This is a genomic window from Hymenobacter arcticus (assembly GCF_054779975.1).
The window spans coordinates 451,030-508,700 of sequence record NZ_BAAGXF010000001.1; the positions used below are offsets into that span (position 1 = coordinate 451,030).

Genomic DNA, 57,671 nt, shown 5'->3' on the forward strand with positions numbered 1-57,671 from the left:
GGAGGTACTCAACCTGCTGGGCGCGCGCCTGCTGAGCCAGCCCCTGCGCCTGAGCCCCGCCGCCCCCTCCACCCTCGACCTGCGGGCGCTACCGGCCGGCCTCTACCTGCTGCGCCTCACCGACGCGCAGGGCCAAACGGCGCTGCGCCGCGTGGTGCGCCAGTAAGTAGTCAGCTGATAGCCATTAGCTTTTAGCTGATAGCTAGCTATTTACATACAGCGGGCTGCCTGCTTCGGTGGCCCGCCTTTTTGCTGCTTTCTTCTTCGTTTTTTATATGATTCAACCGTTACTTTTTCGGCTGGGGATGCTGCCCCGGCTGGTGTTTTTACTGGTAGTATTGGCGCTGGGAATGACCCGGCCGGCGCGGGCCTCGCACTTGCTGGGCGGCGAGATGTCGTACCAGTACCTGGATGCCAACGGGCCCACCACGGCCCCCTTCCGCTACCAGATAACGGTGACCAGCTACTACAACCCCAACGGGCAGGTAGGCCTCAACGACAACTCGGTAACGAGCGTGAACCTGAGCATTTTCAACCGCACCACCGGCGCCCGCCTCACCACCGTAAGCGTGCCGCGCCAAACGCCGGTGGGCGCGGTGGTGCAGCCGCGCCTGCCTTCGGGCTGCACGGTGCAGGGGCCCACGCAGCCATTTCGGCTGTTTAAGTACGTGTACATTGCTTCGCTGCCGGCCACCATCGACGGCTACTACGCGGTGTGCACCCAGAGCGCCCGCAACGTGGGCCTCGAAAACGTAAGCAACCCGGCCACCACCGGCGGCGGCAACCTGCCCATGACTCTGTACGTGAGCATGGCCTCGCCGCTCATCTACAACCGCTCGCCGGTGTTCTCCGACACGGCCGTGGCCATCATCTGCACTACCGATACCACGGTGCTGCTCAACAACGCCTTCGATGCCGATGGCGACCGCCTAATTTACTCGTTCGGCACGCCCTACGGGGCTTTGTCCAACGCCAACTCCTTCCCACCCCTGCCCAACCTGGTGCCTTACAACCCGGGCTACAGCATGGCCAACCCGCTGGGCACGGGGGCCGGCAACTTCGCCCTTATCAACGCCAACACGGGCACGGCCCGCTACGGGGCCACCAGGAAAGGCCTGTATATCATTGCGGTAGATGTGAGCGAGTACCGCACTATCAACGGCCGGGAAGTGCTTATCGGCACCACCCGGCGCGACTTACAACTGGTGGCCTCCGACTGCCCGCCCACGGTGGCTCCGGTGCTGCCGCCCGTGGCCACCACGCCGCGCAGCTACACCATTGAGGAAGGGCAGGTACTGAGCGTGCCAATCAGGGCTACGCAGGCCGATGGCCACCCCCTCACGATGACCCTGAACAGCGTGCTGCTCGATGGCCCGGCCGGCTTCAACGCCACCTTTAATGGCAGCGCCGGCACCGTGGTGCCCGGCAACCCCACCGGCACGGCCACGGCCACCGGCTCGGGCACGGTCACGGGCACGTTCGTATACAACTCGGCCTGCGGCGAAGCCCGTGCCAACCCCTACGACGTGGCCTTTACGGTGCGCGACAACGGCTGCGCCGGCAAAACCGTGGCCGACGTGCTGCGCATTACCGTGACGCGGCCCGCGGGGCCCACCAGCATCAGTGGGCCGGCGGTGGTGTGCGACGTATCTACACTGCTGGCCTACACGGTTAACGGTGGCACGTCTCCCGCCTTTCGCTTTCGGGTGGTGGGGGGTACTATCCTAAACCAGGTTGGCCGCACCATTCAGGTGAGATGGGCCACGGCCGGCACCGGTACCATAGTGGCCAAGGGCGTGTCGCAGTACGGCTGCCTCACCGACTCGGTAACCCAGACGGTGGCCGTAGCCCCAGCGGGCGCGCTCACCATTGGCGGCGGCCTCACCGTGTGCCCCGGGGCCAGCACCACGCTCACCGTGGCCGGCAGCACGGCGCCCTACACCCTCACGGGGGGCGGCACTACGCAAACCGGGGCGGGCCCTTTTACGGTAACTCCTACGCAAACAACTACTTACACTATCACCAGCAGCGCCACGGCGCTGGGCTGCACGGCCAGCCAGCAGGTAATCGTGGTGGTAGCCCCCGCCCCCGCAGCCAACGTGGGCCCGCCCACCCGCGTCACCTGCCCAGGGGTGCCCATCACCCTTGGCGGTGCCCCCGAAACGGGCTACACCTACAGCTGGAGTCCCGCTACGGGCCTCAGCAGCAGCACGGTAGCCAACCCCACGCTCACGCTTCCTAACACCACGGGCGCACCACTCACGGTTACCTACACGCTTACCGTGACGACCCCGCTCGGCTGCACCGGTTCGAGCACGGTGGCCGTGACGGTGAACCCGGCCGCCACGGCGGTGGCGGGCCCGGCGCAGGCCGTGTGCGACAACTCGACCATCACCCTGGGCGCGGCGGCGCTGCCCGGCTACTCCTACCGCTGGCTGCCCGCTACTGGCCTCAGCAGCAGCACAGTGGCGCAGCCAGTGCTCACTGGAATAAACCCAACCAGCGCGCCTATTGTGCAGAAATACGTGGTGCTGGCCACCACGGCGCAGGGCTGCTCGGCCCGCGACTCGGTGCTGATTACCATTAACCCACGCCCGGCTACCGACTCCGTGGCGGGGCCGCAGTCGGTGTGCCCCACCGTGGCGGGCATCGGGTATTCGATTAAAAACCCGCGCAGCACGGCGTACCAATGGACGGTAACGGGCGGCACCATTGCCAGCGGCCAGGGCTCGACGAGCATCACCGTGAACTGGGGTGCGGCCGGCACCGGCGCGGTGCGCGCTACCACTAGCAATGCCCAGGGCTGCGTGTCGGCTGCTTTCACGCTGCCCGTACTCATCAACCAGGTGCTGCAAACGGTGAAGCCTACCGGGCCCGTGAGCGTGTGCCAGGCCGATGGCCCTTATACCTACTCCACGCCCGCCATTGCGGGGTCGTCGTTTGCCTGGCAGCTGTTTGGCACGGCCACCGGCACACTCGTGAGCACGGGCAACACCACCAGCATCCGCTTTGCGCAGCCGGGCCTGGCTAAGCTGGTGGTGACGCAAACCAGCAACCCGGCCGGCGGCATTTGCCGCGGGGTAAGCGACACGCTTTATATTACCGTAAAGCCTTCGCCATCAGCTACTATTACCATTCAAGGGCCAGCGCGGTTTTGCGTGAATAGCGGCCCGCAGACTTACACCCTACCCGGCGCGGCGGGCTCGGCCTACGTATTTCAGCTCAACGGCGCGGCCATCGCCAACGTGGGCGGCGTGGTGACTATCCCGGCCAGCACGGCCGTGGGCACCTACACCCTCACCGCCCGCGAAACCAACGCCGGCGGCTGCGTGGGAACCTTGATTACCAAGACGTTCATCGTGGACCCGCGGCCCGGCGCGCTCGTCATCAACGGGCCGCGCTTTGTGTGCTTAGCTACGGGTAATCTCACCTACACCGTGCCCAATGCTACGGCTACCTCCACCTACCAGTGGGTGGTGGTGGGCGGCACCATCGCGGCGGGCCAGGGCACGGCCACCATCACGGTGAGCTTCCCGACTGGCACCAGCACCAACAAGACGGTGACCGTGACCGAAACCTCGCAGTTTGGCTGCGGCGGGGCGGCGGTGGCCATCACCGTGGTACCCGACAATGCCCAGACCCCGCAGCTCCTGCTGGCTTCGGTGGTGGCTACCGATAATACCAAAGTGACCCTCACCCTGGCTGTGCCCAACGCCGCCAATACCCCCAACCCGGTGCGCGTGCTGCGCCGCGACGCGGGCAGCACCGGGGCATTTGCGCAAGTGGGCACGGTAGCGGCCACGGCCACCACCTACGTCGATGCCACCGCCAACGCCGCCCAAACGGCCTACGAGTATAGCCTGGTCCTCACCACTGGCTGCGGCGACGCCTTCACGGCCAACGCCACGGCCACCACGGTACTGCTAAAAGCGGTAGCCGTGCCCGGCCCCGGCGGCCGCAACCAGGGCTCGGTCAGCCTGAGCTGGTCGGCGTACCAGGGCTTTGCGGTGGCGGGCTACCGCGTGTACCGGCAGGATGATAACGCGGGCTACAACCTCGTTACCACCCTAGCTGGCAATTCGTTGCAGTACAGCACTACTAACACCGGCCAGGGCTTCAACCAGTGCTTCCGGGTGGTGGCGTTTGAGAGCGCAGTAACGCCCAATACCCCGTCGCGCGAATCGAACTCGAACACGGCCTGCGTGGATTTTGCCAACAAAACGGCGTTCTACAACATCATCACGCCCAACAACGATGGCCAGAACGACCTGCTTATCATCGACAACGTGCAACTTTACCCCGGCAATACCATGACCATCTTCAACCGCTGGGGGCGCGAGGTGTTTGCCACCACCAACTACAACAACGCCAGCAACGCCTGGGGCTCCGACCCCGGCATTGCGGCCGGCGTGTACTATTACCTCTTCAAGCTCGCCGATGGCACCAGCACCAAGGGCTGGGTGGAGGTGGTGAAGTAAATTAGCTAAATTATTGGTTTACTGATTATTATGTAAATCAACAAATCAACCCAAACCCGGCAGCCTGACTGCTAATCTACTCTACGGCTCACCTAGCATCTTGCTGGGTGAGCCGTTTTTTTATCCCACTCATCACCAGACTCTTAACCGGAAAATTTGCCGAATCTGAGGACTTTCTGCTGAACCTGCGGGGGGGGCAGCCGTAATTTTACGGGAGTTAATCTGAGGTATGAGTTCACCGCGCTCGCAAAACCCATTTCTGTTGGTTTTGCTCATTGTTAGCCTGCTGGCCGGGCTTTCCTTTCTAAAACCGGGGCTGACGATTGGGGGCGTGGCGCTGCGCCCCGTGCGCCTGCTGGCCGACGTGCTGCGCAAAGACCCCGCCGCCGGCCAGGCCCTGCCGCCGCCCAACGGCCGGGCTGCCCCCGCCGACCTCGCCGCCACCCGGGCCCTCCTGGCCGACTCGGCCGCTGCGCCCGCCACTACCGCCACCCGCGCCGACTCGGCCGCCACGCCCAAGCCGCGCGCCGCCACCGTGGCCAACCTGGGCGGCCTCGACAGCTTTTTGGCCGCCCTGCGCCAAACCAAGGCCACGGGCAGCCAAACCCGCATTGCCTACTTTGGCGATTCCATGATTGAGGGCGACCTCATTACCGGCGACCTGCGCAACAGCCTGCAAACCGATTTTGGCGGCTCGGGCGTGGGCTACGTGCCCGTCAACTCGATTACGGCCGAGTTTCGGGCCACTATTCACCAATCGTTTTCGCCCAACTGGCGCGAGTACAACCTGGTGTCGCGCCAGGTGCCGGCTACCTGCCCGCTGGGCATTTCGGGCCACGCCTTTTTGCCGCACGTGCTACCCGAAGATGCCAGCTCAACCGATACCAGCTGGGTGCAGTTTCGGGCCGGCCAGCAGTTTGCGCCGCTGCGGCGCTTTGCCGAGGCCCGGCTGTTCTACGGCCCTGGCCAGGCGGCTGATGAGGTGCTCGTGACCACCAACGGCCACCAGGTGCCCCACACCCTAGCCGGCACGGATGCCGTTAACGAGCTGGTGCTCAAACCCGGCGTGCCGGCCCGCACCATGCGGCTGGCCTTCGCCACCCACGAGCCGCGCCCGGTGTACGGCGTCAGCTTTGAGAGCCCACAGGGCGTGGTGCTCGATAACTTTTCGTTTCGGGGCAACAGCGGTATGTCGCTCACGCGTATTCCGGTGCAGCAGCTGAAAGCCTTCGGCAACCTGCTCGATTACCGCCTCGTCATCCTGCACTACGGCGTGAACGTGGCCAGCGCCAGCGTGAAAGACTACGGCTTTTATGAGCGGGCCATGACCCGCGTGGTGGACCGCATGCAGCGCGCTTTCCCCAACGCCAGCATCCTCATCATCGGCATGAGCGACAAAAGCTCGCGCATCGACGGCGAATTCGTCACCGACCCCAGCGTGCCGCGCCTGCTGGCCGCCCAGCAGCGCCTGGCCCAGCGCAACCACGCCGCCTTCTGGAATTTGTTTGAGGCCATGGGCGGCGAAAACTCGATGGTGAGTTGGGTGGAAGACGCGCCCGCGCTGGCCAACAAGGACTACACGCACGTCAACTCCCGGGGCGCGCACAAAATCGCGGGCTTCCTCTACGCCTACCTCAAAGACCAGTACGCGCACCCCGCGGCCGGCCCCCGCACGCAGCCGGCGGCCGCGCCCCACCCCGACAGCAGTGCCCAGCCGGCCGCCAGCCCCGCCCCTCCTCCCGACGACGAGCCCAGCAGCCGCTAGCGGCCGGCTGGCTTCCCGGCGCAGGCAGTACCTTCTTTCTTTTTTGCATGGCGCGGCCCCTTCTTTTTTTGCTTTTATCAAGCTGGTGCCTGGCCACGGCCGGCCCAGCCCGGGCCCAGGCGCCCACCAGTCGGCAGCTCGACAGCCTGCAAGCCACCTACCCTTTTCTGCGCACCTCGGCCAACCATATTGAGAACGCAACTATCGGGCTGCAAGGCTTTTACCAAAAGCTGTTGCAGCTGCCCCTGCACCCGGCCCAGCTGCCCGGCGGCCGGGTAACCGTGGTGCACCTCGGCGATTCGCACCTGCAAGCCGACGACTATTCGGGCCGGGTGCGGCAGGAGCTGCAACGCACCTACGGCAACGCCGGGCGCGGCCTCGTTTTTCCCTACGGCGTGGCCCACACCAACGGCTCACTCACCTACTTCACCACCGCCACCGGCGGCACCTGGCGCACCAAGCGCGTCATCAACCTGCCCGATAGCAGCCTGCCGGTGGGCGTGGCCGGCCTCACGCTGGGCACCGCCGACTCGGGGGCCAGCTTCACGCTGCGCCTGCCGCAGCCCCGGCTGCCGCTGCTGCACCGGCCCAACGACTGCTTTTCGCAGCTCACGCTGCTGCGCCAGCCGGGGCCGGCCGCCTTCGACTGGCAGGTACTGGGCCGCCAGGGCCAAGTGCTGGGCACGGTGCCCGGCCTGGGCCGCGGTGTGGCCACCACGGTGCGCCTCGACTCGCTGCGCGACTTTGTGGCCCTGCGCACCACCCGCCGCCGGCCCAACCAAAGCAGCGCCCAGCTCTTTGGCCTGGTGCTGGAAAACGACCAGCCCGGCATCCTCTACCACGGCATTGGGGTAAATGGGGCGGCCGTACGCCAGTACAACCGCAACCCGCTGTTTTTCGAGCAGTTACCAGTGCTTCATCCTGATTTGTTTATCGTGTCGCTGGGCACCAACGACGCGTTTAGTCCGGGTTTCAACCCGGTGCGCTTCGCCAGCCAGCTCGATACCCTAGTGAGCAATCTGCGCCAGTGCTGCCCCACGGCCGAAATCCTGCTCGTGGCCCCGGCCGACTCGTACCGCAACCGCCGCGACCGCAACCCCGACCTGGCCCGCCTCACGGCCGTGCTGCGCACCTACGCCCAGCAGCACGACCTCGCCTACTGGGATTTTGCCGCCGTGCAGGGCGGCTACGGCAGCATGGGCCAGTGGCGCGCCAGCGGCCTGGCCCTCAACGACTTCGTGCATTTTTCGACCAAGGGCTACGACCTACAAGGCCTGCTATTATACCTCGCGCTTCAGGATGGATTTGCTGCATTTCTTCATCGATAAGCTGAACGCTGTCGACCTCGACCGGCTGCTCGGCCAGTTCGTGTACCACCCCAAGAGCCCGCTGATTTTCAACACCGGTTTTTTTTTGCTGCTGTTTCTGGGGTTTCTGGCCATTTACCAGCTGCTGCGCAACCACCACCGGGCGCGGCTGCTGTACGTGACGGCATTTTCGCTGTTTTTCTACTATAAATCAAGCGGTTGGTACTTCCTGCTGCTGGTTTTTTCTACGATAGTCGAGTACAACTTTGCCCGCTGGATTGCCGACTCGCCCACCCAGGGCCGGCGCCGGCTGCTGCTCACGCTCAGCCTGCTCGTCAACCTGGGGATGCTGTTCTACTTTAAGTATACCAACTTCTTTCTCAGCGGTTTTCACGCCCTCACCGGGCAGCCGGTGCCCATCCTGCACGTGCTGCTGCCAGTGGGCATCTCGTTCTACACCTTCCAGACGCTGAGCTACACCATCGACGTGTACCGCGGTCAGATTAAGCCGCTGCGCAGCATCTGGGACTTCGCGTTTTTCGTGTCCTTTTTCCCGCAGCTCGTGGCTGGCCCCATCGTGCGGGCTTCCGATTTCATCCCGCAAATCCCCAAAAAGCCGTTCATCTCGCGCGACGATATGGGCCGGGCGGTGCTGCTCATCGCGGCCGGCTTGTTCAAGAAAGCCATCATCTCCGACTACATCAGCCTCAACTACGTCGACCGCATTTTCGACAACCCCGGCCTGTACAGCGGCATCGAAAACCTGTTGGGCGTGTACGGCTACGCCCTGCAGATTTACTGCGACTTCTCGGGCTACTCCGACATTGCCATCGGCATTGCGCTGCTGCTGGGCTACCGCCTGCCGGTCAACTTTTTATCGCCCTACCAGAGTACCAGCATCACCGAATTTTGGCGGCGCTGGCACATTTCGCTGTCCAGCTGGCTGCGCGACTACCTCTACATTCCGCTGGGTGGTAACCGCAAAGGCGTGGTGCGGCAGTATATCAACCTGTTTCTCACCATGTTGCTGGGCGGGCTGTGGCACGGCGCCTCGCTCACCTTTGTGCTGTGGGGCGCGTTGCACGGTGCCGCCCTGGCCGTGGATAAGCTTTTTCAAAAGGTGTTCAAGCCCGGTGATAACTGGCTGGTGAAGCTGCTGGGCTGGGTCATCACCTTCCATTTTGTGTGCTTTTGCTGGATATTTTTCCGGGCCGGCACCTTCGAGGTGGCCAGCCAGGTCATTCACCAAATCACGCACAACCTGCGGCCCGATTTGCTGCCCGCCGTGGTGGGCTCGTTCCGGCCGGTGTTTGCGCTGGTGGCCCTGGGCTACCTGCTGCACGCCCTGCCCGATGGCTTCACCTTCCGGCTGGAAAATACGCTGGCCCGCCGCTCGGTGGTGACGCAGGCCGTGCTGATTACGGTGGTTATCTGGCTGGTTATCCAGGTAAAATCGGCCGAGATTCAGCCGTTCATCTACTTCCAGTTTTAGTGGGCAGCGCCCGCGAAATAATTGGGTCATCCGGCCCTGGCAGGAGCTTACCGGGCGCACCAAAGCCAGTAGTGCGCCCGACAAACTGCTAGCCTAGCAACCCAGCTAGCCCAGAAAACCCAGTACGGCCGCCAGCACTTCGGCGGGTTTTTCCTCGAACATATAGTGCCCGCTATCCAGCAAGCCAACTACCTGCACGTTCTCGGCTTGGTAGGGCAAGCTCATTTGTAAGTAGCTGTAAGACACGTGGCTACCGATGCCCAGCACGGGCATGGCGAGGCGGCCGTAGGTGTTGGCATCGGCAATGTCTTGGTCCAGCGCCTGGTACCAGGCGTTGGCCGCCCGGATGTTCTCGGGCTGGTTGTACACGGCCGCGTAGGTGGCCCGGTCGAAGGCCGACATCTTGCTTTCGTCCAGCATTACGTAGGCAAAGAGGTAGTCGAGCAGCACGTGAAACCGCCCGGCCAGCAGCTGCTCGGGCAAGCCTTTTACCTGGTTGAAAGCCATCCACCAAACGTAGGGTTGCTGCCCGTTCATTTTACCGGTAAACGTGCCGGCCGCCGGTAGCATAGGCATTTGCATCATGCCCTGGCTGGGGTGCGCCCCGTCGGCTACAATGAGCTTGTCGGTGGCTTCGGGGTGGTTGAAGGCAAAGCTGCTGGCCACCATGCCGCCGATATCGTGGCCCAGCAACGACGCTTTTGCGATGTTCAGGTGGCGCAGCAGCTCGAATACGTCCTGGGCCATCGTCTTTTTATCGTAGCCGTCGGCGGGCTTGTCGGAGCTGCCCATGCCGCGAATGTCCACGATGAGCACGCGGTAGTGCCGGGCCAGCTCGGCAGCGATGGGATGGTACGAAAACCAGGTTTGGGGCCAGCCCGGCAGGCAGACAAGCACCGGGCCGCGCCCGCCCTCCACGTAGTGCAGCCGCACCCCGTTCACGGTGGCGTAGTGGTTGGTGAAGCCGGGCAGGCGCTTAATGAGCTCTTCGTCGGCGTATTCACCTAGTGAAGAAGGCTTTATGGAATTAGAATCTAGGGTTTGCATGGGCTTAGGCAGTTAAAAAAGTGGGGGCATCGGTCCAGGTGAGGTCCGGGTAGCGGGCAGTATCAAGCGGCCGGTTTTGCACGCTGAACATGCTCAGCAGGTACTGCATTTGCTGCCAGTCGGCGTAGAGCTGCTGCTCGCCGGCGGGGTTGGCGGCCCGCGCCTGCTGTATCTGCGTCGCCAGGTCTTGGCGGGAGCCCAGGCGCACCAGCGCCAGCCGGCCCCGGCCGGCCGCCGCGGCTACGCCCACCAGCTCGCGGGGGCTGGGCTGAAAGCTGGCAATGCGCAGGAAACGGGGCGTGGCCGGGTCCAGCGCCGCGGCGGCGGTGTAGGCGGCCGTGTCGTCCATGGTCGTGAAGTCAATCTGCCAGTCGGCATCTTCCCAGTAGCCCACCTGCTGCCGCTTGAAATCGAGCAGCGGAATGTTGTAGGTCAGCACTTCGGCAAAGGCCCCGTTGAGGATGGACGTGGCCGCGAGGGGAGCCTGGTCGAGGCGGGCCCGAAACTCGCGCCGCAAGTCAAAGTTGCGGTTCAGGCCGGGGGCCTGCTGGGTGTAATCGCTGGCAAAATCGGAGGGGATAAAGCGCGGCACGCCCGCCGCCACGGCCGCGGCCAGCAGCTGCGCCTGGGCTTCCACTATTACCTCGTGCAGGCCGGCCAACACCGATACTACGCAGTGCACGCCTTGGCAGGCACGGGTGAGGGCCGCGTGGTCGGCAAACGCAACGGGCTGCACGTCTGCGCCGAGCTGGGTGAGGTGGGATACTTTGGCGGGGTCGGTTTCGGGGCGCACCAGTGCCCGCACGGCTGCCCCGCGTTGGCGCAGGGCGGCCACGAGGCGGCCGCCCAGGTTGCCGGTTGCGCCGGCTACTAAAATAAGGGGACTCATAAAAGCAGGATAAGGAGGGGAAACAACCGCATTTTGCGGCTGCTTTAACGACCACAAAGGTCCCCCACCCCCTCCCGACCGGGCGCCGGATTCTTGCCTTCTTCTTACAGATTCTTGCGCTTCTGGCGCCCCGCTAGCCCTGCTGAAATGCCCGGGGGCCCTGGCCCACCGCCCGCTTAAAAGCCGCCGCAAAGTGGGCCGGCGAGGAAAAGCCCAGCGCGTCGCCGATGGCGGCCACCGGCAGCTCCCCGGCGCGCAGCAGCTCCCGCGCCCGCCGGATTTTCCAGTCCAGCACGTACTGGTAAGGCGAGCGGCCGGTGGTGTGCTTGAAGCGGCGGGCAAAGTGGAACACGCTCAAATTGGCCAAGCCCGCCAGCACCTCCAGCGTAACGGGCAGCTCCGCGTGAGCTTCCACGTACTCGTCAATCCGGGCCAGCACCGCCATCGGCAACCGCGCCCCGGCCCCAGCGGCCAGGCGGCGCTCGAAGGTGCCGTGGTGCGCAATGAGGTGGTAGCAAAGCGTCGTCACCAATGACTCGGTGTAGAGCTGCCCCAGCGCGTGCGGCCGGCCAGCCGCCGCCAATAGCTGCTGGCCCAGTTGGGCGAGCAGGCCGTCTTCGCAGCGAAACCGCTCACGCAGCGCAAAGTAGCTGAGGTCCAGGTCTTGGCGGGCCCGGTTTTCCAGGGCCTGGGCATCAAAGTGCACGTGAATGAGGTCGGCGGGGCCATCCCAACTGAAGGGGCCGTACTCCCCGCCGGGGTACAGGCCCACGTCTCCACTCCGAAACTGGTCCGCTTCTACGCGGGAACCGTTGCGGCGGCTGGAAACCACGGGCTGGGTTCCCTGGTGCACCAGCAGCAGGTGCTGCGCATGAAAATGCGCGGGCAACGCCATGGCTTCCAATTGATAACGCTCTAGCCGCACCCCTGGCCACGCCAACGCGACACTGCTGGCCAGCGCCGGGCGGTCGTACATTTCAGAAGTGTAGGTGTAGGAAGTAGCAGTGGTGAGCATGACCGGCAAGCAACAGCCGGCACCCTGGAATGGTTAGCCGCGGCGCTTTACAGTGCCGCCGTAATGGGTTCGTTGTGACCGGTGTTTGCGCCTCTGCGCTGGTGGCACGGGGCAACATGCTGCACCCGCTGCCCGCTGGCTTCACCTTCCAAATAGAAGGCGCGCTGCTCGGTGGTGACGCAGGCGGTGCTGATTACGGGAGTATCTGACCGGTCATTCAGGTGAAGTCAGCGGAAATCCAACCGTTCACTTATTTCCAGTTTTAAGACGGGCAGCCACTTAAGCTGTGCATATTTGTGGGTGCTGGCATCAGGTATAGAAACTTCTTTTATGCGTCACCCATTGGTTGCCCTCGGGCTGTTGTTGCTAGCCTGCGGGGCCTGCACGCACCATTCTTCCGCGCCTACTGCGGTTGCCCCTGAGGCGGCTGCCCGGTTTCCCATCGTGGTGCGGGGCCGTTGGGGCTTCATCGACTCGACGGGCGCAGTGGTGGTGGCTCCTCGCTTTGCCCAAGTGCAGGAGTTTGCCGAGGGGTTGGCCCCGGTGCGCGAGGCGGGGTACTACGGCTACATTGATGGGACTGGCCAGTTTGTGTTGCCGCCCCGCTATGGCTACGCGTCGCCTTTTCAGGGCGGGCTGGCGCTGGTGCAGCCTGACAGCACCCCCCGGCTACTCGACCGCACCGGCCGCCTGCTGCCGTTGGCGGCCCCTTACACGCAACTGGAATATCAGCCCGGCCCAAAACGGGGTGGCGGCCAGTGGGTAGGCACGCTACCCTCGCACCAGCGCCAGCTAGTGGCCGCCAATGGCAAACTCCTAAACCCTACCTTGTTTGAGGAGATAGGTGAGCTGAGTAACAACCGTATAGTGGTGGCTGGCCCCGAGCCGCTGCGCAACGCACAGGGCAATAGCGTAGTGAGCGCCGTGGGTGTACTCGACGGACGCGGCCGGCTGGTGGTTCCCTACTACCTGTTTCACGGAATATCTGCTTTTCGCGAGGGACTGGCTTTGGTATCCATCTACCAGCCCGGCGATGACGAGGCCGACCACTGGGGCATCATCGACACAACCGGGCGCATAGTGACCCGGCTGCCCGTCGGGCACTATTTCAGCTCCCTCAATAAGCACAGTTTTTCCGACGGCCTCGCACAGGTCAATTGTATCAGCAGTGGCCATTATCCCAATGATGAAAGCTACCCCGCGCCTATTGACCGCACGGGCCGGGTAGTTTTCCGGCGGCCGGACCTGCGGCAGCTCAGCGCGTTCAGCCACGGCCGGGCCTGGGCGCAGGATTCGGCTTTTCAGTGGCAGCTGCTGGACAAAGCAGGAAAAATGCTTACTAAGCTGGTTATCAGCCAGGTGTTTAGCACCAGCCGCGGCGATGCACCCACGTTTGCCGGGGGTGTCGAATTGGTGGCCCTGGCCAACGGCGATTTTGCCGCGCTCGATAGCCTGGGGCGAGTAGTGCGGCAGATTCCGGCCCCCGCGGCCGGCAGCAATAGCCCGCAGCGACAAGGTGACCTGCTCACCTTTTACGCCGCCGACAATGACCAGCGCCTGGGGTTCTGGAACTGGCGCACGGGCCTGCTAGTGCAGTCACGCTTTTCCACCATCAGCTACGCGGGCTACCAGCACGGGCTGCTGGCCGTGGTGGAAGACGACCGCCTAGGGTACCTCTCGCTGGCCGGGCACTACGTGTGGCGGGCCGCACCCGCGGCCAGCGCCCCGCTGAACCTGGATTTTAAGCGGCGCGGCAGTTACCCGGTGGCGTCGGCACCGCTGCGGCGCTACGCGGGCTTTGGCGGCTGGGGACGGTTGAACAATCTGGCTAAGCTTGCGGCTAAACAAACTCTTACATCGCGCGCCCTAGTGGTGCAGGTTACTACGCGAGTAACCCCTGGTGCTTTTGAGATGCACGATGGCCACGCACTCACTATTGCCAATACCAGCGCCGATACCGTCGTATTTGACGCCCAGGATAGCAGCCTGGCGCTTACCGTTCAGGCGCGGGATGCCCAGGGCAAGTGGCGCGACATTGAATACACACCCAGCAGTTGGTGCGGCAATAGCTACCACCAGGTTTTTCTGGCGCCCGGCCGGTACTGGCAGCTCATGGTACCCGCCTATTCGGGCGAGTTGCCTACGCAGCTGCGTGCCCGGCTCCTGCACCGCCCCGCGGGGGGCGCTCGCAAACAGGTGGCGGTGTATAGTAACGAGTTTGCGGGCAGCGTCAACCCGGCGCAGTTCTGGCGGCTGCCAGGCTACAGTCCGCAAGGCATCATGGACCCGTACCTGAATTGAATCAGCCTACCAGCGCCGCAAAACCAGGTCGTAACTTTGCGCCCCTACTGCCCAAAAGTTATGCCCAGCAAAGCCACCAAACTCGCTAATTCTATCCCGCCCGCCGCCCTTCAGCACGTCGAAATCCAGGACATGGTGGCCGAGGGCAAATGCCTGGTTCGCATCGAAAACCTCGTTGTATTTGTGGGCCAGGTGGCCCCCGGCGACGTCGTGGATTTGCGCATCACCAAGGCGCACAAGCGGTTTATGGAGGCCGCGCCCATCCATTTCCACAAGCGCTCGGCGCTGCGCACCGAGCCGTTTTGCCAGCACTTTGGCACTTGCGGCGGCTGCAAGTGGCAGCATATCAGCTACGAGGCCCAGCTCAGCTACAAACAGCAGCAGGTGGAAGACCAGCTCACCCGCATCGGCAAGGTGGCGCTGCCTGAGGTGCGCCAAATCATGCCTTCGCCCGAGCGCACCTACTACCGCAACAAGCTCGAATACACCTTCAGCGGCAATGGTTGGCTAACGGAAACCCAGATTAAGGACGACACCGCGCACTACGACCGCCGCGTGCTGGGCTTCCACACGCCCGGCCGCTTCGACAAGATTCTGGACGTGGAGCACTGCTGGCTCCAGCCCGAGCCGAGCAACGAAATCCGCCTATTCATCCGCGACTACGCCCGCGAGCACCGCCTGCCCTTCGGCGACATGGTGAAGCAAACCGGCCTGCTGCGCAACCTCATCATCCGTACGGCCGAAAGCACCGGCGAAACGATGGTGATTTTGCAGTGCTACCACGATGACGAGGCCCTGCTGCCGCTGCTGGATGCGGTGTACGCCAAGTTTCCGGCCATCACATCGCTCAACTACGTGCTCAACAACAAGGGCAACGAAACCTTCCACGACCTGGAGGTGGTGTGCTACCAAGGCAAACCCTACATCGAGGAAGACATGGAAGGCCTGCGCTTCCGCATCGCCCCGAAGTCGTTTTACCAAACCAACTCGGCCGGCGCATACAACCTCTACAAAGTGGCCCGCGAGTTCGCCGAAATCAAGCCCACCGACCTCGTGTACGACCTCTACACGGGCGCGGGTACCATCGCCAATTTCGTGGCCCGCCAGGCCAAGCGCGTAATCGGCGTCGAGTACGTGGAGCAAGCCGTGCTCGATGCCCGCGTGAACTCCGAAATCAACGGCGTGACCAACACCGAGTTCTTCGCCGGCGACATGAAGGACATGCTCACCGAGGCCTTCACCAGCCACCACGGCCACCCCGACGTCATCATCACCGACCCGCCCCGCGCCGGCATGCACGAAGACGTGGTGAAGCGCCTCGTGGCCCTGCGCGCCCCCCGCCTCGTCTACATCAGCTGCAACCCCGCCACCCAGGCCCGCGACTTAGAACTGCTGGACGAGGTGTATAAAGTGACGCGGGTGCAGCCGGTGGATATGTTCCCCCACACGCACCACGTGGAGAATGTAGTGTTGCTGGAATTACGGCAGCTATGATAACTCACCAGAAGCTCAATATTTACCAGAAGTATGCTGGCAATAATGACATGTGGCTCCGTATGGGTTCTGATGAGGAGCATAAGTTGCTTACAACGGAAGATTGGATACTTATCTACCTATACTTAGACAATATGTCTCTTGCTAAGCAAGGTCAATTAGCAGAACAGGATTTAGCAGAAATTGAAAACCAGGTTTTTGAAAATTGCGAGAACCAGGAAGTTGCTGCACGATTTAGGAATATCATTACTAGTGAGATAAATCCAAAACCCTCGCTTATTAAGCGCTTCATCCATTGGCTTCTCAGTGAACCACTTTAATCACATTGCTCTTCTGAAAAGAAACAAATGGACTACTTCAACGACCCCGAGTTAAACGGCAAATACCTGGGCACCATCACCAAGGATTTTGCCACCGCCTCCGACACGATTAAGGAAGCGTCTTACCAAATTCGCAAGCGCGAGATTTCGCAGTACCCGGTGTTTGTGTTTGCCCGCCAAACGGTGCAGCTCGGCAGCCTGCTCATCAACGGCGACGAGCTGGATTTGCAGTGGCACGTGTTCGCCAGCTACCTCGAAATCCTGGCCCAGCAAGGCATCGTGGACCCCGAGAAAATCGCCGATTTCATGGAAACCTGGAAGGACCCCGACGAATTCTGCTGCCTCTTCGTGGTGGATGAGGAGTTCACGAATTTCGTGTACATCCCCTACCCCGAAGACTAGACCACAGATTTAACGGATTTAAACGGATAGAACGGATTTTTGTGGTTCCGCCCGCTTGGGTTAGGAACCACAAAAAATCCGTTCTATCCGTTTAAATCCGTTAAATCTGTGGTCTACTTGATATCGAACAACAGGCCGAGGTAGCCCAGGCGGCCGTAGCCGGGCGAGCCGTACACTTGCAGGTTCTGGTTGTCGAACAGGTTGGTGACGCCGGCTTGCAACGTAGTGTGGGCCGCCTTGAGCGTGTAGCCCAGCTGGGCATCCACGGTGTGGGTGGCGGGCACGGTGCCGGTGGCAAAAGTCGATTCGTAAAGGAAGCTATCAGCCCAGCGGTAGTTGAGGTTGTAGCTCAGGCGGCGGTCCAGGGCCTGGCCGTCGAGGCCAAGGTTGAACTTGTGGCGCGGCGTGTTGAAGTACGACTGCGTACCGGCGTCGAAGGTGGTGAGCAGCTTGTTGAAGCTGTAGTTACCGGCCAGCGCCAGGGCGGGCGAGAACACGTAGTTGACCGTTACGCCCGCGCCGTGGCTTTGCACGCGCTTGTTCACGTTGGTGGCAATCTGGATAACGCGGGTGAGCTGGGCGGGGTCCTGGAAGCGGGCGAGGCCCGCGGCCAGCAGCTGCGGCTGCGTGATGGCCGTGCCATCGGTGTTGCCGATGAAGTTTTGCGTAACGATGAAGTTGTTGTAGGTGTTGAGGTAATAATCAACATCTACGTACAGCTGCTTGCTCAGCTGAGCGCGGTAGCCGGCCTCCACCGTGCTCACTTGTTCGAGCTTAAGGGCTTCGCTTTTGTAGGCGTAAGCGCTGATATCGCCGCCCAGCAGCAGCTGCGGCGTGCGAATGAGGGCCCCGCCCAGCGCGGTAGTGTAGCCCTGGTAGCCGCTGCCCACGTTGCCGAGTACCACGGCGCGGCCCACGTCGAGCTTGATGTACTGGTCGTTTTGGGTAGGAGCCCGGAAGGCCCGGCTGAAGCTGGCGCGGAAGTTCTGCTGCTTGTCGGCCCCTACCGAATACACGGCCGAGGCGCGGGGCGAAAATGCCGCGCCAAAGTTCTTGAACTCATCGAAACGGCCGGCCAAAGCCAGCTTCAGGTGGTCATCAAGCAGGGTTTTGCTGGCCTGCGCATAGCCGCCGTATTCGTAGTTGCGGATGCGGTCGCCGCCCTTGGTATCGGCGAAGAAGCTGCCATCGGAGCCGAGCAGGAACTGGCGGTACGCGCCGCCCACCGTGAGGTCGGCAAAGCTGTTTTTGAACGTGTACTGGCCGCTGCCTTCGCTCAGCACCGAGCGAATGAGCAGGCGCGCGCCCTGGCTGGGGTTGGCGTTGTGAATGATGCTGGCGCGGGCCGTATTAAAGGCCTCGGTGCCAGGCTGGAGCAGCGGGGCATTGGTGCCGGCCGCCGCCTGGGCGGCGAGGGCCGCGGCATCGGCGTTGCCGCCATTGGCGGCGAAGGCCGCGTTGTAGGCCACGCTGTAGGCGCTGGAATAGCGCTGCGCGTAGGTAACGGGCTGGCCGTTGGGCCCCAGCACCGGCTGGCCATTGGCCCCCAGCACGGGCTGCGCCTGCAAGTAGGACCCGAGCGAGCCCAGGCTGTAGGAGCCGTCCGACTGCGGGTCGCGCTTACCCGAAAAGTCCTGCGTGGAGAACGCCCGCACAAACCAGTTGCTGCCCTCTACCTGCACGCGGGCCTGCTGGGCCCCGCTGTTCACGAAGCGGTAGCGGCTGGCGCTTTGGTAGGTGGTGGTGGCGTTTACGTAGCGGTAGTCGAGGGTCGCCTTCACGCTGTTGCTGAGCAGCACCGACAGGCTGGGCGCGACCTTGAACGACTTGGCCTTGTTGTCGTTGGCTACGAGGTCGCGCTCCGAGTAGCCGGGCAGGAACACCGTTTTGCTCACCAGCGCCCCGTTGGCGTTGGTAAACGTGTTGCCGAGGTCGCCGTAGCGGTTCACGGCGTCGTAGCCGAGGCCGGAGCCCGCCGGGTTATTGGTGGGGTCGATAACGGCGGCCGTCGCATCCTGGCTATCGGCTAGGAAATCATCGGCCACGGTAGCCCCGCCCGAAATTTTAAACGCGACCCGGTCGCTGAGCTTCACGGCGTAGCGCAGCTGGCCATCGAGCAGGCTGCGGTTGCCGCCGCGCAGGCGCACCGTCAGGCCCTGGTCAAGAAAGGGGTCGCGCGAGTTGGTGAGCAGCACGCCGTTGAAGGCGTTGGCACCGTAGAGGGCCGAGGCCGGGCCGTGCACCAGCTCGACGCTGGCAATGTCGAGCACTGGGGTGCCCAGCAGGTTGCCAAAGTAGCTGCTCAGGCTGGGCAGCTGGGTGTCCATGTAGTCGGCCAGCTGAATTACGCGCTCCGAGCGGCTGGAGTTGAAGCCCCGCGTGCTGAAGCTGGTGGTGAGCAGGCTGGAGCTGCTCACGTCCACGCCCTTGTAGCGGGCCAGGCCGGCCACGAGGTCGGGCGTGGTGAGCTGACCCAGCTGGCGCAGGTCGATTTTCTCGATGGTTACCGGCACCTGGCCAATGTTTTCCGCCACGCGCGAGGCGGCTACTACCACCTGCGTAAGCAGGGTGGTGGGCCGCAGCGTCACCTCCAGGTTGAGGTCGGACTGCGTGAGGCTCAACTCCTGGTTCTCGTAGCCCACAAACGACACGACCAGGATGCCCGGAAGGCGGTTTTGCACCCCTTTCAGCTCAAAGCGGCCCTCCTCGTTGGTGCTGTTGCCCAGGTAGGTCCCCTTCAAAAATACGGTGGCCCCGGGGAGCGGGGTGCCCGCTTCGGTTTGCACAACGCCCGCCAGGGTAGATTCGGTTTGGGCCCAGGCAGTAACAGATATTAATACTCCACACAAACTCAGTGCGTAACGTGTAATCATAAAAAAGTGTAATTTGTAAAACTTACGTAACGGGTAGAACTTGCAAAGCTACGGGCCGAAACCCACCTCTGTAACATTCTATCGGACATGCTATTTGCTAACTGCCCGAATAACCTGGGCGATAACACTTAACACAACAGTAAAAAATACAAATTATTCTTCTCAAATTATCACCCCTAGTTGGCGGCCGGAACCGGCCCGCTCGCGGCCCCGGTGAGCGCGTGCACCACCACCACAAACGGGTACGGGGCCTTGCCCTGGCCAAAGCTTTCCTGCTGGTTGAAGACGGTGACGGTGTAGGTGGCTGCCGTGAAGCGCTCGGCTTCGCACTGCACACACGTTACGGGCTCGGCCTTGAGCTTGGCGCGGCGCAGCTCGGCCCGCAGGCTATTGAAGCACTCTTTGCGCGGCGTTTTCAACACCACGTCAAACTGCGTTTGCTGGTTGCTGCGGCGCAGCTCCAGCCGGGTATCGGGGGTGGCGGGCGTGGGGCTAGTCTCACCGCCTTTGAAAGACCAGTACGTGGCCCCGGTGGGGGGCTTATGCATCTCCCACTCGGAGGCGGGCAAACTGGCGCTCAGCACCTGGGACGTGAGCGGCTGGCCCTCGGCCAGGCCGGTGGTTAGCAGTTGCAGCGGCAGGCACTGGGCCTGGGCGGCCCGGCTCCAGGCCAGCCCACTCAGTAGTACTAAAAAGCTATAACGGCGTACGGGTACTCTCATAAAAAACGGGCTATCACGAAGGGGCGGGATAGAAATGCGGAAAAAGGCAACTAAGATACGGTGCTCAGTACCTTGTCAGTTCGCCCACTGGTTTCCAGCCCTGCCCAACTTCGTGCCAGCCCGCGCTCAGCAGCCACCGCGCCGCTTAAAAATGGTTGAAGCCCTGCGCTTGCAGCGGCACGGCCTGGCCGGCTTTAGTGATGAGGTTCACCGCGTCGTTGTGCTCGGTGAGGTGGCCGATAACGGTGATATCGGGGTGGTTTTTAATCTTAGCGTGGTCACCCACCGGGATGGTGAAGAGCAGTTCGTAGTCCTCACCGCCGTTGAGGGCGGCCATAATGGGGTCGAGGTTGAACTCGGCCGCTGCTTCGAGCGTGGGGTTGGCCAGCGGCAGGTACTCGCTGAACACGCGGGCCCCGGTGCCGCTGGCGGCGCAGATGTGCAGCACCTCGGAGGCCAAGCCATCCGAAATGTCAATCATGGCGGTGGGCTGCACGCCTAGCTCGCGCAGCTCGTGCATGATGTCGAGGCGCGCCTCGGGGCGCAGCTGGCGCTGCACCACGTAGTCGTAGCTGTCGAGCTCGGGCTGAGTGTCGGGGTCGGCCAGGAAGGCTTGTTTTTCGCGCTCCAGCACTTGCAGGCCCAGGTAGGCCCCGCCGAGGTCGCCCGATACGCAGAGAATATCGGTAGGCTTGCCGCCCGAGCGGCGCACGGCCTGGCCGGCCGCCACCATGCCCAGCGCCGTCACGCTGATAACCAAGCCGCCGCGGCTGCTGGTGGTATCACCGCCCACCAGGTCCACACCGTAGGCCTCGCAGGCCAGGCGCATGCCGGCGTATAGCTCCTCCACGGCCTCCACGGTAAAGCGGCCGGGCAAGCTAAGGCCCACTACCACCTGGGTGGGCGTAGCCATCATGGCCGCCACGTCGGATACGTTCACGGCTATCGCCTTGAATCCTAAGTGTTTGAGAGGGGAGAAAGACAAGTCAAAATGCACGCCTTCCACCAGCAGGTCGGTGGTGACGACTACTTCCTGCCCGGCGGGCGGGGCCAGAATGGCCGCGTCGTCGCCAATTCCCAGGATGGTAGAGGGCTGCGTAAGGGCAATGTCGCGCTGCAAGCGGCGGATGAGACCAAACTCGCCGAGTTGGGAAAGGGGCGTTAAATCAGCCATAAAAACGAGGGGAAACGAGCCATAAAAACGGGCCGCAAAGGTACGGCCGGTGGCAGGCAGGCCCGCAGGGCCGTAATTTAGTAGCCCCGGCCGCACCTTATTACCGCCGGGTACTCGTTTGGTTCTGATGAAAGCCGTTCTTTTTGCCGGTCTGCTGACCCTCGCCGTGCTGCCCATGTGCAAGCCCGATGCCACCACAAGCACTACCACCACCGCCAGCCCCGCCTCGCCCGCGGCCGTGCGCGCCCAGCTCAACGAGCTGCGCGACTCGGCCGACGTGAACTGGCAGCGCATGATGGCCAGCGACGATAAAACCCTCGACAACCTGCGTGAGCTGCTGCAAGACCTCAGCAAGTACCCCGGGGCCAACCAGCCGCGGCTTGCCCAGCTGCGCGCAGAACGCGCCAGCGTGCAGAAACAGCGCTACACCCGCGCAACGATGGCTTCGTCGGCACTCATCGACCAGTACGATACCGCCCAGGACTCGCTGCTGAGGCATGTGTACGCCATTGCCGCACCCGGCGGCAATGCCCCCACCGAGGGGGTACGCGACCGCGTAGAAGCTGTGCAGGCCGCCGACCACAACGTGGTGGGCTACCGCGCCCACTACGATGCCGCCGCCAAGGCCTACAACGCCTACCTGCAAGTGCACCGCGAGGAGCTGCCCAAGCTGGGCAGTAAGTACGCCGACTTGCAGCCATTTCCGCTGTTTGAGCTGGGCCAATAGGCTGATTTAGTTGATTTTCGGAGAATAAGCAGTACCTTTTAACGCCGCTCGGCTTACACCTGTTTGGTTGAGCTTAGCGGCGTTCTATCACCTGCTTGTTTTACCCAAAACCCCACGCTCATGCCTAAACTTTTTACCCACTTGCGCCTACCGCTGCTGGCTTTGCTCACGAGCTTCGCCCTCACCTCCTGCCTCGACCGCGACAAGAAATGCGACCCCAAGCCCAGCAAGTGCGGCACTCCCACAACCACCGTTCCTAAAAGCGGTAATAGCTGATAGCCAGCAGAATCTTCATTATTCAAAAGAGCGCCATGCTGCCGAAAGACAGCATGGCGCTCTTTTTATATAACTAATTTATTATTAATTACTTATCTTCCCCTGGATTCAATTCCCGCACGTCGGGATGCTGGTAGTTGACGAGAATAACAGAGAAGGGATGCGGCTCGCCCTCGCGCTTCTCGATGCGCACAGCCCCGGCGTCGCGCAGGTGGGTGAGCAGCTGGCGGCGCTCCCAGTCGGGTAGCTCGGGCAGTACGTCGGTGAGGCGGCGCAGGAAAGGGCTAGCCCATATCTCGGAGGCATTGTGCTGATTACCAAATTTTTGCATCTGCTCCAGCAAGAATTCGAGGCAGCGGCGCTCGTCGGGCAGCGTCACGCGCCGGACGGGCAGGAAGGTGGCCGGCTCTTGCAGCATCTGGTCCATGAGGTTGAGCGGCTTGGGAGCTAGGCGCACGGGCGGTGCAGACGGGGCCGGGCCAGCCGGCGAGCCGGCTACATCCTGGGCAGCCTGGCGAGCGGCGGCGGTGGGCACGCCCACGGTGCCCTGCTCGCGCAGGCGGCGGGCATCTTCGGCCAGTTGCAGGCGGGCGGCGCGGTGGTCTTCGAGGGCCTGGAGGCGCTCGGCAGGCAGCAGCTGGCGGGCATCGAGGAAGTGCTCCTGGCCCAGCATCAGCAGCAGGTCGCCGGACACGCTTTCGCGGAAGCCCACCACCTTCACCTGCCGGGCCTGGCGGCGCAGGTGTTGCAGCACCGGAATGTAGTCGCGGTCGCCGGCTACCAGCACGAAGGTGCCGATATCGGGCCGGGTATAGAGCACTTCGAGGGCGTCGATGCAGAGCTGCATGTCGGCCGCATTCTTGTGGTCGGTGCCCAGCACGTTGCGCGTGTCCACGCCCATGAGGTACAGCGGGCCCTGTGGCCCGGTGGGCAGGCGGTCGAAGTCGGCGTAGGCGTAGAGCACCAGCGAGTCGAGGCCCAACTCGCGCTTGAGGGCGTCGCGCAGGGCGCGCACCAGGTCGAGGGCGTAGTCGTGGGGGTCTTGCGGGTCGAGGTAGTGGTTTTTGAGGAAGTAATAAACGTTCTCAAAATCAATGAAAACCGCGGCATACGGCGAAGTCGCCGCGGCCGGCGGCACCGCCGAAAAAGTAGTGAGGCTAGACATTATTGGTAGATAAGAAGGCAGCCGAACACCTAGATAATCTGATGATTAGCAGTGCGTAGCGGAAGCAAAACAAAAGTCGGCTACAATTGGAGAAGTCACCCCTGGGGCGGAAAAAAGTTGCGCAGCACGCATCCATTCGTCGTTGCTGTGCGTGGCGCTAGTTGGTATTTTCACCGCAGAAGACGCGGAAGGTTTCGCAGAAGAGACGCAGAGGTTTTTGGCGGTGTCAAAAACAAGAAGCCCTTCCCACGGTGGTGGAAAGGGCTTCTCATTATGCTGAATTAACGCTAAGAATTGCCAGCCGGCTTTAGCGAAAGTGCGGCCAGCGCAATATTCTGGTTGAGGTACTTGGACGTGTAGCCCGCATTCGACTTGCTCAGGAACAGGCAGCTACCACCTTCCACTGCATCAATAATTTGTGAGTATTGGGCGAGCGGCAGGGCGGGGCAACCGAGGCTGCGGCCCAGGCGGCCGTTTTGCTTGATAAAGTCTTCGCTCACGTAATCGGCCCCGTGCATCACGATGGAGCGGGCGAATGCGTTGGTATTAAAGCCTTCATCCACACCCTTCAGGCGAAGCGAATGGCCGTGCTTACCCTCGTACTCCTGGCCCGTTACGTAGAAACCCAGGCTGCTCATGTTGCTCTGGTCGGTGTTTGAGAACTGGTCAGCGCCGTTCTCGCCCGAGTTGTGGCCGTGGGCTACCAGCGTGTGAAACAGGATTTTATCGCTGTTCAGGTCGAGCACCCAGAGGCGCTTCTCGGTTGAGGGCAGGTCGAAATCCACCACCGTCAGGTGCTGCTGGTTGTCGGCCAGGTGGCCGGTTTCACGCAGGTTGAGATAGCCGGTCATGGCCTTTTCAAACACCTCAAAGCGCAGACCCTGCTGCTCGGCACCCAAGCGGGTATACGTCTGACGCAGCGTAGCATCGAAACGGGCCAGCGGCGTGAGGGCCACGGCTACTTTGGCGGTAGCAACCGGCGCGTGGGCCGACGACCGCATGAGCGGGCCGGCCAGCGGGGTGGCTAAAAATAGCGACGCCACAAAGGGCAACACGCGTCGCATAAGACGCTGTGAGCGGCGGCCGTCGCGCTGCCGTTGAACTACGCTGCAATGGTGCTTTTTCATAACAATTTCGACGTGAAACGTAAGTGGAAAGCGTCCGCCAAAACGAACTACCTGTTTCGAAAGATACTATACGAGATTCGAACCCGGTTGGATAGTGCCAAACGGGGCACTTGCTTAAATAATTCCCGGCTCAGCGCCAGCCGCGCCGGGCAAAGCGCCGGCCGGCCGCCGGCCCATCGAGCCAGCGCGAGGCCAGGCCTGGCCCGCTCACCAGCAGCAGGCTACCAGCCCGCACCGTGCTGATAATCTGCTTGTACTGCGTGGGCGGCAGCGCCGGGCAGCCCCGGCTATAGCCCAGGTGGCCGTGCTGGCGCAGGTAGTCGGGGCTAGCGTAGTCGGCGGCGTGCAGCACAATGTAACGGTCAAACACGTTGCTGTTTTCACCCTTATCCAGGCCCTCCAACCGGCGCGAGTAGCCGTGCTTGCCCCCGTAGGTGCCCGAGGTGCGGTAAAAACCCAGCGATGTGCACTCCGAACTCTCCACGTTGGAGAAGCGCCGCGCCCGCAGGTGGCCCGACCCCAGGCCGTGAGCTACTAAGCTGCGGTGCAGCACTTTAGCATTATTGAGGTCGATAACCCAGAGGCGCTCAGTGGTATTGGGCAGGTCCATGTCGGCCACGGCCAACAGGCCCGCCCGCTCGATGCGGCCGGTGGGGTGTAGCGTGAGGTAGCCCACGCAGGCCTGCGCCAGTACCTCAGGCCGCAGCTCGGCCGCTTCGGACCCTAACCTATTGTGCAGCTGGGCAATAACCTGCCGCAGGGTATCGGGCACACCGGCCACGGCGGGCACGGGCGTGGGTTGCAGCGAATCGGGTAGCGCCGTGCGCCGCAGCGAATCGGCAGTGGTTCGGCTCACGAGCGGGCCTGCGCTGGCCGAGTGCGCCTGGGGCTGGCAGCCAGCCAGCACCAAGCCGCTCAAGCTTAAAAAAGCCGCACAACAAGGCAAAAACAAGCGGAATGCAGAGCACCTCATTACCCAAAGTTAGCCGCGAAAAAACCACCCCCCGCTCCTTTTCACAGAAAAAGAACGAGCGGCGGCTTCCCCTTCAGCAGTGGGGCCCGAGGCTAAAAGGACATGGCTACCCGACACTTAGCCTGGTAGCGCGACTGGTCGGCGCGGTGCCGAGCGCGCTGGTCGGTGGCGATAGCCAGCGCCGCGCGGGCTCCCTTGGGGTTGAGGCTGGCTAGGTGGAGGCCAGCGCAGGAAGCAGCCGGGCGCGGCAGACGCACTGACGAAGCAACCGTAGCCACCGCCACGGTTTTAGAAGACAGGAAATGCATAAAAATGAAGGAAATAGCAGCGCCCGGCGCACGCCGGTACACTGCTTGGCAGGGATAAGACATTGCTGATGAAGCGACTAGTAGCCGCCTCATCTACGGCCACCGAGCAGGCGGCCGCGGGGACTTATCCCCGCCGGGGCGGGTCGTCGAGGCGGCCCCGCACGCCGGCCGGCGTGCGGGCGGCGTACCAGGCCCGCGGCCGGGCAACGCGGCACCCACACGGGGAGTTTGCCGCCATTTCCGCGGTGGGTAGGCAGTGCAAGTCCACGCCCTTTAGCGAGGTGAGCAGCTGCTGCAAGGGCACGGGTTTATGGCCCTTCTGCACGTGGTATTGCACGCCGTTGCAATCGTCGAAGCAGCTGCCGCCGCGCCAAGCGTTTTGGAGCTGGCAGTCGGGGCGGTGCACGTAGCCGTAGGCCCGCGCCACGGGCGGCGCGGCCCGCTCGCCCACACTGGCGCACACCACCAGCAGGTAGTTGAGCAGCAGCATAATAACTAGGAGGGCGCGAGACACGGCGGTGGCGGATTAGTTAGTTTTCAGGGCTTTCGTAAATCGTTTGTCCTGGCGAGCGCAACGCAGTGGAGCGCGGCAATCTTTCCTGCACGGGCGGATTACTAACCTTACGAAGCGAACGGCAAGGAAAGATTGCTGCACTCCACTGCGTTGCGCTCGCCAGGACGGGCGTTTTTGCTTCAATTATTAGAAAAATAGGCTGGCATTGGCGCGCACGTAGAACGGCGTGCCGGGCGTGAAATTCAACTCGTTTACCGATGTGCGCTCGCCGCGCAGTTGGCTGTCGGTGGCAAACTGGGCCTCGTTCCACCGGGCGTTGAGCAGGTTTTGGGCCGTGACGCCGAACTGGTAGCGCGGCTGCGTGTAGTTAACCACCGCATCGAGCAGGAAGTAGCCCACGGCCCGCACGGCATTGTCTTCCTGAGCCGGGCGGCTGTCGATGTGGCGGTAGCGCAGGCTGATATTCAGGCCCTTAGCACTGCGCATGGTGATGCCGCCGATGCTGGTAAACGTGGGCGCCAGCGGAATATAGTTCTCGCCGGCGGGCGCGTCGATGATGCGGCCGTGGCTGTAATTGAAGTCGCCATCCAGAAAAAAGCGGGTTGAAAGCTGGTAGCGCGCCGACACATCGACGCCAAAGCGGCGCGTGGGCCCCACGCTTTCGGTGGTGCCCTCGTCGCCCGAGTACACCAGCTCATCTTCCAAGTGCAGCGTCCAGAGGGCGGCGTTTATTACCAGCGCCGGCACCGGCTTAAAGGTGCTGCCCACCTCGGCTCCCAAGGCGCGGGGCAGCGCGTTGAAGCTGCCGGTGCCCTGCACCACGCCGCGCGCATCGTTGGAGTGGAAGCCCAGGCCCGAGCGCGCAAACAGCTGCACCGCTGGCGAAAGCTGGTAGTAGAGGTTGAGCTTGGGCGATACCCGGGCGCGCGTGACGCGGCCCGCCAGCGGCACAAATCCGGCCGCCGAATCGGCCCGCTGCCCCCGAAAATCAAACACAAACACGTCGGCCCGCACCGCCGCGTTCACCGTGAGGCGGTCGGTGAGGGTCAGGGTTTCATCGAGGTAGGCGTTGATATTCTGCTCGTGCAGGCGGCCGGTGCTCACGGTATCCAGAATACGGCGTTGCACGGCGTGGCGCAATTGCAGGCCACCCTCGTCGATGCGGGTGCCCAGGCCGAAGGTCGAGTGCAGGTTGCGGCCGCCCAACTGGTCGTCGCGGTCGTAGGTGCCGGTGTAGCCGTAGAGGTTGCGGCCGGTATCGGTTTGGGCTATTTCGTCGCCGTTAACGGGGTCGTTCTTGAAAAAGGTAAAGTTGGAGAACAGGTTGAAGTAGTAGCGCGAGTAGTACACCTGCTGGCGCAGCACGGCATTGCGGGGCAGCGCGGTGATGAGCACGGCGTAGGCATTGGTGCGGCGCGTGTTACCGCCCTCGCTGGCATCGAGGCTGCCAAACCGCGATATAATACCTTCATCAACTGCGCGTTGTGGTATTTGGCCGCTGGCATCCCAACTGGAGGCGAAGTGCGAGCCAAACAGCGTGAGGGAGGTTTTATCCGACAGCTGGCCCGTGTACTTGGCCAGGCCGTTGAAGCGCTTGAAATGCTGCGGGTTATCGAAATACGAGTTGGTAAAATTATATTCAGCGGCCACGTAGGCGCTTTCGGGCCGCTTGCTGAGCAGGTGGTGGGTACCCAGCAGGTCGAGCATCACCAGCGCCCGGTAAGTATTGAACTGGCCCACCTCCACTTTTACCTGGCTATGGTCGAGACTGGTTTTGGTGCTGAACTCGCCCGCGCCGGCCGTAGCAAAGTCACCAAAGCGCGCCGTGTACGGCCCTTTGTACACCTTCAGCTGCTCCACCGTTTCGGGAATCACGAAGTGAAAATCGGCGTAGCCCTGGCCGTGGGCGTGGCTCACCATGTTCACCGGCAGCCCGTCGATGCTCACCGCAAAGTCAGTGCCGTGGTCGGCGTCGAAGCCCCGCACGAATATCTGCTCGGCCTTGCCGCCGCCCGCGTGCTGCGCAATGAAGAGGCCCGGTACCAACCGCAGCAAGTCCTGGGCCGAGTTGATGGGCCGCAGCGTCTGGTCGATGTGCGAGATGGCGGCCAGCGTCTGGTTGGGGTCGCGGGGCTGGCTCACGGTCACCTCGCTCAGGCTGAGGGTGTTGGTGGCCAGCGCCACGGCCAGGCCCCGCGTTTCGCCGGCCAGCAGCGTTACCGTTTTGGTGGTGAGGCGGTAGCCCAGCGCGCCCAGACGCACCTGGTAGGTGCCGGGGGCCACTCCGGTGAGGCGAAACTGCCCCAGCGCATCGGTGGCGGTGCCGCCGGGCTGGCCCACCAACCCTACGCTCACGCCCGCCAGCGGCTGGCCCGAGAGCGAATCGGCTACGGTGCCGCGCAGCGCCGCCGAGCGTTGCGCCTGCGCCGCCCCGGCCAGCAATAGCATGGCCGCCAAAAAAATCAGCGACTGCCAACGCAGCAACTGCTTTAACCCCACGAAGTAATTAACTTGCATACCAACACGTTAGCAACGCCCGCACGCCCATAACAGGGCGCAATACTGGCGTCAGCTTAAAAAGTAAAACGGCCCACGCGGCCGGGCCTTGGGCCCGCGTAGTGGTTCCGGCAGCCGGGCGGCCGCGGGAAGCTGGGCAGTTTTAGCCGCGTTGGGGCGGGGGGTAGTCGGGCGCGCCCCGGCTGGGGCGCGGGGCGGGGGGTGCCAAGGCGCAGCGCGCGGCCGGCTGGGCCCAGTGGCGCGGGACAGCCAACGCAGCCAGCTGGCCCATGGCGCAGTGCACATCCAAGCCTTTGAGCTGGGCCAGGTAGTGCAGGCCGGTGCCGGTGGGCAGCTTGGTTTTTACCTCGTGCTGGTTGCCGTTGCAATGCTCGAAGCAGTCGAGCCGCAGGTAGTTATGTTGCTGGCACTCTTTGCTATGCACATACGGGTGCGCGGCGGTGAAGAGCGGCTCCGGCGGCCGGCTCACGAGCAGGCCCGCCCCCACCACCAGCAGGTAGTTGAGCAGCAAAAGCCAGGTGAGCAGCGAACGGAGCATAGGAACTGGTAATCTTGAGCGAAGCTACGCAGTAGGGCGCGGCACTGGTTTGAAAATCGCAGGTTTAGGCGGAATAATCGACTGTTTTCAACGAATAAGCGGTGGGCCGGCGGCTACGCCAGCAGGCGGTCCACGGTCCAGTAGGCGGCTATCAGGCCAATGACTACCGACACCGGCACCACCACCCGCGCCCGGTACCAGGGCCGGTCGGCCGCCCAGCGCCCAACGAGCGCCCAGCACAGCAGGATGACGGTTACCTGGCCCGTCTCCACGCCCACATTGAACGAGATGAGCGAGCCGAAATAGTCCTGCTTGGGCAGCCCCAGCCCGGTGAGCGCGCTGGCGAACCCCATGCCGTGAATCAGCCCAAACCCGAACACGATGGCCAGCCGCCAGGGGCTGAGCTTGGTCGTAATAATGTTCTCAATCGCCACAAACAGGATGGAGAGCGCAATAATGGGCTCCACCACGCTGCCCGGCGGCTTGATGATGCCATACATAGCCAGCCCCAGCGTGATGGAGTGCGCCACCGTGAAGGCTGTGGCCTGCCACAGCACCGGCTTGAGGCGCGGCTCTAGGATGTAGAGGCTGATAATGAACAGGATATGGTCGAAGCCTAGCGGAATAATATGCGTGAAGCCCAGCTGGATATACGTCCAGAAAATAGCCGTGCGCGAGAGCTTGCTCAGGTCGGCGTCGATAACATGGGCGGCGGCGGGCAGGGTGGCCAGCAGCAGCGGAATCAGGAAAGGGAAAATCACTAATCGCCCATCATTGCGAGCACAGCGAAACAATCGCATCAGAACGAAATCGTTCGGGTATCGTTCTGGTGCGATTGCTTCGCTGTGCTCGCAATGACGAACGGCTGTATACTTCACCATTGCGTTAGCGGGCGGCCAGCATTTTTTTACCTTCGGCTTCCACCTCGGGGTTGAGGTAAGGCGCGGTTTCCAGGGCTTTGGTGATAAGGGCCTGGCCCTCGGCGACTTTACCGGTTTTGGTGAGGATGAGGCCAGCGCGGCACAGCAGCACCGGGTTTTGGGAATTGGTGCGGCGGGCCACGGTCATGTACTTCAGCGCCTCGGCGAAGTTGCCGCGCTTGTAGTAAACCCAGGCCAGGGTTTCGTTCACGTCGATGTTGTCGGGGCGGCGGGCGTACTCAATTTTGGCGTGCTCCAGGGCTTTGTCCAGCTCGTTGGTTTTGAGGTAGGCGTAGGCCAGCTCGCGGTCAGTATAGTGACCAAGCTCCTCATTGTCATTAGCTTGCTTGGCCGCATCAGCTAGCATCTCGACCGATTCCTGGGCCATTTTCTCGGCTTCCGCAGGCTGATTGTTGAGGCGGTACACGTCCACCAGCTCGTCGGTGAAAGCGTAGTCTTTCACCGTGGCGCGGGCCAGATTCAGGTTTTTAATGGCGGTAGCGTAGTCCTTGTGGGCGGCGGCCACGCGGGCCAGGCCGGCCAGGGCGTAGGCGTAGTTGGGGCGCATGGCCAGCGCCTGCTCATAGTAACCTTGAGCTTTATCGAGCTGGCCGCTCACTTCGTAGAGGTGGCCCAAGGCCACGCGGCTCCACTCAGTTTGCTCCAGGCCGTTGTAGCCGGCTTTCACGGCCATGTCCATGGCCTGAATGGCACCCGGCATGTCGCCGTGAATCTCGCGCAGGTAGCTCACGCGGGTGTAGGCGGTGAGGTCGGGGCGCACCTGGTTCATCTTATCGGCCATCTTCACGGCTTGGTCGTAGCGGCCCAGCTCCACGTTGGCATCGGTGAGCAAACCATACACATAGCCACTTTGCGGGTTGATGGCCTGGGCCTGCTCGGCCAGGGCCAGGCCCTGCGAAAAGTGGTGCTGGGTGAGGCTGAGTGAGGCTTGGCAGCACAGGGCTTCGAAGTTCTCGGGGTCGGTTTTGAGCACCTCTTGCAGCAGTTGCATGGCGGCCGCGTCGTAATACGGGTGGTTGCCGGTTACGCGGCCTTCCTGCATGTAGGCTTCGGCCAGCAGCAGGCGGCTTTTTTGGTCGTTGGGGTCGGTGCGCAGTTTGGCCAAGAGGCCTTCCATCGAGGCTTTAGTGTTCACCCACTCGCCGCCCAGGGCTAGGTTGCCGATGCGGTCTTTGGGCGCGGGCAAGGTGGGCGGGGCGGGCTTTTTGAAAAAGACGATGGCTACTACTGCCACCGCAAAGGCTAGCAGCAAAGCAGGGTATAGTTTTTTACGCACGGGCAGGAGAAAGAAGAGGGTATTCGGTAAGGAGTAGCTTGAGTGGCCAAAAACTACCGGACCAGCCGGGCGGCAAGCTACGAAAATAAAAGAGCCGCCGCCAGCTGGATAAGCTAACCGACGGCCCCTTTTTCTTCAGCGTGCGGCTACTGGTAGCAGTAGCCGGGCAGCCGCTAACGGCGCTCTACGCGCAGCGATTGAATCAGCGTTTTGCCGGCGTACACCGAGGCAACGTACTGGCCCGGTACCACCGAGGCGTTGGGCTGCCACTTTATCTCGTTGACGCCCGCTGGGTAGTCTTTGGCCGAGATGGTAGCTACGCGGCGGCCGACGGCATCCACAATCTGCACGTTCAGGTTAGACGCCGTGGCGAGCTCGAAGCGGAAGGTGGTGCTGCCAGTCGTGGGGTTCGGGTAGGCGCTGGCTACGGTCAGGTTAGGAGCCAAACCCAGCGTTGGGTTCGGCGCCAGCTGAGCTAGGGCAATGCGCTGGGCAGTGGTGCCGCTCCAGGGCGTTTGCACGTAGGGGAAGCCGGTGCGGAAGGTCGTGTCGTTCCGCTCGATGTTCGTGGTGAAGGCCAGCACGCGGCCTAACTGCGCCGTTACGGGCGTAGTGGAGGTACCCACGGTGTAGTCATCATACCAGAGGCCTACGGCCGCCAATACTACGCCACCCACGGCTTGCAGCTCGATGCGGGTCACGTCATCCTCCAGGCGGCGGCCGTTGGGGAAGCCGTCCATGTTCGGGATAATCTGCACGGCGGCCGAGGTGTTGTAGCGCGGGTCGGTGAGGCCCAGTACGGCGGCTTGCAGCAGACCTTCCGAGCTGAAGTCGGCCGAGGTGCGCGAGGTAGGCGGCACGGCCATGTTCAGGCGCAGCATGTCGCCGAAAGTCGGCAAGAAGTTGTTGATGAAGGGCTTACCAGCCGTGAGCGGGTTGCCGCCGGTTTTGCCAGTTGCCAGCTGATACGGAATCAGGTTGGGCACGCCGGTGTGGAAGATGGGCAGCAAGTCGGCCGAGCGGGGGTTGCCAGCCTGGCCATTGTTGAGCAGGTACTCGCCAAAACCACCGTTAGCGGTGGTAGCGAAGGCCGTGCCGGCGGTGAGGGCGTTGCCCAGCAGCGGGCTCAGGCCCGGCGCACCGTCGCGGAAGTCGAAGCCACCCGACAAACCCGACGCGGCGGGCAACAGGCCCGCCAGCGACTTGGTCTGGATGCGCAGGCCGGCGAAACCCGGTACGGCTTCGCCGTAATAGGTCTGGCCAGCGGGCTTGGGAGCCGCGCCATTTACGGGCACGTTATCAGCCATGTAGAGGCCCAGCTCGGGGTTTTTAGCACCCGCGTCAAACTTGGGCACCATGCCATAGGCTGAGCCCGCATTCCACTCGTCTTTCAGGCCCACGGCCTGCACCACCTCGTTGGTGAGGGGCATGCCAATGCGCGAAATCTGAACCCAGCCATCGGGCGAGCCCACGTAGCCGGTGGTGGGGGCCACGGTAGCGCCCACGGTGTAGGTCTGCCCACCGGTGGTGGGGTTGAGCGTGCGAATAGCTGGGCGGCTGGCCGAAGCCCAAATACCTACGGTATAAGGCGATACGAGGCCGGCTTCAAAGCCCGTAGTGGTGGCGGTCAGGGCGGGCGTACCGGCCCGGGCCAGCGTAGTCACCGGAATCTGCATCACGATGGAGTGCACGTTCTTACGAGCCAAGCCATCGCGGGCGGCGGTGCGGGAGCGCACGCCACCGAGGTCAAAAATGCTGCCCAGGTCGGTAAAGAAGGCGTCGTCCGTGGGTCCGCAGAAAATCTTCATGCCGCCCACCGTCTGAATGGTGCTCTCGGCGTAGGTCTGGTAGTTAGCCTGCCCCAAGCCCGCGGCGTTGGTAATGGAGGTTGGCCCAATGTTGGGCGCGGGCACTACCCCAGCGGCCACCAGCGTGGTAAAGGCCCCACCAGCCAGGCTTTGCTCCAGCTTGTAGGTGGTTTTCAGGTTTTCCTTGCCCAGGCGCACCCGGAAAAAGGTGCTAGGGTCCTCGTTGGCGCGGGTGAAGGTGAAGCGATACGTAATGTCGTCGCCGGTAGTATTCTGGTTGTTCTTAACGTGAATCTCGTACCGGATATTCTCGCCAAACGTGTTGAAGTTGGGGCCGCCCTGGGGCAGCTCAAACGGAATGTAGTTGGCCACGATGGTCACCGTAGCAGCCGCGTTGTTGGTGGGCGCGTCGGGCGAGCGGAAGGCGTACAGGTCGGTGTTATCGGCCAGGGGGTCGTCGGCAATGAGCGGCGCTTCGCGGTGCGAAGAGGCCTCCAGGTGGTTGGTGTGGCCGCTCCACGTGAGCAGGCCGCCCACGGCGGCGGCAGCTAACGCTACTTGAAGAGCGGGACGAGTAAGCAGTTTTTTCATGAAAAAAGAAAAGGGAAAGGGTGGAAATATGCTAAAGCTTAATTGAATAATTCTACTTTTTTAGTACTGATACTAAGCGTTTTACCCACAATATTTTCTTTATTGGCTTTCATCTACGTTGTAAGCCGGCCGCCGGTTCTGCGCATTTGTTCAGATGCCCGAATCTTGCACCCATTTAACTTTTACCGCCGCCTTGGCTTATCACTGTACCGGGGCGCGGGCGAGCGCGCAGCCCCCGGCCGGGCGTACTTTTGCAAGCTGGGCGGCAGTTTGTTTCACTTGTTTTTGACCGGCCGCGGCAGCGCGGCCGCTCTGTTTTTTTCTTATGGCTAAAGTTGCCATCAACCTCGCCACCGGCGCCATTCAGCAGGAAGAGCTGATTGTGGGTATCGACCTGGGCACCACCAACAGCCTCGTGGCCTACGTGCACCCCGAAACCCGCCAGCCGGCGGCCATCAACGACCTGGGCCGCGGCACCATCGTGCCCTCCGTCGTGCATTTTCCGGCCGATGGCAGCTCGCCTTTAGTGGGCAACGAGGCCCGCGATTTCCTGCTCTCCGACCCCGCCCACACCATTTATTCGGTGAAGCGCTTGCTGGGCAAAAGCTACCGCGACCTGGGCCAGCACGCCGGCCAGCTGGGCTACAAGGTGATTGACGACGACACCGAGGGCCTGGTGAAGGTGCGGGTGGGCGACCGCTTCTACTCCCCCATCGAGCTATCGGCCGATATCCTGCGCGAGCTGCGCCACCGCGCCGAGCACGCCCTCAAAACGCCGGTACGCCGCGCCGTGATTACGGTGCCCGCCTATTTCAACGACTCGCAGCGCCAAGCCACCCGCGACGCCGGCCGCCTAGCCGGCCTGGAGGTACTCCGCATTGTGAACGAGCCCACCGCCGCCGCCCTGGCCTACGGCATCGGCCTCGACCCCGACGAAGAGAAAACCGTGGCCGTGTATGACCTCGGCGGCGGCACCTTCGACATCAGCATTCTGCGCCTGCACCAGGGCATTTTTGAGGTGCTGAGCACCCACGGCGACACCTGGTTGGGTGGCGACGACATGGACCGCGCCGTGGTGGAGCATTGGCAGTCAACGTTCAACTTACCAAGCACTTACCAGGAAGTACCCGCCCTGCAACAGCAGCTGCGCCTAGCCGCCGAAATGGCCAAGCGCTACCTCAGCCAGCACGACGACTTCACGACCCAGCTCATCGATGGCGACGAAAACGTGACCAGCGTCACACTCACCCGCGCCGAGTTCGACGGCCTCATCCGGCCGCTGGTGGACCGCACGCTGGCCGCCTGCCGCCAAGCCCTGGGCGACGCCCAGCTCACGCCCGCCGCCATCAACGCCGTGCTGCTGGTGGGCGGCTCCACGCGCGTACCATTGGTGCAGGAAGCTGTATCTGAGTTGTTTAATCAGCCGGTCAACAGTTCGCTCAATCCCGACGAAGTAGTGGCGCTGGGCGCGTCCATTCAGGCCGATATCCTGGCGGGCAACCGCCGCGACGTGCTGCTACTCGACGTGACGCCCCTCACGCTGGGCATCGAAACGCTGGGCGGCCTCATGGACGCCATTATTCCGCGCAATTCCAAGATTCCGACCAAGGCCGGCCGCCAGTATACTACCAGTGTCGATGGCCAGGTGAACCTGAAAATTGGCGTCTATCAGGGTGAGCGTGACCTGGTTAGCGAAAACCGTAAGCTGGGCGAGTTTGTGCTCAGCGGCATTCCGGCCATGCCCGCCGGCCTGCCCAAAATCGACGTCAACTTCTTTCTCAACGCCGACGGCATTCTGCGCGTGGAGGCCGTGGAGCTGCGCTCCGACACCCGCCAGCAGGTCGATATCAAGCCGCAGTATGGCCTCACCGACGACCAAGTGGAGCAGATGCTGATGGACTCGCTCCTCAACGCCAAGCAAGACGTGGCCAGCCGCCTGCTCATTGAGGCCCGCACCGCCGCCAAGCAGCTCCTCTACCAAGTCGAGCGCTTCCTTAAGAAAAACGCCGAACATCTGGAAGCCAGCGAAGTAGCCACCACTACCGCCAAAACCGACGAGCTGCGCGCCGCCCTCACTGGCAACGAGCGCGACCTCATCCTCAAGCGCATGGATGAGCTAGACGAGCTGACCCGCCCCTACGCCGAGCGCGTGATGAACATCTCCATCAAGCAAGCCATGAGCGGCAAAAAAATCAGCTAGCTGCCCTGGCCAGCCAGCCAACAAAAAGCCCGCTTGCTCTCCGAGAGCAAGCGGGCTTTTTGTGTAATCACCTTACATGAAGTCACTTAGGGACGAACCGGAGCTGTGGTGGTACGGGCTTTGTTGAGGCGGCGCGTAGGCTGGCCGCCCGTAGTGGCGGGGTTGCCGTTGCCAATGGTGGGCTGGTCGGAGCGCAGCGTGCCGCCATCCACATTGCGGGTGGGCACGCCGCCAGCCGGGTATAGCTGGCCCGAGCTACCAATGGGCGTGGTAGCGTTGGCGGGTACACCGCCGGCGGGCACCGTGCCCATGCCGTTGTTCATACCGGCCTGGCCAGGCACTATTGCGCCATTATTCATGCCGGCCTGGCCGGGCACTACGGCACCGGTATTGGGCACCTGCGAGCCCGTTACAATGGGAGAGCCGGGAGCGATAGGCGCGCCAGGCGTACCCACTACGGGCGTTTGGGCGTGGGCCGAAAAACTGATAGCCAACCCAAGCAGGGCGGCTCCGAAAAGCTGAGTGGTTTTCATAAAAATCTGATTGAGTGTACGTTAATGCAAAGACTACCGAAACCAAGCTGGTTGGGCAGCGTCATTCCCTTTTACGGAAATGCGGACGAGTAGAACGTATTTTTAACAAAATACCAGTGGGCACTTACCAGCTTTGCGCAACACTGCACACTATCCAAAACACTTGCTATCAGTTTATTATCGGCACTACTGCTATTTATGAAATTTTCATGAAGAAAGCTTCGCCTGGGTTCCGCTACGGAAAACTGCTACGCTTTAGGCGGCTGGCTGAAGGGGTTTGAAGCTTCTACTTTTGTGACTTCTTTTCATTCGCATGCTCCACCTTAAAACTCGCCATTTTCTTGGTATCAGCTTGGTCACCAGCCTAGTACTAGCAGCAGTGGCCGTGTGGGGCACCGGCGATTTGGGCCTCGCGCAGCACTGGCTCACTGGTATCGAGCAGCGCGCCCTGGCCGGCCGCAGCACACCGGCCGACCGCTGGGGGCTACGCCTGCTTTACCAGGGTTTGCTGGCCGGGGGCGGGGTCGCGTATCCGCAGGCGGCCGGGCTCATGCGCCACTACCTGCAAGGCAGCGGCGACACGCTACGCTTCGACCCCCAGCCGCTGCTGCGCCACCCCGAGGTGCAGCAGGCCCTGCGCCAGCATCGGCCGGGCATCACGTTTCAGCACCAGGCGGCGGGCGCGTCGCCATTTTACGTAGTCCGCCACACTGACTGGCCGCTTTATTACGCCTTCGATTTGCTTTATATTAAGCACACCGCCAGTAAGTTATATTTTTACGATAACTACTTTTTTCAGCCGCTGGCACGCCGGTCATACACCCGGTTTCGACTGGGCAAAATCAGCTTGCGGCTGAACGATGGCCTCATTCGCGTGGCCTACCCCGAGGCCCGCGCCTTTGTGGCGTACGGCGAAGTAGCGCAACGGTAGCCTAGTAGCCGCCGCAGCGGGCGCGTATCTTTGGGTAGATTCTGTTTTGTTGTTTTTGATGCGTGTACTGCACACCGCCGACTGGCACCTGGGCCAGCATTTTTTGACCGGCCACGAGCGCCTCACCGAGCAAAAAGCCTTCCTCAACTGGCTGCTGACCACCGTACAAGCCGAAGGCGTGGAGGCGCTGGTGCTGGCCGGCGACGTGTTTGACACCACCACGCCTTCGCACGCGGCGCAGGAACTGTACTACGATTTTCTGGTGCGGATGCAGGCCACCGGCTGCCGCGACATTGTGATAGTGGGCGGCAACCACGACTCCCCCACCCTGCTCAACGCCAGCCGGCAGCTGTTGCGGGCGTTGCGCATTCACGTGGTGGGCGGCGTGCCCGCCGAGGCGGCCGAGCAGGTTATTCCGTTGGCCGGGGCCAACGGGCGGCCGGGCCTGGTGGTGGCCGCCGTGCCTTTTTTGCGCGACCGCGACCTGCGCCTGGCCGTGGCCGGCGAAACGCCCGACGAGCGCCAGCTGCGCGTGCGCGATAGCATTGCGGGCCACTATAAGCTGCTGAGCAACCACGACTTAGTACGCGGCCTGCGCGAGCAGGACGTGCCAGTGCTGGCCACCGGCCACCTCTACGCGGCCGGCGGCGAGGCCCGCGAGGGGGCTGAGCGCGACGTGCACATTGGCGGGCTGGGCGTGATTGCCGCCGAGCATTTCCCGGCCGCGTTCGACTACGTGGCGCTGGGCCACCTGCACCGCCCGCAGGTGGTGGGCGGGCAGGCGCGCATCCGCTACTCGGGCTCACCGGTGCCGCTCTCCTTCACCGAAGCCGACGACCGGCAGCAGGTGCTGCTGCTCGATTTTGCGGGGGCGGGCGAGCCCAAAATCACCTCGCTGGCCGTGCCGGTGGCGCGCCGCTTGCAGCGCTTCCACGGTGGGCTGGAGGAGGTGGAGGCCGCCATCATGGCCTATGATAACGAGGCATTTAGCCTAGTGGCCTGGGCCGACGTACAGGTGCGCTCCGATGAGTCGTATTCCGAGGTGCAGCGGCGCGTGCAAGCCGCCCTGCACGAGCGCCGCGCCCACGTACTGGCCCCGCGCGGGGCCCGCCACCAGCGCCAAACCGACGCGCCCACCATGCTGGCCGAAGCTACCGCGCCCATCGAGCACCTGCACGAGCTCACGGTGGAAGAGGTATTTGGCCGGCGCGTGGCGGGCTTGCCGCCCGAGCGCGCTGCCGCTCTGGCCGCTACTTTTCAGGAATTGCGCCAGTTGCTGGCCGAGGCTGACCCCCAGGCCTGGGGCGGCGATGCGGAGTAGGTAGCGCTGGATTCAGTCGCCTTGCCAATACCTTAGCCTCTGAATTCTTCCTTATGAAAAAAATACTACTTTCTTCCTGCCTTCTGTTGGCAGGCCTGGGGGCCGCGCCGGTCGCCCACGCGCAAATGGTGAACCTGATACGCCTGGGAGTGAATAGCGCTATACTGGCCAAACGCCTGAGCGACAGCAACGCTACCAAACTTGCTGACGCCACGCCAGCGGGCACGGGCGAGGCACGCACCGCCGCCAGTACCTCAGACAATTACGAAGGCAAGACCTTCCCAATGGTGCGTACCCCCACCGACCAGCTTCCCAAAAAGGGCGCGGCCCAGGTAAGCGCCATGGAAACCGAGCTGGACCGCTGCCACGCCGCGCTGCTGGCCAACCCCACCGGCACCATTTGCACGCCCGAACAGCGCACCGCCCTCCAAAACGCCGTGGTGAACCTGGCCCGGGCGCAATCGAGCCGCAACCTGGCTGCGTATCAGCAGGAAGCCACTTTTTACCTGGCCGAGGATGCCCGCCGCCAGCAGGCCACCGCCCCCGCCGAGCCGGTTAAATAAGTCCGTTTTTTACGCCCCATTAAATACGCCCCAGTCCGCCATAGCGCGGGCTGGGGCGTATTTTTATACTATGAAGATTATCAGCCTGCGCTTTGCCAACCTCAACTCGCTGCCGGGGCCCTACCTCATCCGGTTCGATGCGGCACCGCTGGCCGACACGGGCTTGTTTGCCATCACCGGGCCCACCGGCGCGGGCAAAAGCACGCTGCTCGACGCCATTGCGGTGGGCCTCTACGGCCGGGTGCCGCGCCACGACCGCCAGGTGGGCGAGATGGTGAGCCGCCACGCCGCGGGCGCGTGGTCGGAGGTAGAGTTTGAGGTGCACGAAACCAATCCCGATACCGGCCTCACGACGCGGGTGCGCTACCGCTCGCGCTGGGAGGTGAAGCGCAAAACCCGCGGTGACGACAAAGGTGGCCTCGGCCAGGATGCTATGACGCTGGTTTTCAGTCCCTCGGGCGAAGCCGTGGTGAGCGGCAAAGAAGCCGTGCCCGCCAAGGTGGGCGAGCTGTCGGGCCTCGATTTTGGGCAGTTTGAGCAGGCCGTGCTGCTGAGCCAGGGCAAGTTTGCGCGCTTCCTGCACGCCCCCGAAAAGGAGCGCAGCGCCCTGCTCGAAAAGATGACCAACGTGGGCATCTACTCGCGGCTGTCGGTGGCGGCGTTTGAGAAAGCCAAGGAAGAAGAACAAAAAACCAAGCTGCTCGAAGCCACCCTGCACGCCACCCGCTTGCTACCCGAAGAGGAGCGCCAGCGCCTGGAGCAGTTGCTGGATACGCTGGACCTGGAGGCCCAGGGAATATATGACCACCAGCAGGAGCTAAGTACCTTTCTGGCCTGGCGCATCGCGCTGGATGGCCTCGACAAGCAGCTGGCCGATGCCACCCGCCAGGCCACGCAGCTGCTGGACGACGACGAAAATTTGCAACCCGCCTTTGCGCGCCTGGCTGACCACGAGCGCGCCGCCACGCCGGCCCTGTCCAATGCGCTGGTGCTGCATGAGCAAGCCCGCCAAGAGCTGCGCCACAACACCGAAGCCCTGGCCCAGCTGGCCCAGCAGCTTCCCGCGCTGCACACCGCCGCCGAAGCGGCCAGCCTGGTGCGGGCCGCGGCCACCGCGCAAAAAACCGCCGCCGAGGCCGAGGCCGACCGCCTGCGCCCGGTGCTGCAAGCAGCGCAGCACCAGGATACGCTGCTACGGGCCGCCCAGGACCAGCTACGCAAAAACCAGGCAACTCACGACCACGACCAGGCCGCTCACCAGGCCAGCCAAGCGGCCTGGCACCACACCCAAACCACGGAGCTCACCCAGCTGCAACAGCAGCGCGCCGGGCTGGAGGAGTGGCTACTGGCCCACCAGCACGAGCAGACGCTGCGGGAAGAGCTGTTTGAAATAAACCAGCAGCTCAATGACCTGGCGGGCATCAATACTCAGCTGGCCACCCTCGAAGCCCAGCAAAAAGCGCAGCTGCGCCAGCTGGCCGATGCCACCGCCGACCGCCACCGCCACGAGCAGGCCGCCACCGACGCCCAGCACAAGCAGCGCGCCCTGGTGGAGCAGGGCCGCCCCTGCCGCGAGGAGATAACCGCCCTGCTGCAAGGCACCGATGCCGACGCCCTGGCGCAGCGCGATGCCGACCTCACGGCGCAGCTGCGCCTGGTGCAGCGCCTGCTGCCCCTGGCCCAGACCGCCCACGACCATACCACTACTGCCCAGGCGCTTACCCAGGAACACGCCCAGCACCAGCCCGCCCTGGCCACGGCCGAAACCGCCCACACCCACCTCACGCAGCGCCAGGCCGATGCCCAGCACCTGCTGGACAGCTACCAGCGGGAGCTACGCGCCCAGCAGGTGCTGGCCGACCTCAACACCCACCGCCAGCACCTGCGCGCGGGCCAGCCCTGCCCCCTCTGCGGAGCTGCCGAGCACCGGTTCGCCGCCGGCTTCGCAGCCGATGCCGACGAGCAGGAACAGCGCGTAGCTGCGCAAAAAACGACCCTGGCGGAACTGAGCACGGCCTTGACCCAAGCCGGCCAGGACCTGGTGCGCCTGCGCTACGCCCAGCAGCAGCGCCTGGCCCGCCACGAGGAAGCCACTGCCGCCGCCGCCCTCGCCCGCACCCAAATCGGGGCGCTGCTGGCCCCGTTCCCGCTGCCGCTGTCCGACCCGACCAACTCCAATGCCGTAGCGCAGCTGCTGGAAGAAACGACTGCGCAGCAAGTCACCAGCGATAAAGCCCGCCGCCGCCACGCCGCGCTTACCGAGCAGCTGGCGGAGCTAAAAGCCGCGCATACCGCCGCCACTGAGCGGCTAACCCAGGCCCAAGATGAGGGCCGCCGCGCCGTAGCCCGGCAGCAGCAGGCCCAGCAAGTTTTGGTACCGCTCGATGCGGAGCTGGCCGAAGCCCGGCAGCAAGTCACTAATTACCGGGTAGTTATTCAAAGCCTGCTTGCCCCGCACGGCCTGCCCCTGCCCGCCGCCACGCAGTCCTACACGGGCCTGCTGGCTACCCTCAATGACCGGGCCGACACCTACCTGCTTCGCACCAATGCCCTGGCCGAGCACAAGAGCAGCGTAACCAGCCTGGAAAAAGCGCAGGAGGTGCGCGCCGATGCGCTAACCCAAAACCTGGCCCGGCTACAAGTTCAGGCCGAAGCCCTGCAAGCTGAGCAGCAAGCTATTGCAAAGCAGCAGGCCACCCGCCTGGCCCATTACGCCGGCCCCGACCCCGCCGCCGAAACCGAGCGCCTGCACCAAGCTACGCAACAGCTGGCCCAGGCCGCGCAGCGCGCCGAAACCGACCACACCCGCCAGCAGCTGGCCCTGGAAGGCACGCGAGAGAAAATAGCCCAGCGCCAAACCGACCTCGACCGCCACGCGGCGGAGTATGAGGCCCGCCAGACCGAGTTAGCCGCCGCCCTCACCGCCGCCGGCTTTGCCAGCGCGGCCGAGGCCCGGGCCCTGCTGCTACCCGAGGCCGAGGCCCGGCAGCTAACCCAGCGCCGCCAGCGCCACCTCACCGACCAGCAGGCCAGCCAGCAGCTGCAAGCCAAGCTGGCCGCCGACCTCGCCCATCACCACGAGGCCGCCCTCACCTCCCTCCCTACCGCGGCCCTCACCACCGAGCTCACCCAGCTCAATGCCGAAAACGAGAAGCTGCACCAGCGCCTCGGGGCCGCCGCCAGCCAGCTAGCCCAGGATGATGAGGCCCGCCAGCAGCAGGCCGAAGGCCTACGCCAGTTAGCCGCCCGCCAACTGGAGCAGCAGCGCTGGCAGGACCTGGCCGAGCAAATCGGCTCGGCCAAGGGCGACAAGTTCAGCCAGTTTGCCCAGGGCCTCACGCTCAGTCACCTGGCTCGGCTGGCCAACCTGCGCTTGAAGCAGCTCACGGGCCGCTACACCATTCTCAAAACGCCCAACCGCAACCTGGAGCTCCAGATAATCGACCACGACCAGGCTGATACCGTGCGCCCCATGGCCTCGCTCTCGGGCGGCGAAAGCTTTTTGGTGAGCCTGGCGCTGGCCCTGGGTTTGAGCGAACTAGCTGGTTACAAGGCCCGTATCGAGTCGCTGTTTATCGACGAAGGCTTCGGCACGCTCGACCCCGACGCGCTCAATACGGCGCTCGACGCCCTGGAGCGCCTCCAGCACTCGGGCAAGATGATTGGCATTATCTCGCACGTGGCCGACCTCAAGGAGCGCATCGGCACCCAGATTCGGGTGCAACCCGGTGCGGGCGGCAACAGCACCGTGCGCGTGGTAGACGTCGTGGGTACCGAAACCAGCTGCGCCGTGTAGCAAAACGTGCGGTAAGCTTCAGCTTGCCGTATTAACGCTAACTCAAAGCTAGCTAATTACTTACGGCAAGCTAAAGCTTACCGCACAGCGCGCACCTCGGCCCAGGTCCAGTACCGCTTCGGCGCTACCCCCGCGTAACCCTTTGTCAGAAAGGCCACTACCTCTGCCTCCACAGTGCCAGCCGCCAGGCCAGATGCATAAATTGGCCGGCCGTCGGGGTCGGCGTAGCGCTCGGCTTTGGTGAGGCGGCGGCCGGCCAGGCGCAGCAGTGGCCCGGTATCGGTGAGACCGTCAGCAGCCCAGCGGTAGTTACTGGTTTCCAGCTCGTTGAGGCGGGTAGCGAGGGTCGGCAGCGGCAGGCGCGGCAACGTGGGCCGGCTTTCCAAGTCAATCCAGGTGGTGTACTTGGCTTCCAGCTCGTAGCGCTGGCCATCGTAGAGGCTAAGCACCCAATCGAAGCCCGCCGTGGGGCCAAAAAGCGCGTAGTACGGCCCCGGCTCGGGCGTACGGATGACGACCAGGCCAATTTCCGGGTACTCACTGCGCTGCGTGAGCGGCCCTTGCAGCGTGGCCACGGCCCGCTTCACGCGGGTGTATTCCGGCTCCCAGGCAGCGCGGCCAACCACGGGATTTTGCAAAATCGCGGCGAAGCGCGGCAGAAACCAGGCAAATTTTTCGGCCGAAGCCTCGTCTTCCCGGCGGCGGCGGGCGGGCGCACCAAAGGGCTCGTAGAAGTGTTTTTTTTCCTCCGCATTCAGCCAGCATACTAGTTGTAACGCGTATTCGGCCAAGGGATTAGCCCAGTCCAGCTCGCGAAAATCACCCAGCGTGGCTACCAGGCGCAGCAGGGGCTCGTGGGTGAGCGCCAGCGCGGGGTGTAGCAACGCCCACATGCCGATAAAGCCGTCAACATCAAAGTGATTGGCCGTAACGGCGCGCGCCGCCAGCCCCGGCGTGGCGGGCGCACGCAGGGCGCGCAGGCACGAGCCCGCGCTGGTATCGTCGCGCAGGGCGGCGGGGGTGGCGGCCCCGCGCCAGTGCGCCAGCGTGAGGGCCGCCCCCAGCCCGGTGCTGTCCACCACGATGGTGGGCTGCCGCCGCAGCTGCCCAAATGGCACGAAGTATCGCCCTTGCTCATCAGCATCGGGCGCTTGCTCATTTTTCATAACATACCTTCAACCAATTACTTAACATAAATCACCCAGCGCCAACCGAGGTGCCAGCTGGTTACGGGCAGGGCCTGTTTCGCCGCTCGTACCCATTTGGCAGCCGCGCGCAGGCCGGGGCTGGCAGCAGCTGGTCAGTAGCCAAAGCCTCTCTACGCTTACAATTTTAAACAGCGTTCAAAGCCCTGGATATTGTACCCAGCCCGACGTCGAAGCCGGCATCCCCGGCCATCTGGGCTGCCTCACCCCCACTGGCCCAATCGCTCCGCTGGCTTGTTGGCAAATGGTCGCCTGCGCACGGTGGGCTCCGCCGATTATGCTGCCGCGCTAATGGGCCGGAGCGCGCATAACCTCCATCAGATTAGGGGTTTCGCGCACAATGCGCAAGGCGGTGCCGCGCAGGGCCACGCGCAAAGCCTGCCGCCGCGTTAGCCGGCCGCGCACGGCCTGCACGGGCACATTTACCAGCGACTTGTTGGTGTAGCGGATGTAACAGCCCGTGGCGCGGGCGATGGCCCGGGCCGTTTCGTCGAAGCGCTGGGCGGGCAGGTTGTACGTTACCTGGAGGTCGCACCGCCCTAACTGAATGCGGACCTTAGCTGGCCGCGTTTGGGCAGGGCGCTGGGTGCGGGCAAGGCCGGAAGCGGCCGGGGTGGCGGCCAGCACATGAGCCAAGCCCACCAAACAAAAAATAATGCGGGTAGAAAGCATGCGTGAAAGTAACAGTTCGGCGGTACTCAGGTGGCCGCGGCCCGCCGATGATAGTCGCCAGTACGCACTTTCACCCTGGGTGCTGGGCAACAAAAAACGTTTCTACACCACCGCGTAGTTTCTCATTTTATTTAGTACCCCGGCGATTCCGAATTTTCTCCACTTTATTCTTCCGAATCCAGTTGAGGTAGCCTTGCAGCTCGGGCGCGGCGCGCAGGGCTTCTACGGTGTGGTAGTGCTGGGCCAGCGCCCGGTTGGTAAGAAAGCGGTGCACACTGCTGTGGCAGGGCTGGCACAAATCCACTACTTCGCTGTGGCGGCCGCCCTCTTCGCGGGGCACGAGGTGGTGGCGGCTGGTGAGCTGCACGGCCCGCTCGCAGAGGCCGCAGTGGATAGCAGGCGGGCGCTGGGCGCGGGCCGCGGCTTCGGCGGCAGCCTGGGCAAGTTGCTGGCGGCGAGTCACGAGGGTGGTGGGCAAATAGGATTAACTGGGCTGTTATTTTACCTCATTAGCCCGAAGAAGTTGCGCATTGAGCAAATGGGTGCCTATATTGACCGCAAATTAATAGCTTAACAGTTTAGTGATTTGTCACTTATCCATTATTTTCTTTAACTCTTTCTTTCTTTTTCTGATGGCATCACTTTCTACTCTTCTCTTCACTGGCGGGCTGCACCGCTACGCCGCGGCCGTGGCCCTCGTGGCGGGTGCCTTGGTGGCCTCGCCAGCCAAAGCCCAAACCTGGATGGTTTCAACCACACCCTACATCAAGCTAGGCGTGCTGGACAAATACAACGCGCTGGGCGGCTACAACGCCGTGTTTATTGTAACGGACGAGAAGACAACCAAGCAGTTTTTGCTGACGAAAGTGGTCGCCAAGGGCGAAAACGGCGTGGACGTCTTCTTCCCTACCGAGCCCAGCGACCCCGAGTATTTCAAAAACATGGCCGGCCTGGCCGCTCAGCCCACCCCCGGCAACTACACCTGGGAGTGCCGCGTGAATGGCAAGCGGGCCGTGGGCGGGCACTTTACGTACCCCGAAACGGGCAACGACATCACCGTGGTGGGCGCGGCCGCCAAGCGCTAGCCGCGCACCACGCGCATGTAGGGCACGGTATCGGGCAGAGGGCCAAGCAGGTCGGCTAATGCCTGGAGGAAGCGGCCGGCCGTATCGGGCCGGCCGGCCGGGGGGCCGGGCGCGTGGTGGCGGTGGTGCTCGCCGCGCAGCTCGCCCAGCACGGTGGGCGTGCCCGCCTCTTCGGGGCTGCGGCCCAGGGTGGCTTCCAGCAGGAAATAGCGCGGCAGCGCGGCTTCCAGGCTGGGGCTGAGCTCGTCGTCATCCTCTTCGTCATCGTCATCGGGGATGCGCGAGTGGTCGTCGGGGTCGGCCTCGGCCTCGTCGTACACGATGGCTACTAAGTGCGCCTCGCCGGTGGCCTGGGGGGCTGGCAGTTGCAGCAGCGCCGCGGCGCGGCCGGCCAGCTGGTGCCAGCTTAGGTGCAAGCCCCGAGGGGCCACGCGCTCGCGGGGCGGCAGGCTTTCGGCGGCCTTGTCCCACATATAGAGCAGCAGTTCGCGGGCCAGCAGCGGGTCGGCCAGCTCGCGGCGCACGGCCGTCGGCCGCCGCCACACCAATTGGGGCAACATGGAATAAGCAAATTGGTGCGGGTGCGGGCGGGCCATTGTGAAAGGCGTTAAACGTTTTTCTAAGGTTTACTGAACTGACTCAGCTTAGTAACTAGTTGTTGAATTGAGACTTACTCAAAATAGCTCCGCATCGCAAATGCGTCGCGCGCTAAACGAGGAGGCGATAACCGGGCCCGTAAGGCCCCTGAATAATGCCGGGCCGGGGCAACGCGTAGTGACAGCCACTTTGGGATAAGCCCCACTAAAGCAGCCTGTTTTAGGCTATTCGAAAAAAATTTATCTTTAGGGAAAATCACCATATACTCCTGTGTGGTTGGCAAAATCCGATTACCAAATCCATCAATTCCAGTATTTTATCCTCCTCCTGCTCGCTAACCGCGGTGCTTCGCAACTGCTCCAAAATTCGTAATGCGGCCAGTTGATTGCCGCCGGATGCTTTGAACTGCTGAAGCATCCGCACTGAATCTGCTGGCGAGCTAGCCGCCACTAATTGCTGCTTCAACGCCTCTCCTAACATTTCTTCAAGCTGGAGCAATGGCTACTACTACGTTAAAAATCAATAAATTACCTGAACTAAAACCGCAGTAGCCAGCAGATTTTTCTACTCCTTGCTGCCTGGGTGGCTACCTAATTCACTACGCAGGGGCAGCTAGCCAGCGCAGTGAATTAGGGGGCCACCAGCCGAGTAAAGGTAATACTGGGCTCCACCTGGTATTGCCTATGGAGCCGCCGCGGCGGCTTGCAGGGCCTGCCAAAGGACCCGGGCCGTGCGCTCCCAAGAGAAAGTAGCCGCATTGGCCAGGCCGGCCAGGCGCAGGCGGGCGCGTAAACCCTCATCCTCAGCCAATTGCCGCAGGCCATCGGCAATGGCCGCCGGCTGGTGCGGGTCGCAGAGCACGGCCGCGTCGGGGCCGCCCGCCGCCTCGGGCAAGGAGGAGATGTTGGATGTGAGCACCGGGCAGCCGCTGGCCTGCGCCTCCACCACGGGCAGGCCAAACCCTTCAAAGAAAGGCACATACACCGTGGCCAACGCCGCTGCGTAGAGGCTGGCCAGGTCGGCCTCACTCACGCGGCCCGTAAACTCGATGGCGGCCTGCACGGCAGGCGGCAGCCGCTGAAAAGTTTCAAAAATAGGCCCCGCCTTCCAGGCCTTACGGCCCACCAGCAGCAGGCGCACGTCGGCCGCAGCTGCCCCCCCCTCAGCTTTAAACAGCTGAAAGGCCCGCAGCAGATTAGCCAGGTTTTTGCGCGGCTGCAAGGCTCCCACAAACAGAAAGTACGGCTGCCCCTGGCTAAAGCGCTGCCGGGCAGCCACTTGCGCAGCGGCTGGCTGCGGCACAAAGTGCGCGGCCGGGGCGTTGTGCGCCACTAGTATGCGGCCGGCATCCAGCCCCAGCTGGGTGGCTACATCCTGGCGGGTGGTGTCCGACACAGCCACCAGCTGCGCGGCGGCGCGGTAAAAGCGCGGCAAAAAGTAGGCGTAGTAGCGCTGTATCAGGCGGCCCACGTCCTGGGGGCGGTGCAGGTACGCCAGGTCGTGCACCACTACCACGCGCGGCACGCGGGTGTTCAGCACCGAGAAGCCCTCGGGCGAGAGCAGCACGGCGGGCCGGTGCCGGCGCAGCCAGTGCGCCACCGCGCCTTCGTACCAGGCCAGCATGAGTAGCGGGTGGCGCGCCGGGGGGTATAATACGTGCGGTACCACGTTGGGCCCCAGCAGGTAGCGGGCGTCATACGCCCGGTCGAAGAGGAAGTGGAAGGTGCACTCGGGGTGCTGCTGCACCAGGCAGCGCAGGCTCTCAAAGGTGTAGCGGCCCAGGCCTTCGAGGTGGCCGCCGGGCAGCAGAAAGCGGGTGGTAACGGCAATGTGCATGAGGGACTACTTTTTGAGAACCAGTTGCCGCAGCTGGCGCAGCTCGCGGGGCTGCACCAGGCCCGTGAGCGGCAGCAAGCCGGCAAAGAAAACGCCCATCAACCCAGCCTCCAGCCACCAGGCCAGCGCCAGCTGGGTGCGGGCCAGGTACCAGCCGCCGCACAGCAGGCCGAAGGCCAGCGCCAGCCGCGCCAACGTGTGCCAGGGCACGCCCACGCCCATGCGCCGCGTCACGAGCCACACGTAGCCGCCCGATACCAGCACCGTGCAAAGCAGCGTGTCGAGGGCTGCCGCGATGGCGCCGTAGCCGGGCACCAGCAGCAGATTCAGGCCCAGGTTGAGAACGATGCTGACGGCAATAAGCCAGCTCACTGGCTGTTGCTGATGGGTGCCGGTGAGCAGCGTGCCGTAGATGGCAAAGAACGCCTGCACCAGCACGTTCAAAAACAACACCTTCAGGCACAGGGTCATGCGGGCCAGTTCGGGGCCAGTGCTGTTTCCAAACTGCCAGAATAACACCTCGCCCCGAAACAAGCCGAAAGCCACTACCAGCAGCAGCGGCACGGCCACCACGCGCTGCCCCATCCACAGCAGCTGCCGCAGCTCGCGGGGGCGGGCGGTGGCCTGGGCAAAGCGCGCAAAAAAGAGCGGTAGCACCGTCCAGGCGTACATCATTACGGCGTCGAGCCAGCGGTAGGCACCAGCGTAATAGCCGGCCTCGCGGGCCGATGACAAGCGCTCCAGCAGCACCATATCGACCCGCTCGTTGATGCCCGAAAGCAGAATAATGAAGGCAAATGGCAGGCTGTCGCGCAGCAGCCGGCCGGCCGCCTTGCGGCGCGGCCAGCGGTGCGGCAGCCGCCCAAACAGCCGCCGCAGCAGCCCCATAAACAGCACCGCCGTGAACGCCGCCGCCGCCAGCCGCGCCCCAATGTAGGTGCTCAGGCGCAGCTGGCTGCCTAGTAGCAGGGCGGCTACCAGCCCCAGGGCCAGCAGCTTTTCGAGCACTGAAAGCAGGGCATCGGTATTGAAGTGCTGGCGGGCCTGCACCGGGGCGCGCAAAAACTGCGCATACTGCGTAAGCAGCATCGCGGCCCCTATTCCGGCCAGTAGCCCCAGCTGGGGCCCCCGGTAGCCCAGCCCCCAGCCCACCACCAGCAGCCCGAGCAGCGCGGCCACCGTGAGCAGCCCGCGCAGCGGCAGCAGCGTTGGAAACTGGCTGTCGGCAAACTCGGGCTCGGTGGCCAGGCGCTGCACCGTGAACTGCGTAAGGCCCAGGTCGGCCAGGGTGGCGACTACCACGGCCAGGGCCGAGCAGGCGGCAATGAGGCCGAAGGTGCTGTGGCCCAGGCGGTCCTGCACCAGGTTTTCGAGCAGCACCCAGCCGGGCTTCACCAGCAGGTTGAGGCCGACCGCCAGGCTAATACTACCGAGAAAGCGTTTGATGTGGAAAAAGGGCCGGGCCCCGGGTGGGTGAGCGGGCAAAGATAAAGCCGCTGCCAGGGCAGCCGGCAGTTTATCTTTGCCCGTCTGCCGCCGGGGCTGGGTCTTGGCGGCGGCTTCTTTTTCCTCGTTTATGTCCCCCGATTCGCATCCTCCTTTTGCCGCTGCCGGCCTGCTGGCCATCTTTCACCGCTGGAAATACTTGCTGGTCCTGGCCCTGGTGCTGGCCACCATTGTGAGCGCTATTGTGGCGTGGACCATGCCCAATGTGTACAGCTCGACGGCCATTTTCCTGCCCACCTCGCCCCAAAGCACCGACCCCGACCGCCTCGTAGAAGGCTCGAAGCTGGAAGTGGGCGCGCGCTCCGAGGACCTGGACCGGGTGATTACCGTGGGGCAGTCGCTGCCGCTGGCCGAGCAAATGATTCGGCGCTTCAACCTGTATGAGCACTACGACTCGGGCCCGCGGGGCACCGACGCCACCGAGAACGGGGTGCTACGCGAATTCACCTCTAACCTGAGCATTGTGCACAATGAGCGCGACGCCATTGAGCTCACATTTCAGGACCGCGACAAGAAGCTGGCCGCGGCCGTGGCCAACGCCATGGTAGCCGCCATCGACTCGGTGAACCAGCAACTGACCCTCGAAAACCGGCGCAACGTGCTGCAAATCTACCGGTTACGGTCCGAGCAGCTGGGCCATATTTATGAGAATACCCGCCAGCGGCTCATTGCTACCCGCCAGCGTTACGGCGTGTATTTCCGGGAAGAAGAGCAGGGCCGCTATCTCAGCAAGGCCGTTATCGAAACGCAAAAGGAGCTGGGCCTGGCCGAAGGTGGCGGGCCGGGCAATGCGGTGGGCCTGCGCCGGGCGCTGCGCGGCCTCACCCAGGCCGACGGCGGCAACCCCCTCAACCTAGAGGGCTGGAATAAAGGAATCGACTCGGTTACGCTGCTGACCCTGCGCATGACCGACCTGCAAACCCGCCTCATCGCCGCGCAGGGCTCCTTTGAGCAGGCTGAGACCTCGCTGCGTAGCCGCGTCTCCTCGCTCTACCTGGTGCAAAAAGCCTACCCGGCCACCCGTAAGAGCAAGCCCTTCCGCACGGTTATCGTGCTGGGCTCGGTGCTGCTCACGCTGGCCCTCTGCGTGTTCCTGATTTTACTGTTAGAGTTATATCGCCGCCGGCCCACTGCTTCGACTAGCAATTAAGACTCGTGCAAAATCGGTTGTCATTGCGAGCGCAACGCAGTGGAGCGCGGCAATCTTTCCTAATCGTCGGGATAGTAACCCAAACGTGAAGGAAAGATTGCCGCGCTCCACTGCGTTACGCTCGCAATGACAGACGTCTACTAATTTATCATTATCAACCATTCACCATGCGCCAACTACTGCTTCGCCTGCGGCCAGCCGATACCAGCCAGCGCCTGTTTCTGGGCTTTGTGGGCTTGCTGCTGGTGCTGGGGGTAGCGGCGGGGGTGCAGCAGCAGCCGCTGCTGCTGCTGCCCGCGCTGGCCGTGCCGGGCATCGTGCTGGCGGCCACGCGCTGGCAGTGGGTGTACTATGGGCTGTTTTTGCTGCTGCCCTTTTCGCGCGAAATCAGCCTGGCGGGCGGGCTGAGTATGGACGTGCCTTCCGAGCCGCTGATGCTGGTGCTGCTGGGCTGCGTGCCACTGGCCCTGCTGCTGGGGCCGGGTAGCCTGCGCCAGCTTCGCAGCAGCGAGTGGCGCCACCCGCTGCTGCTAATTCCGCTGCTCATGCTGGCCTGGTCGGTGATTGACACAGGCTTCTCGACCAACGTGTTCAAGTCGGGGAAATACTTACTGGCTAAGTGCTGGTACTTAGTGCCATTCCTGTTTGGCACGCTGCTGCTGGTGCGGCGGCCCGCCGATTTTTGGCGGGTGGCGGCGTGCTACGTGGGCGCGGCCACGGTGAGCTTGTTTTGGGTGCTGCCGCGGCACGCCGGCTTCGGCTTCAGCTTTGAAAAGGTGAACACGGCCATCCAGCCCTTTTACCTCAACCACGTCATTTATGCCACCGTGCTGGCGCTGCTGCTGCCGCTGGCCCTGGGGCTGATGGCGCAGGCGCCCACGCCCACGCGGCGGCGGCTGTGGCTGGGGGCCACGTTGGTGCTGTTTTTTGGGCTGCTTACCTCTTACACCCGCGCCTCTTGGCTGTCGCTGCCGGTGGCGTTTATTTTTTATTGGGTGATGCGGCTGCACCTCACCCGGGTAATGCTGCTGGTCACGGCTGGAGCAATGATTGCGGCCTCGGTATTTTTTGTAAGCGGTGAGAACTTCATGCGCTTCCGGCCCGATTACGAGAAGACCATCTGGCACGGCGGCGACTTTTCGGCCCACCTGGCTTCCACCTATAAGTTTCAGGATGCCTCGGGCATGGAGCGGGTATACCGCTGGGTGGCCGCCGCCCGCATGATTGGCGACAAACCCATCGTCGGCAGCGGCCCCGCTACCTTCTACCCTGAGTATAAGCGCTATACGGTAACCAGCTTCCGCACCTACGTGAGCGAAAACCGCGAGCACTCTACGGCCCACAACTACTTTCTGCTGCTCACGGCCGAGCAGGGTTTTCCCGGCTTCGTGCTGTTTTGCGCCCTGCTGGCTACGGCCCTACTCACGGCCGAGCGCCTGTACCACCGTAGCCTGCACCGGCCCGAGGTGCACCGGATAGTGCTGGCCGTGGCGCTATCGCTGGTCATTATCCTCTTCCACCTGTTTCTCAACGAGTTAATTGAGGTGGATAAGATTGGCTCGGTCTTTTTTGTGATAATGGCCGTGCTCATCCGCTGCAATACATGGCTGGAAGAAGAGCCGGCGCTGGCAGAACGTCATGCTGAGCTTGCCGAAGTATCGCGCGTGGAGTACTAACCAAATCGATTGAATTAGTACCCCAGCGAGCTGCTTCACTGCGTGGCCGCCAGATGGGCATGACGTTCGGATTTATCCATTGCCTGCCTAACCTACTACCCTACTTCACCCGCAGGCTCAGCATCGTCACGTCGTCGGCAAAGCGGTCGCCGTCGGCGTTGAAACGCTGAATATCGTGCAGCATTTCCGCATGCAGGCGCGGCAGGGGCAGGTAGCGGTTGTGGGTGAGCGTGCGGAGCACGCCCTCCTCACCAAACTCTTCCTGCTGCTTATCAAACACTTCGGTGAGGCCGTCGGTGTAGGCAAACAGCAGCGAGTGCGGCGGCATGGCGGCCAGGCCCACCTTAAAGCGGGGTAGGTCGGGCATGATGCCCAGCATCACGGTGCCCTCGTGTAGCAGCTGGGGCGGGCCCACGTCGGGCAGCAGCAGCGGGTCGTTGTGGCCGGCGTTCACGTACTCCAGCACCTGGGTACGGCGGTCGTGAATGGCCAGGAAGGCGGTGATGAACTTCTCGCCGCCCGAATTACGAAAAATGAGGTGGTTGAGCTCGTGCACGCAGGTCATGAGGTCCACGTTTTGGCGCAGCAGCGTGCGCAGGCCCGCCTGGAAGTTGGACATCAGCAGCGAGGCGGGCACGCCCTTGCCGCTCACGTCGGCCACGCAGATGAGCAGCCGGTGGGCATCAAGCTCGATTACGTCGTAGTAGTCGCCGCCAATCTCGGTGTGGGGCTGGTAGGTGGCGTGCAGGGCGTAGTGGGCGTTGTTGGGCAGGTGCTGCGGAAACAGCAGCTGCTGCACCTGCTGGGCAATCTCGATTTCGCGGCGCACGCTGGCCTCGGCCACGAGCAGGGTTTCGCGCTGGCGGGCCAGGCGCAGGTTGGCCACCGCCCCGAGCAGGATATTACTCAGCGTTTCTAAAAACGAAAGGGCCTCACTACTAGCATATTCGCCCTGCAACGTACCCACGAACACCAGGGCCTGCACCATGTCTTGCTGGCGCACGGGCACCAGTAGCTCAAAATCTTGCCAGGCGTCGCCCAGGCCCAGCTCCTGCACGGGGCACGATGGGCCGGGGCACCAGTGGCCCACCTCGGCGGGCAAAAAATGAGAGTCGGCGGGCAGGGCAGTACCAAAGTTCACCTTCAGCCGGTAAGCCCCCTCATCGAGCACGTACAGCGCCACCCGGCGCACCCCCAGCTGCCCAATGAGCGTGAACTGGTAAATCTTGTACAGGTCGGCCTCGGCCGAATTGTGGGTGATGGCCTGCGTGATTTCCAGCAGCGCCCCTAGCTCCCGCTCCTTTAAGAAGAGGCGTTTTTCGAGGCCAACGAGGGCGGCGGTGTTAGGCATGGTATCGGTACTAAGAAAACCCACCGGCTACCAAAGCCGGGCGGGCGCAGAAGAAAGAGTAGGTGCCACAATGATACGCGCAGCCGCCCGGCCGCCCACTCAGGTGAGCGAGGTTTTGGGGTCGAAGGCATCGCGCAGGCCGTTGCCCAGCACGTTGAAGCTCAGCACCAACAGGCTGATGGCCAGGCCCGGCAGCGCCGTGAGCCAGAGGCCGGCCTCGGTGCCCAGCAGGTCGTAGCCTTCCTTCACCATCAGGCCCCAGCTGGGGGCGGGCGGCTGCACGCCCAGGCCCAGGAAGCTCAGGCCGGCTTCGAGCAAAATAGCAGCGGCGAAGTTGCTGGTAGCCAGCACGATAATCGGCCCGCGCAGGTTGGGCAGCAGGTGCACGAAGATGAGCCGGCTGGTGGGCAGCCCCAGCACCCGGCCGGCCTCGATAAACGTGGCCGAGCGCAAGCCCAGCACCAGCCCGCGCACCACCCGCGCCACATCGACCCACATGGTAAGGCCCACAGCTACAAAGCTGACCCACACGCCTTTACTATCCAGGGCCAGCGAAATGCCAATGACCAGCATAATGCCCGGAATGCTCCATACCACGGTCATTAAACCCAGCAGCAGGCTGTCAATCCAGCCGCCAAAGTAGCCGGCCACCGCCCCCACCGATACCCCCAGCACCAGCGAAATAAGCACTGCTACCAGCCCGATACCCAGCGAGATGCGCGTGCCCAGCAGCAACCGGCTCAGCTCGTCGCGCCCGGCCTTGTCGGTGCCCAGCCAGTAGGTGCGCCTGACCGACTGAGTGGTTGGCTTCTCACCGGTAGCTACCTCGTCCTTGAACTGGGGCGGGCGGCCGTGCAGCCACACTTGCAGCGCATTGCCGGGGGCCGGCGCGTTGGCATCGGGCACCTGCCGGATGGTGGCCACGAAGCCCGGCGGCTGCTTTTGCAGCTGCACGAGGCCGTTGTTGGCATCGGGCGAGTTGTCGGGCAGCACCCAGTAGCCAAACAGCGCCACCAGCGCGCACAGCCCAATAAACACCAGCCCGGCCACGGCGGGCCGGTTGGCCCACAGGCGTTGGCGCACATAGTAGCCGGGGGTGCGCACGGGCGGCGGCACTACCACGGCCGTGTCGGGCAGGGTGTCGGGCACGGCGGCGGCCACGGCTAGCGGGTGTTGTGCTGCAGCAGGCCCTCCTTGGAAGCCAGGTAGCTGGCATCCTGGCCCAGCGCGCCAAACGAGGTGGGCTCGTAGGCCAATTCCGTGTCGGGGTCGGGCCAGTAGTAGCGCACCAGGCCGCGCTCCAGCAAGCGGGCCAGCACGGGCAGCAGCTCGGCGGCCGGCTGGCCAGTTTTTTCGAGCAATACTTTAAACGGGGTTACGAAATATAATTCGTCCAGCAAGTCAAATTCGGCGTCGGTCATGGGGAGCAAAAGTACTGTAGAACGGAGTGGTACTCCGTTTGTCGCTGCGCAAGTTGTTAGGTCAATACCAGTTAAAATGACGTGGCACCCCGTTAGGCGTTGCGCATTGCGCGGCCGGAAACGGAGTGCCACTCCGTTTTACAGCTTGCGCACCCGCAGGTAGTCCAGCATGGCCTGGTTCACGGTGCCGTTCATGTTGGTGTTGGCGGGCTCGTAGGTGAGCGTGAGCGTGTTTTTGCCCTTGGCCAACTGCACCAGTACGGGGTTCGAGAAACCCCAGTTCGACCACTCCTCTACCCCGCGCTGGGGCAGCACCACGGTGCCCAGCAGCCGGCCCCGGCCGTTGCGCAGGGTGCGGATGGCGCACTTATTATTGGTATTGATGGGGCCGTTGCCGTTGGCGTAGCGAAAATCGAGGGCGTATGTGCCAGCTTCCGGCACTTCGACCGGAATGGTAAGCCGGGTGTTTTTGGCCGTGCTCACCTCCACGAAGCCCTGGCCGCTGAAGCCTTTATAGGCATAAGCAGCGGCCGGGACCAGGGTTTCGAGCTGCACTTCAATGGCGGGCGCACCCACCGGCAGCGGCTCGCTGGCAAACGATTCGAGGCCCTTGCTGTCGATGGCTAGCACTTGGTACTCGGCGTAGGGGCCGGCCGGCATGGCGTAGGTAAGCGCCCCACTGGCGTGCACGGGCTGGCCGTTTTTGAGCACGCGGTAGGTTCGCGCATCTTGGATGGCAGCCCAGCTCAGCTGGCCATTGGCGAAGGCAACCTGCGGCGTTTCGGGGCTGAACCGGTTGGCCACGCGGTTGGCTTTTGCCGCGGCCAGGGCCTGGCTTTTGAGCGCTATGCGCAGGGCGTGGGTACCAGTGAGCGTGGCCGGCACGGCCGCGCCGGCCAGCGGCTGGCCATCCAGGGTAATCTCTTGGATTTCATTACCATAGCCCGTCATCTCGATGTTGAGCACGGCCTGGCGGTACTTAAAATTAGTAAGCTTGCGCATACCCTTAAACGCTTGCGGCACAAAGGGTTGCAATAGCAGCCGGTCGGTTTCGTAGTGCAGGCCAAACAGCACTTTATACACCAGCCCCAGGCTGCCCGAGAGGCTCCAGAGCATATTACTGCTATTGACCTGGGTGCCGGCAAAGTCGCCGTTGCTGGCCACGAAATTCTCCTTATTCGTCAAAAACAGCGCGGCCGGGCGATACATGGCGGCCATGCTTTCGGTGAGCGATGCCTCGTTGCCGGCCTTGGCGGCGGCCAGCGCCCAAAAGCTCTGTACAAAGGGCCACACCGCGTCATTATGATAAGGCGGGATACCTGGAATCTGCGGGTAGATGCACGGGATGCCAAAGGGCGTGGTGGGCGTGTTAGCCACCACCGTTTTGGCCCGTGCGGCATCAGTCACATCAAAAAGCACACTCAGGGCCTCCCCTAGCGCCTCGGCCCGGGGCGACACCACCGGGAACACCCGGCCGTAGCGGTACTGCCCGTAGTAGCCCGCCTTATCGAGCCACAAATGTTGGTTGATGGCCTGCTTAATCGTACCCGCCGCCCGCTCGTGGCGCTCGGCCACGGCCGCCTCGCCCAACTGCCGGGCCATGAGGGCCAGCACGGTATTGGCCTGAAAATGAACGGCATTGGTGCCCAGGTTTTCACTCTGGTAAATGTCCACGGGCTGCATCCAGCGCGGGTAGGTCTGCTCGCGCCAGTCCAGAAACGACGACTCGCCGCGCACCAGGCCGGTGGCGGGATCATAGGCGTTTTGGGCGTCTTCTTCCAGCGATTT

Annotated in this window: 47 protein-coding genes (2 of these 47 only partly in view); 19 read left to right on the forward strand and 28 right to left on the reverse strand. The window is 63.2% G+C overall.

The genetic code is table 11. The features are described 5' to 3' along the window. From ACYVGC_RS02090 to ACYVGC_RS02110, 5 genes are all read left to right on the forward strand, one after another. On the forward strand, positions 1 to 166 hold the final stretch of the coding sequence (locus ACYVGC_RS02090; protein ID WP_460582117.1) for a GEVED domain-containing protein. Its footprint begins 2,135 nt before the window's first position; only the last 166 of its 2,301 coding nucleotides appear in the window; the start codon falls outside the window, past its left edge; it ends in the stop codon at positions 164 to 166. A 109-nt stretch (positions 167 to 275) separates the two neighbouring features. Beyond that, positions 276 to 4,478 carry a T9SS type B sorting domain-containing protein gene (locus tag ACYVGC_RS02095; protein WP_460582118.1) on the forward strand — a complete coding sequence of 1,401 codons (4,203 nt, stop codon included), beginning with the start codon at positions 276 to 278 and terminating at the stop codon, positions 4,476 to 4,478. 229 nt (positions 4,479 to 4,707) lie between these two features. After that, positions 4,708 to 6,243 carry an SGNH/GDSL hydrolase family protein gene (locus tag ACYVGC_RS02100; RefSeq protein WP_460582119.1) on the forward strand — a complete coding sequence of 512 codons (1,536 nt, stop codon included), beginning with the start codon at positions 4,708 to 4,710 and terminating at the stop codon, positions 6,241 to 6,243. Between the two features lie 47 nt (positions 6,244 to 6,290). Then, positions 6,291 to 7,571: a GDSL-type esterase/lipase family protein gene (locus ACYVGC_RS02105; protein WP_460582120.1), complete on the forward strand. Its 1,281-nt coding sequence runs from the start codon at positions 6,291 to 6,293 to the stop codon at positions 7,569 to 7,571. Continuing rightward, on the forward strand, positions 7,543 to 9,042 hold the full coding sequence (locus tag ACYVGC_RS02110; RefSeq protein WP_460582121.1) for an MBOAT family O-acyltransferase: 1,500 nt from the start codon (positions 7,543 to 7,545) through the stop codon (positions 9,040 to 9,042). The genes ACYVGC_RS02105 and ACYVGC_RS02110 overlap by 29 nt, the downstream gene beginning before the upstream one ends. A 105-nt stretch (positions 9,043 to 9,147) precedes the next feature. Here ACYVGC_RS02110 and ACYVGC_RS02115 read toward each other — a convergent pair whose 3' ends face one another. From ACYVGC_RS02115 to ACYVGC_RS02125, 3 genes are all read right to left on the reverse strand, one after another. Continuing rightward, on the reverse strand, positions 9,148 to 10,089 hold the full coding sequence (locus tag ACYVGC_RS02115) for an alpha/beta fold hydrolase (protein ID WP_460582122.1): 942 nt from the start codon (positions 10,087 to 10,089) through the stop codon (positions 9,148 to 9,150). Between the two features lie 4 nt (positions 10,090 to 10,093). Continuing rightward, on the reverse strand, positions 10,094 to 10,978 hold the full coding sequence (locus ACYVGC_RS02120) for an NmrA family NAD(P)-binding protein (RefSeq protein ID WP_460582123.1): 885 nt from the start codon (positions 10,976 to 10,978) through the stop codon (positions 10,094 to 10,096). A 133-nt stretch (positions 10,979 to 11,111) separates the two neighbouring features. Next, a complete protein-coding gene (locus tag ACYVGC_RS02125; RefSeq protein WP_460582124.1) occupies positions 11,112 to 11,993 on the reverse strand; it encodes a helix-turn-helix transcriptional regulator in 882 nt (293 codons plus the stop codon). 330 nt (positions 11,994 to 12,323) lie between these two features. Between ACYVGC_RS02125 and ACYVGC_RS02130 the strand changes: the two genes are divergently transcribed. Genes ACYVGC_RS02130 through ACYVGC_RS02145 form a run of 4 tightly spaced genes read left to right on the forward strand, consistent with a single transcriptional unit; the run spans position 12,324 to position 16,510 of the window. Beyond that, positions 12,324 to 14,294 carry a WG repeat-containing protein gene (locus ACYVGC_RS02130; RefSeq protein WP_460582125.1) on the forward strand — a complete coding sequence of 657 codons (1,971 nt, stop codon included), beginning with the start codon at positions 12,324 to 12,326 and terminating at the stop codon, positions 14,292 to 14,294. Positions 14,295 to 14,354: 60 nt separating this feature from the next. After that, positions 14,355 to 15,788 (forward strand): 23S rRNA (uracil(1939)-C(5))-methyltransferase RlmD, encoded by a 1,434-nt coding sequence (gene rlmD / locus ACYVGC_RS02135; protein WP_460582126.1) that lies wholly within the window; start codon positions 14,355 to 14,357, stop codon positions 15,786 to 15,788. Continuing rightward, entirely contained in the window at positions 15,785 to 16,108 is a 324-nt protein-coding gene (locus tag ACYVGC_RS02140; RefSeq protein ID WP_460582127.1) for a hypothetical protein, read from the forward strand. Before rlmD ends, ACYVGC_RS02140 begins: the two co-directional genes overlap by 4 nt. 27 nt (positions 16,109 to 16,135) lie before the next feature. Further along, a complete protein-coding gene (locus ACYVGC_RS02145) occupies positions 16,136 to 16,510 on the forward strand; it encodes a hypothetical protein (RefSeq protein ID WP_460582128.1) in 375 nt (124 codons plus the stop codon). A 113-nt stretch (positions 16,511 to 16,623) separates the two neighbouring features. On the opposite strand, the gene ACYVGC_RS02150 is transcribed toward ACYVGC_RS02145, so the two are convergent. From ACYVGC_RS02150 to thiL, 3 genes are all read right to left on the reverse strand, one after another. Continuing rightward, entirely contained in the window at positions 16,624 to 19,383 is a 2,760-nt protein-coding gene (locus tag ACYVGC_RS02150) for a TonB-dependent receptor (protein WP_460582129.1), read from the reverse strand. A gap of 176 nt (positions 19,384 to 19,559) precedes the next feature. Beyond that, positions 19,560 to 20,105 (reverse strand): hypothetical protein, encoded by a 546-nt coding sequence (locus ACYVGC_RS02155; RefSeq protein WP_460582130.1) that lies wholly within the window; start codon positions 20,103 to 20,105, stop codon positions 19,560 to 19,562. A gap of 145 nt (positions 20,106 to 20,250) precedes the next feature. Beyond that, positions 20,251 to 21,279: a thiamine-phosphate kinase gene (gene thiL / locus ACYVGC_RS02160; protein ID WP_460582131.1), complete on the reverse strand. Its 1,029-nt coding sequence runs from the start codon at positions 21,277 to 21,279 to the stop codon at positions 20,251 to 20,253. Positions 21,280 to 21,406: 127 nt separating this feature from the next. On the opposite strand from thiL, the gene ACYVGC_RS02165 reads away from it, so the two are divergent. Together ACYVGC_RS02165 and ACYVGC_RS02170 are read left to right on the forward strand one after the other, a co-directional pair. After that, positions 21,407 to 22,006 carry a hypothetical protein gene (locus tag ACYVGC_RS02165; RefSeq protein WP_460582132.1) on the forward strand — a complete coding sequence of 200 codons (600 nt, stop codon included), beginning with the start codon at positions 21,407 to 21,409 and terminating at the stop codon, positions 22,004 to 22,006. 120 nt (positions 22,007 to 22,126) lie between these two features. Beyond that, positions 22,127 to 22,282: a hypothetical protein gene (locus ACYVGC_RS02170; protein WP_460582133.1), complete on the forward strand. Its 156-nt coding sequence runs from the start codon at positions 22,127 to 22,129 to the stop codon at positions 22,280 to 22,282. An 88-nt stretch (positions 22,283 to 22,370) separates the two neighbouring features. Here ACYVGC_RS02170 and ACYVGC_RS02175 read toward each other — a convergent pair whose 3' ends face one another. From ACYVGC_RS02175 to ACYVGC_RS02220, 10 genes are all read right to left on the reverse strand, one after another. Then, positions 22,371 to 23,447: an NYN domain-containing protein gene (locus ACYVGC_RS02175; RefSeq protein WP_460582134.1), complete on the reverse strand. Its 1,077-nt coding sequence runs from the start codon at positions 23,445 to 23,447 to the stop codon at positions 22,371 to 22,373. A gap of 287 nt (positions 23,448 to 23,734) precedes the next feature. Continuing rightward, on the reverse strand, positions 23,735 to 24,511 hold the full coding sequence (locus ACYVGC_RS02180) for a murein L,D-transpeptidase catalytic domain family protein (protein ID WP_460582135.1): 777 nt from the start codon (positions 24,509 to 24,511) through the stop codon (positions 23,735 to 23,737). A 193-nt stretch (positions 24,512 to 24,704) separates the two neighbouring features. Continuing rightward, entirely contained in the window at positions 24,705 to 25,493 is a 789-nt protein-coding gene (locus ACYVGC_RS02185) for a murein L,D-transpeptidase catalytic domain family protein (RefSeq protein WP_460582136.1), read from the reverse strand. Positions 25,494 to 25,639: 146 nt separating this feature from the next. Next, positions 25,640 to 25,855, reverse strand: a complete 216-nt coding sequence (locus ACYVGC_RS02190; protein WP_460582137.1) for a hypothetical protein — start codon at positions 25,853 to 25,855, stop codon at positions 25,640 to 25,642. Positions 25,856 to 25,979: 124 nt separating this feature from the next. Then, positions 25,980 to 26,369: a hypothetical protein gene (locus ACYVGC_RS02195; protein ID WP_460582138.1), complete on the reverse strand. Its 390-nt coding sequence runs from the start codon at positions 26,367 to 26,369 to the stop codon at positions 25,980 to 25,982. 186 nt (positions 26,370 to 26,555) lie between these two features. Beyond that, a complete protein-coding gene (locus tag ACYVGC_RS02200) occupies positions 26,556 to 28,886 on the reverse strand; it encodes a TonB-dependent receptor (RefSeq protein WP_460582139.1) in 2,331 nt (776 codons plus the stop codon). A gap of 142 nt (positions 28,887 to 29,028) precedes the next feature. Further along, positions 29,029 to 29,424, reverse strand: coding sequence for a hypothetical protein (locus tag ACYVGC_RS02205; protein WP_460582140.1), 396 nt, complete (start codon positions 29,422 to 29,424; stop codon positions 29,029 to 29,031). 113 nt (positions 29,425 to 29,537) lie between these two features. Then, entirely contained in the window at positions 29,538 to 30,185 is a 648-nt protein-coding gene (locus tag ACYVGC_RS02210; protein ID WP_460582141.1) for a HupE/UreJ family protein, read from the reverse strand. A 124-nt stretch (positions 30,186 to 30,309) separates the two neighbouring features. Further along, a complete protein-coding gene (locus tag ACYVGC_RS02215; protein ID WP_460582142.1) occupies positions 30,310 to 31,641 on the reverse strand; it encodes a tetratricopeptide repeat protein in 1,332 nt (443 codons plus the stop codon). Between the two features lie 173 nt (positions 31,642 to 31,814). Then, a complete protein-coding gene (locus tag ACYVGC_RS02220; RefSeq protein ID WP_460582143.1) occupies positions 31,815 to 34,040 on the reverse strand; it encodes a DUF4331 family protein in 2,226 nt (741 codons plus the stop codon). A 325-nt stretch (positions 34,041 to 34,365) separates the two neighbouring features. Between ACYVGC_RS02220 and hscA the strand changes: the two genes are divergently transcribed. After that, positions 34,366 to 36,240 (forward strand): Fe-S protein assembly chaperone HscA, encoded by a 1,875-nt coding sequence (hscA, locus tag ACYVGC_RS02225; RefSeq protein ID WP_460582144.1) that lies wholly within the window; start codon positions 34,366 to 34,368, stop codon positions 36,238 to 36,240. 86 nt (positions 36,241 to 36,326) lie between these two features. Here the strand turns inward: hscA and ACYVGC_RS02230 are convergent, their stop codons facing one another. Then, positions 36,327 to 36,773 (reverse strand): hypothetical protein, encoded by a 447-nt coding sequence (locus ACYVGC_RS02230; protein ID WP_460582145.1) that lies wholly within the window; start codon positions 36,771 to 36,773, stop codon positions 36,327 to 36,329. Between the two features lie 313 nt (positions 36,774 to 37,086). Between ACYVGC_RS02230 and ACYVGC_RS02235 the strand changes: the two genes are divergently transcribed. The 4 genes from ACYVGC_RS02235 to ACYVGC_RS02250 all read left to right on the forward strand — a co-directional run bounded on the left by ACYVGC_RS02235 (position 37,087) and on the right by ACYVGC_RS02250 (position 43,384). After that, positions 37,087 to 37,704 carry a hypothetical protein gene (locus ACYVGC_RS02235; protein ID WP_460582146.1) on the forward strand — a complete coding sequence of 206 codons (618 nt, stop codon included), beginning with the start codon at positions 37,087 to 37,089 and terminating at the stop codon, positions 37,702 to 37,704. A gap of 58 nt (positions 37,705 to 37,762) precedes the next feature. Further along, positions 37,763 to 39,025 carry an exonuclease SbcCD subunit D C-terminal domain-containing protein gene (locus ACYVGC_RS02240; protein WP_460582411.1) on the forward strand — a complete coding sequence of 421 codons (1,263 nt, stop codon included), beginning with the start codon at positions 37,763 to 37,765 and terminating at the stop codon, positions 39,023 to 39,025. A gap of 53 nt (positions 39,026 to 39,078) precedes the next feature. Continuing rightward, a complete protein-coding gene (locus ACYVGC_RS02245; RefSeq protein WP_460582147.1) occupies positions 39,079 to 39,588 on the forward strand; it encodes a hypothetical protein in 510 nt (169 codons plus the stop codon). A 70-nt stretch (positions 39,589 to 39,658) separates the two neighbouring features. Next, positions 39,659 to 43,384: an AAA family ATPase gene (locus ACYVGC_RS02250; protein WP_460582148.1), complete on the forward strand. Its 3,726-nt coding sequence runs from the start codon at positions 39,659 to 39,661 to the stop codon at positions 43,382 to 43,384. 77 nt (positions 43,385 to 43,461) lie between these two features. On the opposite strand, the gene ACYVGC_RS02255 is transcribed toward ACYVGC_RS02250, so the two are convergent. From ACYVGC_RS02255 to ACYVGC_RS02265, 3 genes are all read right to left on the reverse strand, one after another. After that, positions 43,462 to 44,550: a DUF6687 family protein gene (locus ACYVGC_RS02255; RefSeq protein WP_460582149.1), complete on the reverse strand. Its 1,089-nt coding sequence runs from the start codon at positions 44,548 to 44,550 to the stop codon at positions 43,462 to 43,464. 327 nt (positions 44,551 to 44,877) lie between these two features. Then, positions 44,878 to 45,261: a hypothetical protein gene (locus ACYVGC_RS02260; RefSeq protein WP_460582150.1), complete on the reverse strand. Its 384-nt coding sequence runs from the start codon at positions 45,259 to 45,261 to the stop codon at positions 44,878 to 44,880. 127 nt (positions 45,262 to 45,388) lie between these two features. After that, positions 45,389 to 45,739 (reverse strand): HNH endonuclease, encoded by a 351-nt coding sequence (locus tag ACYVGC_RS02265; protein ID WP_460582151.1) that lies wholly within the window; start codon positions 45,737 to 45,739, stop codon positions 45,389 to 45,391. A 154-nt stretch (positions 45,740 to 45,893) separates the two neighbouring features. Between ACYVGC_RS02265 and ACYVGC_RS02270 the strand changes: the two genes are divergently transcribed. Beyond that, complete coding sequence (locus tag ACYVGC_RS02270) at positions 45,894 to 46,346, forward strand: hypothetical protein (protein WP_460582152.1); 453 nt, start codon at positions 45,894 to 45,896, stop codon at positions 46,344 to 46,346. Here ACYVGC_RS02270 and ACYVGC_RS02275 read toward each other — a convergent pair. The 4 genes from ACYVGC_RS02275 to ACYVGC_RS02290 all read right to left on the reverse strand — a co-directional run bounded on the left by ACYVGC_RS02275 (position 46,343) and on the right by ACYVGC_RS02290 (position 50,264). Then, on the reverse strand, positions 46,343 to 46,906 hold the full coding sequence (locus ACYVGC_RS02275; protein ID WP_460582153.1) for a hypothetical protein: 564 nt from the start codon (positions 46,904 to 46,906) through the stop codon (positions 46,343 to 46,345). The two genes, ACYVGC_RS02270 and ACYVGC_RS02275, sit on opposite strands and share 4 nt — an antisense overlap. Positions 46,907 to 47,198: 292 nt before the next feature. After that, positions 47,199 to 47,441, reverse strand: a complete 243-nt coding sequence (locus ACYVGC_RS02280; RefSeq protein ID WP_460582154.1) for a hypothetical protein — start codon at positions 47,439 to 47,441, stop codon at positions 47,199 to 47,201. Between the two features lie 183 nt (positions 47,442 to 47,624). Further along, complete coding sequence (locus tag ACYVGC_RS02285) at positions 47,625 to 48,779, reverse strand: glycosyltransferase family 4 protein (RefSeq protein WP_460582155.1); 1,155 nt, start codon at positions 48,777 to 48,779, stop codon at positions 47,625 to 47,627. Positions 48,780 to 48,785: 6 nt separating this feature from the next. After that, positions 48,786 to 50,264, reverse strand: coding sequence for an MATE family efflux transporter (locus ACYVGC_RS02290; RefSeq protein WP_460582156.1), 1,479 nt, complete (start codon positions 50,262 to 50,264; stop codon positions 48,786 to 48,788). A 91-nt stretch (positions 50,265 to 50,355) separates the two neighbouring features. Between ACYVGC_RS02290 and ACYVGC_RS02295 the strand changes: the two genes are divergently transcribed. Then, positions 50,356 to 51,435: a GumC domain-containing protein gene (locus ACYVGC_RS02295; RefSeq protein ID WP_460582157.1), complete on the forward strand. Its 1,080-nt coding sequence runs from the start codon at positions 50,356 to 50,358 to the stop codon at positions 51,433 to 51,435. 167 nt (positions 51,436 to 51,602) lie between these two features. Continuing rightward, positions 51,603 to 53,111, forward strand: a complete 1,509-nt coding sequence (locus ACYVGC_RS02300; protein ID WP_460582158.1) for an O-antigen ligase family protein — start codon at positions 51,603 to 51,605, stop codon at positions 53,109 to 53,111. A 100-nt stretch (positions 53,112 to 53,211) separates the two neighbouring features. On the opposite strand, the gene ACYVGC_RS02305 is transcribed toward ACYVGC_RS02300, so the two are convergent. From ACYVGC_RS02305 to ACYVGC_RS02320, 4 genes are all read right to left on the reverse strand, one after another. Beyond that, complete coding sequence (locus ACYVGC_RS02305) at positions 53,212 to 54,462, reverse strand: PP2C family protein-serine/threonine phosphatase (RefSeq protein ID WP_460582159.1); 1,251 nt, start codon at positions 54,460 to 54,462, stop codon at positions 53,212 to 53,214. A 99-nt stretch (positions 54,463 to 54,561) separates the two neighbouring features. Beyond that, a complete protein-coding gene (locus tag ACYVGC_RS02310) occupies positions 54,562 to 55,623 on the reverse strand; it encodes an ABC transporter permease (RefSeq protein WP_460582160.1) in 1,062 nt (353 codons plus the stop codon). Between the two features lie 2 nt (positions 55,624 to 55,625). Continuing rightward, a complete protein-coding gene (locus ACYVGC_RS02315; protein WP_460582161.1) occupies positions 55,626 to 55,883 on the reverse strand; it encodes a hypothetical protein in 258 nt (85 codons plus the stop codon). Positions 55,884 to 56,021: 138 nt separating this feature from the next. Next, positions 56,022 to 57,671, reverse strand: the 3' portion of a protein-coding gene (locus ACYVGC_RS02320; RefSeq protein ID WP_460582162.1) for an alpha-L-rhamnosidase-related protein. 1,077 nt of this gene lie beyond the right edge of the window; the window shows 1,650 of its 2,727 coding nt (coding positions 1,078-2,727); the start codon falls outside the window, past its right edge; it ends in the stop codon at positions 56,022 to 56,024.

Coding starts and splice junctions, on each gene's coding strand:
- ACYVGC_RS02205 (WP_460582140.1), bottom strand. CDS start 29,424: ATGCTCCGTTCGCTGCTCACCTGGCTTTTGCTGCTCAACTACCTGCTG.
- ACYVGC_RS02115 (WP_460582122.1), bottom strand. CDS start 10,089: ATGCAAACCCTAGATTCTAATTCCATAAAGCCTTCTTCACTAGGTGAA.
- ACYVGC_RS02315 (WP_460582161.1), bottom strand. CDS start 55,883: ATGACCGACGCCGAATTTGACTTGCTGGACGAATTATATTTCGTAACC.
- ACYVGC_RS02155 (WP_460582130.1), bottom strand. CDS start 20,105: ATGAGAGTACCCGTACGCCGTTATAGCTTTTTAGTACTACTGAGTGGG.
- ACYVGC_RS02095 (WP_460582118.1), top strand. CDS start 276: ATGATTCAACCGTTACTTTTTCGGCTGGGGATGCTGCCCCGGCTGGTG.
- ACYVGC_RS02145 (WP_460582128.1), top strand. CDS start 16,136: ATGGACTACTTCAACGACCCCGAGTTAAACGGCAAATACCTGGGCACC.
- ACYVGC_RS02245 (WP_460582147.1), top strand. CDS start 39,079: ATGAAAAAAATACTACTTTCTTCCTGCCTTCTGTTGGCAGGCCTGGGG.
- ACYVGC_RS02220 (WP_460582143.1), bottom strand. CDS start 34,040: ATGAAAAAACTGCTTACTCGTCCCGCTCTTCAAGTAGCGTTAGCTGCC.
- ACYVGC_RS02275 (WP_460582153.1), bottom strand. CDS start 46,906: ATGTTGCCCCAATTGGTGTGGCGGCGGCCGACGGCCGTGCGCCGCGAG.
- ACYVGC_RS02295 (WP_460582157.1), top strand. CDS start 50,356: ATGTCCCCCGATTCGCATCCTCCTTTTGCCGCTGCCGGCCTGCTGGCC.
- ACYVGC_RS02140 (WP_460582127.1), top strand. CDS start 15,785: ATGATAACTCACCAGAAGCTCAATATTTACCAGAAGTATGCTGGCAAT.
- ACYVGC_RS02150 (WP_460582129.1), bottom strand. CDS start 19,383: ATGATTACACGTTACGCACTGAGTTTGTGTGGAGTATTAATATCTGTT.
- ACYVGC_RS02125 (WP_460582124.1), bottom strand. CDS start 11,993: ATGCTCACCACTGCTACTTCCTACACCTACACTTCTGAAATGTACGAC.
- rlmD (WP_460582126.1), top strand. CDS start 14,355: ATGCCCAGCAAAGCCACCAAACTCGCTAATTCTATCCCGCCCGCCGCC.
- ACYVGC_RS02270 (WP_460582152.1), top strand. CDS start 45,894: ATGGCATCACTTTCTACTCTTCTCTTCACTGGCGGGCTGCACCGCTAC.
- ACYVGC_RS02110 (WP_460582121.1), top strand. CDS start 7,543: ATGGATTTGCTGCATTTCTTCATCGATAAGCTGAACGCTGTCGACCTC.
- ACYVGC_RS02230 (WP_460582145.1), bottom strand. CDS start 36,773: ATGAAAACCACTCAGCTTTTCGGAGCCGCCCTGCTTGGGTTGGCTATC.
- ACYVGC_RS02130 (WP_460582125.1), top strand. CDS start 12,324: ATGCGTCACCCATTGGTTGCCCTCGGGCTGTTGTTGCTAGCCTGCGGG.
- ACYVGC_RS02190 (WP_460582137.1), bottom strand. CDS start 25,855: ATGCATTTCCTGTCTTCTAAAACCGTGGCGGTGGCTACGGTTGCTTCG.
- ACYVGC_RS02285 (WP_460582155.1), bottom strand. CDS start 48,779: ATGCACATTGCCGTTACCACCCGCTTTCTGCTGCCCGGCGGCCACCTC.
- ACYVGC_RS02255 (WP_460582149.1), bottom strand. CDS start 44,550: ATGAAAAATGAGCAAGCGCCCGATGCTGATGAGCAAGGGCGATACTTC.
- ACYVGC_RS02250 (WP_460582148.1), top strand. CDS start 39,659: ATGAAGATTATCAGCCTGCGCTTTGCCAACCTCAACTCGCTGCCGGGG.
- ACYVGC_RS02240 (WP_460582411.1), top strand. CDS start 37,763: ATGCGTGTACTGCACACCGCCGACTGGCACCTGGGCCAGCATTTTTTG.
- ACYVGC_RS02300 (WP_460582158.1), top strand. CDS start 51,603: ATGCGCCAACTACTGCTTCGCCTGCGGCCAGCCGATACCAGCCAGCGC.
- ACYVGC_RS02100 (WP_460582119.1), top strand. CDS start 4,708: ATGAGTTCACCGCGCTCGCAAAACCCATTTCTGTTGGTTTTGCTCATT.
- ACYVGC_RS02165 (WP_460582132.1), top strand. CDS start 21,407: ATGAAAGCCGTTCTTTTTGCCGGTCTGCTGACCCTCGCCGTGCTGCCC.
- ACYVGC_RS02260 (WP_460582150.1), bottom strand. CDS start 45,261: ATGCTTTCTACCCGCATTATTTTTTGTTTGGTGGGCTTGGCTCATGTG.
- hscA (WP_460582144.1), top strand. CDS start 34,366: ATGGCTAAAGTTGCCATCAACCTCGCCACCGGCGCCATTCAGCAGGAA.
- ACYVGC_RS02235 (WP_460582146.1), top strand. CDS start 37,087: ATGCTCCACCTTAAAACTCGCCATTTTCTTGGTATCAGCTTGGTCACC.
- ACYVGC_RS02200 (WP_460582139.1), bottom strand. CDS start 28,886: ATGCAAGTTAATTACTTCGTGGGGTTAAAGCAGTTGCTGCGTTGGCAG.
- ACYVGC_RS02305 (WP_460582159.1), bottom strand. CDS start 54,462: ATGCCTAACACCGCCGCCCTCGTTGGCCTCGAAAAACGCCTCTTCTTA.
- ACYVGC_RS02180 (WP_460582135.1), bottom strand. CDS start 24,511: ATGCGACGCGTGTTGCCCTTTGTGGCGTCGCTATTTTTAGCCACCCCG.
- ACYVGC_RS02120 (WP_460582123.1), bottom strand. CDS start 10,978: ATGAGTCCCCTTATTTTAGTAGCCGGCGCAACCGGCAACCTGGGCGGC.
- ACYVGC_RS02170 (WP_460582133.1), top strand. CDS start 22,127: ATGCCTAAACTTTTTACCCACTTGCGCCTACCGCTGCTGGCTTTGCTC.
- thiL (WP_460582131.1), bottom strand. CDS start 21,279: ATGGCTGATTTAACGCCCCTTTCCCAACTCGGCGAGTTTGGTCTCATC.
- ACYVGC_RS02175 (WP_460582134.1), bottom strand. CDS start 23,447: ATGTCTAGCCTCACTACTTTTTCGGCGGTGCCGCCGGCCGCGGCGACT.
- ACYVGC_RS02105 (WP_460582120.1), top strand. CDS start 6,291: ATGGCGCGGCCCCTTCTTTTTTTGCTTTTATCAAGCTGGTGCCTGGCC.